53 protein-coding genes and 6 tRNA genes (2 of these 59 cut by a window edge) are annotated in these 55,244 nt (G+C 66.2%); 35 read left to right on the forward strand and 24 right to left on the reverse strand.

Annotated elements, in window-relative coordinates; all coding sequences use genetic code 11:
• The 14 genes from nuoL to AC5P6X_RS08925 form a co-directional block, all read left to right on the forward strand.
• A protein-coding gene (nuoL, locus tag AC5P6X_RS08860) for an NADH-quinone oxidoreductase subunit L (RefSeq protein WP_049451203.1) crosses the window boundary here: on the forward strand, positions 1-2,128 show its 3' portion. 32 nt of this gene lie to the left of the window's left edge; only the last 2,128 of its 2,160 coding nucleotides appear in the window; its start codon lies off the left edge, out of view; its stop codon occupies positions 2,126-2,128.
• Between the two features lie 23 nt (positions 2,129-2,151).
• Entirely contained in the window at positions 2,152-3,660 is a 1,509-nt protein-coding gene (locus AC5P6X_RS08865; RefSeq protein WP_005410452.1) for an NADH-quinone oxidoreductase subunit M, read from the forward strand.
• A 15-nt stretch (positions 3,661-3,675) separates the two neighbouring features.
• Positions 3,676-5,136, forward strand: coding sequence for an NADH-quinone oxidoreductase subunit NuoN (nuoN, locus tag AC5P6X_RS08870; protein ID WP_049451204.1), 1,461 nt, complete (start codon positions 3,676-3,678; stop codon positions 5,134-5,136).
• Between the two features lie 129 nt (positions 5,137-5,265).
• Positions 5,266-5,342: transfer RNA gene (locus AC5P6X_RS08875), tRNA-Met, on the forward strand.
• A gap of 82 nt (positions 5,343-5,424) precedes the next feature.
• A tRNA-Met gene (locus AC5P6X_RS08880) sits at positions 5,425-5,501 on the forward strand.
• A 366-nt stretch (positions 5,502-5,867) separates the two neighbouring features.
• Positions 5,868-6,458 (forward strand): ribosome maturation factor RimP, encoded by a 591-nt coding sequence (gene rimP / locus AC5P6X_RS08885; RefSeq protein ID WP_049451205.1) that lies wholly within the window; start codon positions 5,868-5,870, stop codon positions 6,456-6,458.
• A gap of 4 nt (positions 6,459-6,462) precedes the next feature.
• Positions 6,463-7,974 carry a transcription termination factor NusA gene (gene nusA / locus AC5P6X_RS08890; RefSeq protein WP_005410449.1) on the forward strand — a complete coding sequence of 504 codons (1,512 nt, stop codon included), beginning with the start codon at positions 6,463-6,465 and terminating at the stop codon, positions 7,972-7,974.
• Between the two features lie 92 nt (positions 7,975-8,066).
• Complete coding sequence (infB, locus tag AC5P6X_RS08895; RefSeq protein ID WP_049451206.1) at positions 8,067-10,712, forward strand: translation initiation factor IF-2; 2,646 nt, start codon at positions 8,067-8,069, stop codon at positions 10,710-10,712.
• A gap of 132 nt (positions 10,713-10,844) precedes the next feature.
• Positions 10,845-11,228, forward strand: coding sequence for a 30S ribosome-binding factor RbfA (gene rbfA, locus AC5P6X_RS08900; RefSeq protein ID WP_005410447.1), 384 nt, complete (start codon positions 10,845-10,847; stop codon positions 11,226-11,228).
• 107 nt (positions 11,229-11,335) lie between these two features.
• Entirely contained in the window at positions 11,336-12,244 is a 909-nt protein-coding gene (gene truB, locus AC5P6X_RS08905; RefSeq protein WP_049451207.1) for a tRNA pseudouridine(55) synthase TruB, read from the forward strand.
• A gap of 171 nt (positions 12,245-12,415) precedes the next feature.
• On the forward strand, positions 12,416-12,676 hold the full coding sequence (rpsO, locus tag AC5P6X_RS08910) for a 30S ribosomal protein S15 (protein WP_005410445.1): 261 nt from the start codon (positions 12,416-12,418) through the stop codon (positions 12,674-12,676).
• 151 nt (positions 12,677-12,827) lie between these two features.
• Positions 12,828-14,936 (forward strand): polyribonucleotide nucleotidyltransferase, encoded by a 2,109-nt coding sequence (gene pnp / locus AC5P6X_RS08915; protein ID WP_005410444.1) that lies wholly within the window; start codon positions 12,828-12,830, stop codon positions 14,934-14,936.
• A gap of 287 nt (positions 14,937-15,223) precedes the next feature.
• Complete coding sequence (locus tag AC5P6X_RS08920) at positions 15,224-16,414, forward strand: glycoside hydrolase family 18 protein (protein WP_088437049.1); 1,191 nt, start codon at positions 15,224-15,226, stop codon at positions 16,412-16,414.
• Positions 16,415-16,504: 90 nt separating this feature from the next.
• Positions 16,505-16,897 carry a VOC family protein gene (locus AC5P6X_RS08925; RefSeq protein WP_005410442.1) on the forward strand — a complete coding sequence of 131 codons (393 nt, stop codon included), beginning with the start codon at positions 16,505-16,507 and terminating at the stop codon, positions 16,895-16,897.
• 129 nt (positions 16,898-17,026) lie between these two features.
• Here the strand turns inward: AC5P6X_RS08925 and AC5P6X_RS08930 are convergent, their stop codons facing one another.
• Genes AC5P6X_RS08930 through AC5P6X_RS08940 form a run of 3 tightly spaced genes read right to left on the reverse strand, consistent with a single transcriptional unit; the run spans position 17,027 to position 19,156 of the window.
• Positions 17,027-18,586: a PepSY-associated TM helix domain-containing protein gene (locus AC5P6X_RS08930; protein WP_088437050.1), complete on the reverse strand. Its 1,560-nt coding sequence runs from the start codon at positions 18,584-18,586 to the stop codon at positions 17,027-17,029.
• A 10-nt stretch (positions 18,587-18,596) separates the two neighbouring features.
• On the reverse strand, positions 18,597-18,860 hold the full coding sequence (locus AC5P6X_RS08935) for a hypothetical protein (RefSeq protein WP_005410440.1): 264 nt from the start codon (positions 18,858-18,860) through the stop codon (positions 18,597-18,599).
• Positions 18,860-19,156 carry a hypothetical protein gene (locus tag AC5P6X_RS08940; RefSeq protein WP_005410439.1) on the reverse strand — a complete coding sequence of 99 codons (297 nt, stop codon included), beginning with the start codon at positions 19,154-19,156 and terminating at the stop codon, positions 18,860-18,862. The genes AC5P6X_RS08935 and AC5P6X_RS08940 overlap by 1 nt, the downstream gene beginning before the upstream one ends.
• A gap of 429 nt (positions 19,157-19,585) precedes the next feature.
• Here AC5P6X_RS08940 and thrS point away from each other — a divergent pair, with 429 nt between their 5' ends.
• The 9 genes from thrS to AC5P6X_RS08985 all read left to right on the forward strand — a co-directional run bounded on the left by thrS (position 19,586) and on the right by AC5P6X_RS08985 (position 27,410).
• Complete coding sequence (thrS, locus tag AC5P6X_RS08945) at positions 19,586-21,487, forward strand: threonine--tRNA ligase (protein ID WP_099529809.1); 1,902 nt, start codon at positions 19,586-19,588, stop codon at positions 21,485-21,487.
• A 48-nt stretch (positions 21,488-21,535) separates the two neighbouring features.
• On the forward strand, positions 21,536-22,078 hold the full coding sequence (infC, locus tag AC5P6X_RS08950; protein ID WP_005410437.1) for a translation initiation factor IF-3: 543 nt from the start codon (positions 21,536-21,538) through the stop codon (positions 22,076-22,078).
• Positions 22,079-22,343: 265 nt separating this feature from the next.
• Positions 22,344-22,541, forward strand: coding sequence for a 50S ribosomal protein L35 (rpmI, locus tag AC5P6X_RS08955; protein WP_005410436.1), 198 nt, complete (start codon positions 22,344-22,346; stop codon positions 22,539-22,541).
• 11 nt (positions 22,542-22,552) lie between these two features.
• Positions 22,553-22,912, forward strand: a complete 360-nt coding sequence (rplT, locus tag AC5P6X_RS08960) for a 50S ribosomal protein L20 (RefSeq protein ID WP_005410435.1) — start codon at positions 22,553-22,555, stop codon at positions 22,910-22,912.
• 191 nt (positions 22,913-23,103) lie between these two features.
• Positions 23,104-24,099: a phenylalanine--tRNA ligase subunit alpha gene (locus AC5P6X_RS08965; protein ID WP_005410434.1), complete on the forward strand. Its 996-nt coding sequence runs from the start codon at positions 23,104-23,106 to the stop codon at positions 24,097-24,099.
• Positions 24,100-24,219: 120 nt separating this feature from the next.
• Complete coding sequence (gene pheT / locus AC5P6X_RS08970; protein WP_049451214.1) at positions 24,220-26,601, forward strand: phenylalanine--tRNA ligase subunit beta; 2,382 nt, start codon at positions 24,220-24,222, stop codon at positions 26,599-26,601.
• Between the two features lie 27 nt (positions 26,602-26,628).
• Positions 26,629-26,928, forward strand: coding sequence for an integration host factor subunit alpha (locus AC5P6X_RS08975; protein WP_005410432.1), 300 nt, complete (start codon positions 26,629-26,631; stop codon positions 26,926-26,928).
• On the forward strand, positions 26,909-27,265 hold the full coding sequence (locus AC5P6X_RS08980) for a MerR family transcriptional regulator (protein ID WP_005410431.1): 357 nt from the start codon (positions 26,909-26,911) through the stop codon (positions 27,263-27,265). The genes AC5P6X_RS08975 and AC5P6X_RS08980 overlap by 20 nt, the downstream gene beginning before the upstream one ends.
• A 68-nt stretch (positions 27,266-27,333) precedes the next feature.
• Positions 27,334-27,410 (forward strand) — tRNA-Pro (locus AC5P6X_RS08985).
• Positions 27,411-27,474: 64 nt separating this feature from the next.
• Here AC5P6X_RS08985 and AC5P6X_RS08990 read toward each other — a convergent pair.
• The 3 genes from AC5P6X_RS08990 to AC5P6X_RS09000 form a co-directional block, all read right to left on the reverse strand.
• The gene (locus AC5P6X_RS08990) at positions 27,475-27,915 is read right to left on the reverse strand and encodes a GNAT family N-acetyltransferase (RefSeq protein WP_005414059.1); all 441 of its coding nucleotides are present in this window, start codon (positions 27,913-27,915) and stop codon (positions 27,475-27,477) included.
• Positions 27,912-28,265, reverse strand: coding sequence for a DUF6713 family protein (locus AC5P6X_RS08995; protein WP_329756988.1), 354 nt, complete (start codon positions 28,263-28,265; stop codon positions 27,912-27,914). The genes AC5P6X_RS08990 and AC5P6X_RS08995 overlap by 4 nt, the downstream gene beginning before the upstream one ends.
• An 86-nt stretch (positions 28,266-28,351) precedes the next feature.
• On the reverse strand, positions 28,352-28,861 hold the full coding sequence (locus AC5P6X_RS09000) for a DUF3011 domain-containing protein (protein ID WP_005410428.1): 510 nt from the start codon (positions 28,859-28,861) through the stop codon (positions 28,352-28,354).
• Positions 28,862-29,104: 243 nt separating this feature from the next.
• On the opposite strand from AC5P6X_RS09000, the gene AC5P6X_RS09005 reads away from it, so the two are divergent.
• Positions 29,105-29,500, forward strand: coding sequence for a hypothetical protein (locus tag AC5P6X_RS09005; protein WP_033833235.1), 396 nt, complete (start codon positions 29,105-29,107; stop codon positions 29,498-29,500).
• A gap of 24 nt (positions 29,501-29,524) precedes the next feature.
• Here AC5P6X_RS09005 and AC5P6X_RS09010 read toward each other — a convergent pair whose 3' ends face one another.
• Positions 29,525-30,217, reverse strand: a complete 693-nt coding sequence (locus AC5P6X_RS09010) for an aspartate/glutamate racemase family protein (protein WP_005410426.1) — start codon at positions 30,215-30,217, stop codon at positions 29,525-29,527.
• 156 nt (positions 30,218-30,373) lie between these two features.
• On the opposite strand from AC5P6X_RS09010, the gene AC5P6X_RS09015 reads away from it, so the two are divergent.
• The gene (locus AC5P6X_RS09015; RefSeq protein ID WP_005410425.1) at positions 30,374-31,015 is read left to right on the forward strand and encodes a LysE family translocator; all 642 of its coding nucleotides are present in this window, start codon (positions 30,374-30,376) and stop codon (positions 31,013-31,015) included.
• A 94-nt stretch (positions 31,016-31,109) separates the two neighbouring features.
• Positions 31,110-31,283 (forward strand): DUF1328 domain-containing protein, encoded by a 174-nt coding sequence (locus AC5P6X_RS09020; RefSeq protein ID WP_005410424.1) that lies wholly within the window; start codon positions 31,110-31,112, stop codon positions 31,281-31,283.
• 22 nt (positions 31,284-31,305) lie between these two features.
• Here AC5P6X_RS09020 and AC5P6X_RS09025 read toward each other — a convergent pair whose 3' ends face one another.
• The 4 genes from AC5P6X_RS09025 to AC5P6X_RS09040 form a co-directional block, all read right to left on the reverse strand.
• Entirely contained in the window at positions 31,306-31,638 is a 333-nt protein-coding gene (locus tag AC5P6X_RS09025; RefSeq protein WP_005414055.1) for an SMR family transporter, read from the reverse strand.
• A gap of 13 nt (positions 31,639-31,651) precedes the next feature.
• Positions 31,652-32,224: a TetR/AcrR family transcriptional regulator gene (locus tag AC5P6X_RS09030; RefSeq protein WP_012480869.1), complete on the reverse strand. Its 573-nt coding sequence runs from the start codon at positions 32,222-32,224 to the stop codon at positions 31,652-31,654.
• A gap of 88 nt (positions 32,225-32,312) precedes the next feature.
• Positions 32,313-32,546, reverse strand: coding sequence for a DUF1653 domain-containing protein (locus AC5P6X_RS09035; protein ID WP_005410421.1), 234 nt, complete (start codon positions 32,544-32,546; stop codon positions 32,313-32,315).
• A gap of 12 nt (positions 32,547-32,558) precedes the next feature.
• Entirely contained in the window at positions 32,559-32,843 is a 285-nt protein-coding gene (locus AC5P6X_RS09040; RefSeq protein ID WP_005410420.1) for a hypothetical protein, read from the reverse strand.
• A 404-nt stretch (positions 32,844-33,247) separates the two neighbouring features.
• On the opposite strand from AC5P6X_RS09040, the gene AC5P6X_RS09045 reads away from it, so the two are divergent.
• From AC5P6X_RS09045 to AC5P6X_RS09055, 3 genes are all read left to right on the forward strand, one after another.
• On the forward strand, positions 33,248-33,454 hold the full coding sequence (locus AC5P6X_RS09045; RefSeq protein ID WP_088437052.1) for a hypothetical protein: 207 nt from the start codon (positions 33,248-33,250) through the stop codon (positions 33,452-33,454).
• 130 nt (positions 33,455-33,584) lie between these two features.
• Complete coding sequence (locus tag AC5P6X_RS09050; protein WP_005410417.1) at positions 33,585-34,145, forward strand: DUF3011 domain-containing protein; 561 nt, start codon at positions 33,585-33,587, stop codon at positions 34,143-34,145.
• A 168-nt stretch (positions 34,146-34,313) separates the two neighbouring features.
• On the forward strand, positions 34,314-34,517 hold the full coding sequence (locus AC5P6X_RS09055) for a hypothetical protein (RefSeq protein WP_005410416.1): 204 nt from the start codon (positions 34,314-34,316) through the stop codon (positions 34,515-34,517).
• 79 nt (positions 34,518-34,596) lie between these two features.
• On the opposite strand, the gene dxs is transcribed toward AC5P6X_RS09055, so the two are convergent.
• The 7 genes from dxs to AC5P6X_RS09090 form a co-directional block, all read right to left on the reverse strand.
• Complete coding sequence (gene dxs, locus AC5P6X_RS09060) at positions 34,597-36,504, reverse strand: 1-deoxy-D-xylulose-5-phosphate synthase (RefSeq protein ID WP_049451215.1); 1,908 nt, start codon at positions 36,502-36,504, stop codon at positions 34,597-34,599.
• A gap of 105 nt (positions 36,505-36,609) precedes the next feature.
• Positions 36,610-37,275 carry an HNH endonuclease gene (locus tag AC5P6X_RS09065; protein ID WP_005410414.1) on the reverse strand — a complete coding sequence of 222 codons (666 nt, stop codon included), beginning with the start codon at positions 37,273-37,275 and terminating at the stop codon, positions 36,610-36,612.
• 453 nt (positions 37,276-37,728) lie between these two features.
• The gene (locus AC5P6X_RS09070; protein WP_088437053.1) at positions 37,729-39,519 is read right to left on the reverse strand and encodes an acyl-CoA dehydrogenase C-terminal domain-containing protein; all 1,791 of its coding nucleotides are present in this window, start codon (positions 39,517-39,519) and stop codon (positions 37,729-37,731) included.
• Positions 39,520-39,584: 65 nt separating this feature from the next.
• Positions 39,585-40,061, reverse strand: coding sequence for an LEA/WHy family protein (locus AC5P6X_RS09075; RefSeq protein WP_108270751.1), 477 nt, complete (start codon positions 40,059-40,061; stop codon positions 39,585-39,587).
• A 169-nt stretch (positions 40,062-40,230) separates the two neighbouring features.
• The gene (locus AC5P6X_RS09080) at positions 40,231-40,782 is read right to left on the reverse strand and encodes a lipocalin family protein (RefSeq protein ID WP_108270750.1); all 552 of its coding nucleotides are present in this window, start codon (positions 40,780-40,782) and stop codon (positions 40,231-40,233) included.
• Positions 40,783-40,975: 193 nt separating this feature from the next.
• A tRNA-Phe gene (locus AC5P6X_RS09085) sits at positions 40,976-41,051 on the reverse strand.
• 73 nt (positions 41,052-41,124) lie between these two features.
• Positions 41,125-41,200 (reverse strand) — tRNA-Phe (locus tag AC5P6X_RS09090).
• 336 nt (positions 41,201-41,536) lie between these two features.
• Here AC5P6X_RS09090 and curA point away from each other — a divergent pair.
• Positions 41,537-42,562, forward strand: coding sequence for an NADPH-dependent curcumin/dihydrocurcumin reductase (gene curA, locus AC5P6X_RS09095; protein ID WP_158230929.1), 1,026 nt, complete (start codon positions 41,537-41,539; stop codon positions 42,560-42,562).
• A 73-nt stretch (positions 42,563-42,635) separates the two neighbouring features.
• On the opposite strand, the gene AC5P6X_RS09100 is transcribed toward curA, so the two are convergent.
• The gene (locus AC5P6X_RS09100) at positions 42,636-43,478 is read right to left on the reverse strand and encodes a bifunctional transcriptional activator/DNA repair enzyme AdaA (RefSeq protein WP_088437056.1); all 843 of its coding nucleotides are present in this window, start codon (positions 43,476-43,478) and stop codon (positions 42,636-42,638) included.
• Between the two features lie 132 nt (positions 43,479-43,610).
• Here AC5P6X_RS09100 and AC5P6X_RS09105 point away from each other — a divergent pair, with 132 nt between their 5' ends.
• The gene (locus AC5P6X_RS09105; protein WP_088437057.1) at positions 43,611-44,372 is read left to right on the forward strand and encodes an SDR family oxidoreductase; all 762 of its coding nucleotides are present in this window, start codon (positions 43,611-43,613) and stop codon (positions 44,370-44,372) included.
• Positions 44,373-44,378: 6 nt separating this feature from the next.
• Here the strand turns inward: AC5P6X_RS09105 and AC5P6X_RS09110 are convergent, their stop codons facing one another.
• A complete protein-coding gene (locus AC5P6X_RS09110; protein WP_495215427.1) occupies positions 44,379-44,864 on the reverse strand; it encodes a hypothetical protein in 486 nt (161 codons plus the stop codon).
• Positions 44,865-45,025: 161 nt separating this feature from the next.
• Here AC5P6X_RS09110 and AC5P6X_RS09115 point away from each other — a divergent pair, with 161 nt between their 5' ends.
• Positions 45,026-45,196 (forward strand): hypothetical protein, encoded by a 171-nt coding sequence (locus AC5P6X_RS09115; RefSeq protein ID WP_169448320.1) that lies wholly within the window; start codon positions 45,026-45,028, stop codon positions 45,194-45,196.
• 62 nt (positions 45,197-45,258) lie between these two features.
• Here the strand turns inward: AC5P6X_RS09115 and AC5P6X_RS09120 are convergent.
• A tRNA-Ala gene (locus AC5P6X_RS09120) sits at positions 45,259-45,334 on the reverse strand.
• Positions 45,335-45,571: 237 nt separating this feature from the next.
• Between AC5P6X_RS09120 and AC5P6X_RS09125 the strand changes: the two genes are divergently transcribed.
• Positions 45,572-47,902, forward strand: a complete 2,331-nt coding sequence (locus AC5P6X_RS09125; protein WP_108270748.1) for a TonB-dependent receptor — start codon at positions 45,572-45,574, stop codon at positions 47,900-47,902.
• A gap of 88 nt (positions 47,903-47,990) precedes the next feature.
• Here AC5P6X_RS09125 and AC5P6X_RS09130 read toward each other — a convergent pair whose 3' ends face one another.
• Together AC5P6X_RS09130 and rnd are read right to left on the reverse strand one after the other, a co-directional pair.
• Positions 47,991-50,063 (reverse strand): DUF4034 domain-containing protein, encoded by a 2,073-nt coding sequence (locus AC5P6X_RS09130; RefSeq protein WP_108270747.1) that lies wholly within the window; start codon positions 50,061-50,063, stop codon positions 47,991-47,993.
• 539 nt (positions 50,064-50,602) lie between these two features.
• Positions 50,603-51,682, reverse strand: coding sequence for a ribonuclease D (gene rnd, locus AC5P6X_RS09135; protein WP_049448376.1), 1,080 nt, complete (start codon positions 51,680-51,682; stop codon positions 50,603-50,605).
• Positions 51,683-51,766: 84 nt separating this feature from the next.
• Here rnd and AC5P6X_RS09140 point away from each other — a divergent pair, with 84 nt between their 5' ends.
• Complete coding sequence (locus tag AC5P6X_RS09140) at positions 51,767-53,659, forward strand: formylglycine-generating enzyme family protein (protein ID WP_005414034.1); 1,893 nt, start codon at positions 51,767-51,769, stop codon at positions 53,657-53,659.
• An 88-nt stretch (positions 53,660-53,747) separates the two neighbouring features.
• A complete protein-coding gene (locus tag AC5P6X_RS09145; RefSeq protein ID WP_005414033.1) occupies positions 53,748-54,644 on the forward strand; it encodes a M48 family metallopeptidase in 897 nt (298 codons plus the stop codon).
• A gap of 520 nt (positions 54,645-55,164) precedes the next feature.
• Here the strand turns inward: AC5P6X_RS09145 and xseA are convergent.
• Positions 55,165-55,244, reverse strand: the 3' end of a protein-coding gene (gene xseA / locus AC5P6X_RS09150) for an exodeoxyribonuclease VII large subunit (protein WP_108270392.1). It continues 1,252 nt past the right edge of the window; the window shows 80 of its 1,332 coding nt (coding positions 1,253-1,332); its start codon lies beyond the right edge, outside the window; its stop codon occupies positions 55,165-55,167.

Raw genomic sequence — 55,244 nt, forward strand, 5'->3', positions numbered from 1 at the left:
CGCAGTGGTGCTTGCACCGCTGTTCGGCAGCATCATCGCCGGCCTGTTCGGTCGCCAGGTCAAGCGCTTCGGCGCGCAGACCATCACCATCCTCGGCGTCGCGGTAGCCTGCGGCCTGTCGATGTACACGTTCTACCAGCTGATGTGGGGCGGCGCGCAGCCGTTCAACCAGAACATCTACACGTTCTTCGAAGTCGGCCAGTATTCGGCGCACGTCGGCTTCATGGTCGACAAGCTGACCGCGATGATGATGGTGGTGGTGACCTTCGTGTCGCTGCTGGTCCACATCTACACGATCGGCTACATGCAGGACGACCCGGGCTACCAGCGGTTCTTCAGCTACATCTCGCTGTTCACCTTCTCGATGCTCACCCTGGTGATGAGCAACAACTTCCTGCAGCTGTTCTTCGGCTGGGAAGCGGTGGGCCTGGTGTCGTACCTGCTGATCGGCTTCTGGTTCAAGCGCCCGACCGCGATCTTCGCCAACATGAAGGCGTTCCTGGTCAACCGCGTCGGTGACTTCGGCTTCCTGCTGGGTATCGCCGGCGTGCTGTGGGTGTTCGGCACCCTGGACTACTCGCAGGTGTTCTCGCAGGCCGGCATGCTGGCTGACCCGCGCGCCCAGCTGCAGATCTGGGACGGCACGCTCCTGGGCATGCAGCTGCTGAACGAGCCGGTGATCTGGTCGATCGCCACCGTCATCTGCATCTGCCTGTTCATCGGCGCCATGGGCAAGTCGGCCCAGGTCCCGCTGCACGTGTGGCTGCCGGACTCGATGGAAGGCCCGACCCCGATCTCGGCACTGATCCACGCCGCGACGATGGTGACCGCCGGTATCTTCATGGTCACCCGCATGTCGCCGCTGTTCGAGCTGTCGCAGACGGCGCTGAACTTCGTGCTGTTCATCGGTGCCACCACCGCGTTCTTCACCGGCCTGATCGGCATCGTGCAGAACGACATCAAGCGCGTCGTCGCGTACTCCACGCTGTCGCAGCTGGGCTACATGACCGTCGCCCTGGGCGTGTCGGCCTACTCGGCCGCCGTGTTCCACCTGATGACCCACGCCTTCTTCAAGGCCCTGCTGTTCCTGGGCGCCGGCTCGGTCATCATCGCGATGCACCACGAGCAGGACATGCGCAAGATGGGCGGCCTGCGCAAGTACATGCCGATCACCTTCATCACCATGTGGATCGGTACGCTGGCCCTGGTTGGTACGCCGTTCTTCTCCGGCTTCTACTCGAAGGACACCATCATCGAGGCGGCCGAGATCCACGCCCACATGCAGAACAGCTGGGTGGCCACCTATGGCTACTGGGCGGTGCTGGGTGGCGTGCTGGTGACCAGCTTCTACAGCTTCCGCCTGCTGTTCATGACCTTCCACGGCAAGGAGCGTTTCCGCGACGCACACGACGATCATGGCCACGGCCATGACGATCACCACGCCGCCGATGCCCACCATGGCGATGCCCATGACGACCACGGCCATGGCCACGGTCCGCATGAACCGCATGAAACCCCTTGGGTGGTGACCCTGCCGCTGATCCTGCTGGCCATCCCGTCGATCGCCATCGGTTTCTTCAGCATCGGTCCGATGCTGCACGGCACCGACTGGGCCGGCCACCATGCGCACGAGGCGATCAAGGGCCAGGCACAGACGTTCTTCACCGGCATCGTCGACTTCTACGATCCGGCCAAGAACACCGTCGCGTTCCTGGGTGAAGAGTTCCATGGCCCGGTGGCGTTCGCGCTGCACGGCATGATGCTGCCGCCGTTCTGGCTGACCCTGGCGGGCTTCCTGCTGGCTGCGCTGTTCTACCTGTGGAAGCCGGACCTCTCGGGCAAGGCACGCAAGACCTTCGCCCCGATCGTTTCGGTGCTGGAAAACAAGTACGGCTTCGACAAGCTGTGGATCGATGGCTTTGCCGGTGGCAGCGTCAAGCTGGGCAAGGTCTCGCGCTGGATCGACAGCAACATCGTCGACGGTGTGGTCAATCTCTCGGCACGTGTTGTGGACGTTGCAGCCGGCGTGCTGCGTCGTACCCAATCCGGTTTCCTCTATCACTACGCCTTCGCGATGATCATCGGCCTGATTGCCCTGCTGGGCGTGCTGATGCATTACCTGCGTTGATGACCTGTACGGAATAAGAAGACGTGTCGAACTGGCCTCTACTCAGTGTCCTCATCTGGCTGCCGATCATCGGTGGCGCCCTGATCCTTGCGATCCGTGATGCACAGACTGCCCGCTGGGCGTCGCTGGGCGTCGCGGTGCTCACCTTCGTTGCAAGCCTCTCGCTGCTGAGCGGCTACAACGCGGGCATCGACGGCCTGCAGTTCGTCGAGACCCATGCCTGGATCCCGGCGTACAAGATCGGCTACAACCTGGGCGTGGACGGCATTGCCGTGGCGCTGATCCTGCTGACCACCCTGGTCAGCGTGCTTGCCCTGATCGGCGCCTGGAGCGCCATCGACAAGCGCGTCAACCAGTACGTGGCGGCCTTCCTGATCCTGGAAGGCGTCACCGTCGGCATCTTCGCCGCGACGGACGCGATGCTGTTCTACGTGTTCTTCGAAGCCATGCTGATCCCGATGTTCCTGATCATCGGTGTCTGGGGTGGCCCGCGCCGCATCTACGCAGCACTGAAGTTCTTCCTGTACACCTTCCTCGGCTCGGTGCTGATGCTGGTGGCGCTGATCTACCTGTACATGAAGGGCGGCAGCTTCCAGCTGGCCGACCTGTACGCGCTGCCGCTGTCGGCCAAGGAACAGACCTGGATCTTCTTCGCCTTCCTGATCGCCTTCGCGGTCAAGGTGCCGATGTTCCCGGTCCACACCTGGCTGCCGGACGCCCACGTGGAAGCGCCGACCGCCGGTTCGGTGATCCTGGCCGCCATCGCCCTGAAGATCGGTGGCTACGGCTTCCTGCGCTTCAACCTGCCGATCGTCCCGGACGCGTCGCAGGAATGGGCCTGGCTGGTGATCGCGCTGTCGCTGATCGCGGTGATCTACGTCGGCCTGGTCGCCCTGGTGCAGGACGACATGAAGAAGCTGATCGCCTATTCGTCGATCGCGCACATGGGCTTCGTCACCCTGGGTACCTTCATCGCCCTGTGGCTGGTGCGTGAAGCCGGCAACGCCGATGCTGCCCGCCTGGGCCTGCAGGGCGCCATGGTGCAGATGATCTCGCACGGCTTCGTGTCCGGTGCGATGTTCTCCTGTGTCGGCGTGCTGTACGACCGCATGCACAGCCGCCGCATCGCCGATTACGGCGGTGTGGTCAACGTGATGCCGTGGTTCGCCACCTTCGCCATGCTGTTCTTCATGGCCAATGCGGGCCTGCCGGGCACCAGCGGTTTCGTCGGCGAGTTCATGGTCATCCTGTCGGCCTTCCAGCGTAATCCGTGGATCGCACTGGGCGCGGCCACCACCCTGATCATCGGCGCCGCCTACACCCTGTGGCTGTACAAGCGCATCTTCTTCGGCGAAGTGGCCAACAGCCACGTGGCCGAACTGAAGGACATCAACGGCCGCGAATGGCTGGTGCTGGGCGTGTTCGCCATCGGCGTGCTGGCCCTGGGCATCTACCCCAAGCCGCTGACCGACCTGATGGAGCCCTCGATCGCGAAGCTGGCGATGCAGATCGCATCCAGCAAGCTGCTGTAATTCCAGGATTTGATGATGACCACCTCGCCGCTGCTGCCATTGACCGCCGCTGACCTGCCACCGCTCGCTCCCGAGCTGGTGCTGATCGGCAGCGCCTTCGCCCTGATGATCCTCGACCTGTTCGTCAGCAACCGGAACAAGATCGTCACCCACCTGTTCTCGCTCGCTGCGCTGGCCGTGGTGCTGTTCATGCTGGCCACGGGCGTGGGCGGGCAGGGCGAGGTCTTCCATGGCATGTTCGTGCGCGATACCGCCGCGGACGTGATGAAGACCGGGATCGTGCTGCTCAGCGGCCTGACCCTGGTCTACGGCTGGCGTTACCTGCGTGACCGCAACCTGTTCCAGGGCGAGATCCCGGTGCTTATCCTGTTCGGCACCGCCGGCATGATGATCCTGGTCTCGGCCGGCAGCCTTCTGATGGTCTATCTGGGCCTGGAACTGCTGGCGCTGTGCTCCTACGCACTGGTTGCCAGCAACCGTGAGAACGGTCTGGCCTCGGAAGCGGCGATGAAGTACATCGTGCTGGGTTCGCTGGCCTCGGGCCTGCTGCTGTACGGCATGTCGCTGATCTACGGCGCCACCGGCAGCCTGCACCTGGACGTCATCCGTGACGCCATTCCGCACTCGGAAGAGCGCGTGCTGCTGATCACCGGTGCGGTGTTCATGATCGCCGGCGTCGCCTTCAAGCTGGGTGCCGCACCGTTCCACATGTGGCTGCCGGACGTGTACCAGGGTGCTCCGGCACCGATCGCACTGTTCATCAGCTCGGCGCCGAAGCTGGCCGCCTTCGGCATGGCCTACCGCCTGCTGGAAATGGGCGTGGGTCCGCTGTCGACTGAACTGCAGCTGCTGATCGCCGGCCTGGCCGCGGTCTCGCTGGTCATCGGCAACCTGATGGCCATCGCGCAGAGCAACCTCAAGCGCATGCTGGCGTTCTCCACCGTCTCGCACATCGGCTTCCTGCTGATGGGCATCGCCGGTGGTGGCGCGCAGGGCTATGCCGCCGCGCTGTTCTACGCACTGGCCTACGCCATCATGTCCACCGCCGCCTTCGGCGCGATCATCGCGCTGTCGCGTGCCGGTTTCGAAGCCGAGAACATCGAGGACTTCAAGGGCCTCAATGCCCGCAACCCGTGGATGGCCGTCCTGGTGCTGTGCATCATGGCGTCGCTGGCCGGCATTCCGCCGTTCCTGGGCTTCTGGACCAAGCTGGCGGTGCTGGGCGCGGCCGTCAACGGTGGCCTGCTGTGGCTGGCCATCCTCGGCGTGCTGTGTGCCGTGGTCGGCTGCTTCTACTACCTGCGCGTCATCAAGGTCATGTACTTCGATGAGCCGGTGGGCGAGGCCATGCCGCGCAGCAACGACCGCGTGCTGGGCCTGGTGCTGGGCGTGAACGCGCTGGCGCTGCTCGCGCTGGGCCTGGCCTGGAACCCGATCATGGTCTGGTGCCAGCAGGCATTTGCGCATCTTGCATAAAAGTTGACACAAAGCTGCGCGATTCGTGTAATATGCGCAGCCTGAGTTGTCACTGCAGCGGTTCAGCCAGAACATCGTTGCGGTAGCCCTTCTCAAAAGAGAGCGGGGCAGCAGTTCAAACACTTCCGGTGCGGGGTGGAGCAGTCTGGCAGCTCGTCGGGCTCATAACCCGAAGGTCGCAGGTTCAAATCCTGCCCCCGCTACCAACTTCAGGTCGGCGCCAACCGGTTTGATGAATGAGGGAAAGCTTGCATTTTTTGGAGCCAACGCTCATAATTCCGCTTCTGATGCGGGGTGGAGCAGTCTGGCAGCTCGTCGGGCTCATAACCCGAAGGTCGCAGGTTCAAATCCTGCCCCCGCTACCAAGTAAAGAGATCGCCTTCGAAGTCCTGCTTCGAAGGCGTTTTTCTTTGGGTGGCTGCGTCGTTTCTGCGTGATCGGGGTCAGATCCCTTTTCCGCGGGAAAGGGATCTGACCCCAGGTCCGCACCTTGCACCAGCGCGGTGCAGCCGCTATCATCAGCGGCCTAGCAGTACCCCTGAAGGCGGCCTCCCGGCGGGAGTCCGGACCCGGAAGGAGGGCCGCAACCGGCAGGCACTGCAGGTTGCAACCGGAATCCAGTCACCGGAGTCTTTCCGGAAAAGGGGCCCAGCGGGCCCTTTGTCGTTTCCGGGGCGTCATGTTTTCACGCCGGCCAAGGCCGGCACCCAACCAAGAGATCAAGGCAGGCTGTGAGCGACAAGGCAACCGACATCGCGAATATGCTCGCCCCGACCGTTGTGTCGCTGGGCCTGGAGCTGCTGGGCGTTGAGTATCTGCCGGCCCCCGGCGGTGCGACCCTGCGCCTTTACATCGACGTGCCGCTGGCTGAACAGCCCGAGCGCATCATCAATGTCGACGACTGTGAGCGGGTCAGCCGCGAAGTGTCGGCGCAGCTGGACGTCGAAGACCCCATCAGCGGCAATTACACGCTGGAAGTGTCCTCGCCGGGCGTGGATCGCCCGCTGTTCAACCTGGAGCAGTTCGCTCGCCACCAGGGCGAATCGGCCAAGGTCACGCTGAAGCTGCCGCAGGACAACCGTCGTCGCCTGCAGGGCCGTATCGAGGCAACCGACGAGGCCGCAGGCACCATCACCTTCATCGTCGACAAGACCGAAGTGGTGGTGTCGGCCGACAACATCGACAAGGCACGGATCATGCCCGACTGGGTGGCGCTGGGGCTGGCCCCGAGCAAGCCGACCGGTCCGGCGCCGAAGCGTCCGAAGCCGAACACGAATTCTTCTTCCAACGAGCCGGCGGCAAAGAAGCCGCGCGCGGAGTGAGCCAATGAGCAAGGAACTGTTGCTGGTAGTCGACGCGGTCGCCAACGAGAAGGGCGTGCCGCGTGAAGTGATCTTCGATGCCATCGAGGCCGCCCTGGCCTCGGCAGCGAAGAAGCGCTATCCCGACGAGGAAGTGCTGACCCGCGTGGTCATCGACCACAAGGATGGCAGCTACGAAACCTTCCGCCGCTGGGAAGTGGTGGCCGACGACGTGGTCATGGAATCGCCGGACCGCCAGATCCGCCTGATGGACGCCGTCGACGAAGCCGAAGGCGTGGACGTCGGCGACTACATCGAAGAGCAGATCGAGAACCCGGACTTCGGCCGCATCGCCGCCCAGGCCGCCAAGCAGGTCATCGTCCAGCGCGTGCGCGAAGCCGAGCGCCAGCAGGTCGTGGATGCGTGGAAGGATCGCGTCGGCGAACTGATCACCGGTGTGGTCAAGCGCGCCGAGCGCGGCAACATCTATGTCGACCTCGGTGGCAATGCCGAAGGCTTCATTCCGAAGGACAAGGGCATTCCGCGCGACGTGCTGCGCGCCGGTGACCGCGTGCGCGGCTACCTGGCCGAAGTCCGTTCGGAACCCCGTGGCCCGCAGCTGTTCATCAGCCGCGCCGCCCCGGAATTCATGATCGAGCTGTTCAAGCTGGAAGTGCCGGAAGTCGGCCAGGGCCTGGTGGAAATCAAGGCCTGCGCACGTGATCCGGGCGACCGCGCCAAGATCGCCGTGCTCGCCCACGACCAGCGCACCGATCCGATCGGTGCCTGCATCGGCATGCGCGGTTCGCGCGTGCAGGCCGTGTCCAACGAGCTCAATGGCGAGCGCGTGGACATCGTGCTGTGGAACGACAACCCGGCCAACTTCGTCATCAACGCGATGGCGCCGGCCGAAGTGCAGTCGATCATCGTCGATGAAGACAAGCACTCGATGGACCTGGCCGTCGCCGAAGACCGCCTGGCCCAGGCGATCGGCAAGGGCGGCCAGAACGTGCGCCTGGCCAGCCGCCTGACCGGCTGGCAGCTCAACGTGATGACCCAGGACCAGGTCACCGCCAAGTCGGAGGCCGAGCAGGCTTCGGCCCGCCAGCTGTTCATGGACAAGCTGGAAGTGGACGAGGAAATCGCCGGCATCCTGGTCAGCGAAGGCTTCGGCACCGTCGAGGAAATCGCGTATGTCCCGGTCGGCGAACTGCTGGCCGTGGAAGGTTTCGACGAAGACATCGTCGAAGAGCTGCGCGCTCGTGCCCGCGATGCGCTGCTCAATGAGGCCCTGGCAGTCGAGGAAGGCCTTGAAGACGGCCAGCCGGCGCAGGACCTGCTGTCCCTGAAGGGCATGGACGAAGCCACCGCATATGCGCTGGCCGGCCACGGCGTGCGTACCAGCGAGGACCTGTCCGACCTGGCCGCCGACGAGGTCATGGACTTCGGCATCGAAGGACTGGATCAGGCGCGCGCCGCTGCGCTGATCCTGGCCGCCCGTGCCGAAGAGATCGCCCGACTGGAACGCGGCGAATGAGCCGGCAATGAACAGGGCCCTGAGCCGCTCAGGGCGTAGAATCCGCGCCGCCTCCAGATGCGGGGGGGCGCCCACAAGATCATAGGATCCGAATGTCGCAGCAAACCACCATCCGCAAGCTTGCCGAACTGGTCAACACGCCGGTCGAAAAACTGCTGGAACAGCTGGCCGGTGCCGGCATGAAGTTCAGCGGTCCCGACCAGGTCGTGACCAGCTCCGAGAAGGTGAAGCTCCTGGGCTTCCTTCGTCGTTCGCACGGCAAGCCCGAGCAGGCCCCGGAAGAGAGCGATCAGTCTGCAAAGAAGATCACGCTCAACCGCCGGAAGCAGCAGGAAGTGACGGTCAATTCCGGTCGCAGCAAGACGACCGTGAATGTCGAGGTGCGCCAGAAGCGCACCTACGTCAAGGATGGTGCGCGCGCCATGACGCCGGACGAAGAGCGCGCCGACATCCTGCGCAAGCTGGAAGAGTCGCGCGCCCGCAACCTCGCCGAACAGCAGGCCCTGGCCGAGAAGGATCGTCTGCGCGACGAAGCCATCGTCCGTGCCCGTGAGGAAGAGATTGCGGCCAAGGAACGCGCAGAGGCCGAGAAGAAGGCTGCCGAGGAAGCTGCGGCCGCCGCCAAGGCTGCCGAGGCACTGGCTGCCACCAAGCCCAAGCGCGCTCCGATCGATGAAACCGCGCCGCGTCCGCCGCGCACGCCGGCCGCCGCTCCGGCTGCGCCGCGCAGTGCGCCGCCGCCGCCGCGCAACGACGACCGCAACAACCGCAGCGCGCCGCGCAACGAGCGTGGCCCGGGCGATCGTTTCGCCGGCCAGATGCACCTGTCGGCTGCCGACCGTGCGCGTCGTGGCAACAGCAACAACAGCAACACCCGTGGTCGGCCGGGCGGCCGTAACCAGGCCGGTGGCCGTCGCGACATGTCGCGCGGTGGCAACAATGCCGGCCCGCACGCCTTCGAGCGTCCGACCGCGCCGGTGGTGCGTGAAGTGGCGATCGGCGACACGATCACCGTGGCCGACCTTGCGCAGAAGCTCGCGCTGAAGGGCGGCGAGGTGGTCAAGGCGCTGTTCAAGATGGGCGTGATGGCCACCATCACCCAGTCCATCGACCACGACACCGCCGCGCTGGTGACCGAAGAACTCGGCCACAAGGCGGTCCGTGCCAACGACAACGACGCCGAAGACGCACTGCTGGCCTCGACCGGTGAAAACCAGGGCGAAGCCACCCAGCGTCCGCCGGTGGTCACCATCATGGGCCACGTCGACCACGGCAAGACCTCGCTGCTGGATTACATCCGCCGCACCAAGGTCGCCACCGGCGAAGCCGGCGGCATCACCCAGCACATCGGTGCTTACCACGTGGATACGCCGAAGGGCGTGATCAGCTTCCTGGATACCCCGGGCCATGCTGCCTTCACCTCGATGCGTGCCCGCGGCGCCAAGCTGACCGATATCGTGGTGCTGGTCGTGGCCGCCGATGACGGCGTCATGCCGCAGACCAAGGAAGCGATCCAGCACGCCCGTTCGGCGGGTGTGCCGCTGATCGTGGCGATCAACAAGATCGACAAGTCCGACGCCGACCCGATGCGGGTCAAGAACGAACTGCTGTCCGAGCAGGTCGTGGCCGAAGATTTCGGTGGTGATACCCAGATGGTGGAGATCTCGGCCAAGACCGGCCTGGGCATCGACGATCTGCTGGACGCCATCTCGATCCAGGCCGAACTGCTGGAACTGAAGGCCGTCGACGAAGGCCGCGCCTCGGGCGTGGTGATCGAATCGTCGCTGGACAAGGGCCGCGGCCCGGTCGCTACCGTGCTGGTGCAGCAGGGCCGCCTGAAGAAGGGCGACTACCTGGTGTGCGGCATCCAGTACGGCCGCGTGCGTGCGCTGTTCGACGAAACCGGCAAGCAGCCGGAATTCGCCGGCCCGTCCATCCCGGTGCAGGTCCTGGGCCTGTCCGGCGTGCCAGAAGCCGGTGACGACTTCGTGGTCGTTGAGGACGAGCGTCTGGCCAAGGACGTTGCCCAGCAGCGTGAGACCAAGCGCCGTGAATCGCGCCTGGTCGCCACCGCCGGCAGCCGCATGGAAGACATCATGGCGACTCTGGGCAAGGGCGAGGGCCAGCAGGTCCTCAACCTGGTCATCAAGGCCGACGTGCAGGGTTCGGTGCAGGCCCTCAGCCAGGCGCTTGTGGCGTTGTCCAACGAAGACATCCGCATCAACGTGATCCACTCCGGCGTGGGCGGCATCACCGAATCGGACGCCAACTCGGCGGCCGCTTCGAAGGCCACCGTCATCGGCTTCAACGTGCGTGCGGATGCTTCGGCCCGTCGCATCATCGAATCCAACGGCGTGGACCTGCGCTACTTCTCGATCATCTATGACGTGATCGATCAGGTGAAGCAGGTGGCCTCCGGTCTGCTGGGCGTGGAGATCCGCGAAGAGATCATCGGTATCGCCGAGGTCCGCGACGTGTTCCGCAGCTCCAAGCTGGGCGCCGTTGCCGGCTCGATGGTCATCGAGGGCGTGGTCAGGCGCAACAAGCCGATCCGCGTGCTGCGCGACAGCGTGGTGATCTTCGAGGGCGAGCTGGAATCGCTGCGTCGCTTCAAGGAGAACGTCGAGGAAGTCCGCAACGGTACCGAGTGCGGTATCGCGGTGAAGGCCTACAACGACGTCAAGCCGGGTGACCAGATCGAGTGCTTCGAGCGTATCGAAGTGCCGCGCACCCTGTAATGCTGCAAGGTGGCCCGACCAACGGTCGGGCCCCACCATGGACCTGTAGCGCCCGACCGTTGGTCGGGCGACAATCGAATCAAAGGTAGCGCCCGACCGTTGGTCGGGCGACAACTGAACCAAGAGCTCCTCGTGCCCAAGACTTTCCATCGAACCGACCGTGTCTCCGCCCAGCTGCGCCGTGAACTCGGCACCCTGGTGCACAACGCCGTGCGCGAGCACGGGTTGCCCTCGGTGAGCGTGTCCGACGTGGAAATCACCCGCGACATGGCCCATGCCAAGGTGTTCGTCACCGCGCTGATGCCGGAACGTTCGGCCGAAGCGGTGGCCGGCCTGAAGGAGCTGGGCTACCGCCTGCGCATGGACCTGGCGCGCGCGATGAAGCTGCGCCACGTGCCGGAGCTGCATTTCCACTACGACGACTCGGTCGACCGTGGTGAGCACATCGACAACATCCTGCGCGACCTGCCCGATACGCTGGCCGCGGAGAAGCGTCGCGAGAGCGACGAAGAATAACCGCGTGGCGCCGGGCATGCCCGGCGTTGTTGCATTCCGGCTGCGCGATGTCTGATGCAGACCGCGCTGCGGCAGTCGAGCATGGCTCGACCCTACAAAATTCTGCCATGACCCGAATTCAGTTCCGCCGCCTGGATGGCATCCTGCTGCTCGACAAGTCGACCGGCATGAGTTCCAACGCCGCCCTGCAGGTAGCCCGCCGCCTGTTCCGCGCCGAGAAAGGGGGGCACACCGGCAGCCTTGACCCGCTGGCCACCGGCCTGCTGCCGCTGTGCTTCGGCGAGGCAACCAAGATCGCCGGCCTGCTGCTCGGCTCGGCCAAGGCCTACGACGCCGAGATCGTGCTGGGCCAGACCACCGATACCGACGATGCCGAAGGCCAGGTGCTGCTGCAGCGCCCGGTGCCGGCCATCAGTGCCGAAGCGCTGCAGGGCGCACTGGCGGCGCTGACCGGCAACATCCGCCAGCGTGCCCCGATCTATTCGGCGCTGAAGCAGGGCGGTGAGCCGCTGTATGTGAAGGCCCGCCGCGGCGATGTCATCGAAGCGCCCGAACGCGAGGTGCAGGTACATGCCATCGAGGTGCTGGAGCAGCAGCCGGAACGGTTGCGGCTGCGCGTGACCTGCGGCTCCGGCACCTACATCCGCAGCCTGGCCCGCGACCTGGGCGAGGCGCTGGGCTGTGGTGCCCACATCAGCGCACTGCGTCGGCTCTGGGTCGAGCCGTTCCGTGAGCCGGTGATGGTCACCCTGGACCAGCTGCGGGCGATGGTCGAGGCGGGTGACGAGGCGGGCATGGACGCGCTGCTGCTGCCGCTGGCGGCCGGCCTGGCCGAGTACCCGCGGGTCGACCTAGATGCCGACCAGGCCCACCGCTTCTGCGTCGGCCAGCGCCAGCGCGATCTGTCCTGGCCGCGTGGCGTGGTTGCGGTGTTTGGTCCGGACGACGCTGTCCAGGGCCTGGGCCAGGTCGACGAAAGCGGCCTGCTGGCCCCGCAGCGTCGTTTCAACCTCTGACGGGCCCGGGCGGTTCAGCCCCGGTCCTTGTCCCGGAAGCCCCCGACCGTTACAATTTCGCGGCCGTTTTCCGGCAGCCTGCCTGGCGCAGGTTTCATCCTCGTAGTCCACGGCGAGCCTGGCGGTGCGCGAAGCGCGTTCCTGCCGGCCACGCATCACAGAGAAAAAGAAATGTCGATCGACACCCAGAAGGTCATTGAAGACAACAAGCGCAGCTCGGCTGACACCGGCTCCCCGGAAGTCCAGGTTGCGCTGCTGACCGCCCGCATCGAACTGCTGACCGGCCACTTCAAGACCCACAAGAAGGACCACCACAGCCGCCGCGGCCTGCTGCAGATGGTCAACCGCCGTCGCAGCCTGCTCGACTACCTGAAGAAGAAGGACGTCGAGCGCTACAAGGCCCTGATCGAGAAGCTTGGCCTGCGTCGCTAAGCAACGAATCCCCCGCGGCGCAGCGATGCGCCGCGGTTTTGTTTTGTAGTACCGCAATCCCCGATTCAGGCCGGAACGATCCGGCCACCCGCTGGCGGCAAGGGTCGCCGACGGTCCAAATTCGCAGACAGCATCCCCAAGGACACCCTCCGTGGCAAAAATCACCAAAACCTTCCAGTACGGCAAGCACACCGTCACGCTTGAGACCGGCGAAGTCGCCCGTCAGGCCAGCGGCGCCGTCATCGTCAAGATGGACGACACCGTACTGCTGGTCACCGCCGTCGCCGCCAAGAGCGCGCGCGAAGGCCAGGACTTCTTCCCGCTGACCGTCGATTATCAGGAAAAGTTCTACGCTGGCGGCCGTATCCCGGGTGGTTTCTTCAAGCGTGAAGGCCGTGCGACCGAGAAGGAAACCCTGATCTCGCGTCTGATCGACCGTCCGATCCGTCCGCTGTTCCCGGAAGACTACAAGAACGAAGTGCAGATCATCGCCACGGTCATGTCGTTGAACCCGGACGTGGACGGCGACATCCCGGCCCTGATCGGTGCCTCGGCTGCCCTGGCCCTGGCCGGCACCCCGTTCATGGGTCCGATCGGCGCCGCCAAGGTCGGTTACAAGAACGGCGAGTACATCCTGAACCCGACCGTCAGCGAACTGGCTGACTCGCAGCTGGAACTGGTCGTCGCCGGTACCTCCAACGCCGTGCTGATGGTTGAATCCGAAGCCGCGCTGCTGTCCGAAGAAGTGATGCTGGGCGCCGTGACCTTCGGTCACCGCGAAATGCAGAAGGTCATCAACGCGATCAACGAGCTGACCGTCGAAGCCGGCACCAAGCCGTCGACCTGGGAAGCCCCGGCCAAGAACGACGCGCTGATCTCCGCCCTGAAGGAAGCCATCGGCCCGCGCCTGGGCGAAGCCTTCCAGGTGCGTGACAAGCTGCAGCGCCGCGACGCCATCTCGGCAATCAAGAAGGACGTGTTCGAAACCCTGGCTGGCCGCGTGGCCGCCGAAGGCTGGAACCCGGCCGAGCTGTCGAAGGAATTCGGCGAGCTGGAATACCGCACCATGCGTGACTCGGTGCTGGACACCAAGGTCCGTATCGACGGCCGTGCGCTGGACACCGTCCGCCCGATCGCCGTGAAGACCGGTGTGCTGCCGCGTACCCACGGTTCCTCGCTGTTCACCCGTGGCGAAACCCAGGCCATCGTGACCATCACCCTGGGCACCGCCCGTGACGGCCAGGTCATCGACGCCGTTGCCGGTGAGTACAAGGAAAACTTCCTGTTCCACTACAACTTCCCCCCGTTCTCGGTGGGTGAGTGCGGCCGCATGATGGGCCCGAAGCGCCGCGAAATCGGCCACGGTCGCCTGGCCAAGCGCGGCGTGCTGGCTGTCATGCCGTCGCTGGAAGCCTTCCCGTACACCATCCGTGTCGTCTCGGAAATCACCGAGTCGAACGGTTCCTCGTCGATGGCCTCGGTCTGCGGTTCCTCGCTGGCCCTGATGGACGCCGGCGTGCCGGTGAAGGCGCCGGTTGCCGGTATCGCCATGGGTCTGGTCAAGGAAGGCGAGCGCTTCGTCGTCCTGTCCGACATCCTGGGTGACGAAGATCACCTGGGCGACATGGACTTCAAGGTGGCCGGTACCGCTGAGGGCATTTCCGCCCTGCAGATGGACATCAAGATCGAAGGCATCACCGAAGAGATCATGAAGCAGGCCCTGCAGCAGGCCAAGGCTGGCCGTCTGCACATCCTGGGCGAAATGGCCCACGGCCTGACCGCTCCGCGTGAAGAGCTGTCGGACTACGCGCCGCGCCTGCTGACCATCAAGATCCACCCGGACAAGATCCGCGAAGTGATCGGCAAGGGTGGTTCGACCATCCAGGCCATCACCAAGGAAACCGGCACCCAGATCGACATCCAGGACGACGGCACCATCGTCATCGCTTCGGTCAACGCCATCGCTGCGCAGGCCGCCAAGGCCCGCATCGAGCAGATCACCTCGGACGTCGAACCGGGCCGCATCTATGAAGGCAAGGTCGCCAAGATCATGGACTTCGGTGCGTTCGTCACCATCCTGCCGGGCAAGGACGGTCTGGTCCACGTGTCGCAGATCTCCAGCGATCGCGTCGAGAAGGTCGGCGACGTGCTGAAGGAAGGCGATGTGGTCAAGGTCAAGGTGCTGGAAGTCGACAAGCAGGGCCGTATCCGCCTGTCGATGAAGGCCGTGGAAGAAGGCGACGCCGCCAGCGCCGAGTAATCGGCCTCCGGTCGATTACGGTAGGTGTCAACCTTGGTTGACACGCTTCTGGAATCGCTGAATTGAAAAAGCGGGCTTCGGCCCGCTTTTTCTTTGCCTCGCTGGTATCAAGAACCGCGCACCCAGGTCGTTGCATGTCCTGCCGCAGTGCACGAGAGGCGCTACGCAGCCATCGTTCTGTCGCGGTTGCGCGGATCGCACCTGTCCACTGGACGACATGCCGCGACAACCGTCCCGCAGCCCCATCCGTTTGCTAACGTGGCTGCGCCTTCGAACCGGAAGATCCCATGTTCCGCCAGACCGTGGCCGTCCTTGCCGTGCTGATTGCCGGCGCCCTGCCCATTGCCTTGCATGCCGCGCCCGCACAGCCGCCGATCTTCGGTGCCTACTACCCCGGCGGCTCGGCCGCGCGCTACCCGGTGTCGAGCATTCCGGCCGAGCGCCTCACCCACCTGTTCTACGCGTTCTCCACCATCGAGGACGGCCGCTGCACGGTCGGCGCCGAAGCGCCGAAGAATTTTGCTGCGCTGGCCGAGCTGAAGAAGGCGCACCCGCATCTGCGCACACTGATCTCAATTGGTGGATGGGGCGCAGGTGGATTCTCCGATGCAGCGCTGACCGAGGCCAGCCGCAAGCGCCTGGTCGACTCGTGCATGGCGCTGTTTTTCGACCGCCATGCCGGCAGCTTCGATGGCGTGGACATCGACTGGGAGTTCCCGGTCAGTGGCGGACCGAAGGAGCTGGCGCACCGCCCGCAGGATCGCGCCAATCTGACCCGGCTCGCACAGGCGTTCCGCGTGGCACTCGACGCGCACGGGCGCAAGGAGCGACAACCGATGCTGCTGACCGCCGCGCTGGCCGCCGGTCGCCTGCAGACCGATGGCCCCTACGATCCAGCAGCGAGCTACGACCTGCCGGCGCTGGCCAAGGTGTTCGATTTCATCAACCTGATGAGCTACGACATGGGCACCGGTTTCTCGGCGGTGTCGACCTTCAATGCGCCGCTGCATGAAGTGCCGGCCGATCCGCTGGCGCCGGAGTTACGGCGCTGGAACAACGTGGCCGGCGCGGTGCAGTACTACCGCGAGCACGGTGTGCCGGCCGACAAGCTGGTGTTGGGCGTGCCGTTCTACGGGCGCGGCTTCAAGGTCACCGGCGATGCCCCGGATGGCCTGTACCAGTCCTACAGTGCGCCAGCCGATGCTGGCGACTGGCGGGTAATCAAGGCGCGCTATCTCGACCAGCCGGGTTGGACGAAACACTGGCAGCCGCAGGCGCAGAGCCCGTGGCTGTACAACGCCGGGCAGAAGATCTTCATCAGCTATGAAGACCCGCGCTCGATCGGGCTGCGGGCGCAGTTCGCCCGCGAGCAGGGCCTGGCCGGGGTCTTCATGTGGGAGCTGACCGGCGACGACGAACAGGCCAGCCTGCTCAACGCCATGCTGGGCCCCTGGCAGAAGGAGCGCATCGGCGATTGAGCTGCATCAGGCGATGCCCGGCGCAATGCCGCAACGCCATTGGCCCAACCCTGCACAGCAGGGCCACGCCCGCAGCGTTACGCTGCGGGCATGATCCATCTTGAACGCCTGGACCACCTGGTCCTCACCGTCGCCGACATCGACCGCAGCTGTGACTTCTACCAGCGCGTGCTCGGCATGCAGGTCGTGCGCTTCGGCGCGGGTCGTACCGCGCTGCAGTTCGGCCAGCAGAAGATCAATCTGCATGCGGCCAGTGCTCCGCTGCAGCCGCATGCGCTGCGGCCCACGCCGGGCAGTGCCGACCTGTGCCTGGTCACGCGCATGGCGACAGTCGATGTGCTGTCCCACCTACAGGCGCAGTCCGTTGCAGTGGAAGAGGGGCCGGTTGCACGCACCGGCGCGCTGGGGCCGATCGAATCGGTGTATTTCCGCGACCCGGATGGCAACCTGATCGAAGTGAGTCGTTACCCCGGCGAGGCATGATCCTGCTTGGGTAGCGTCGAGCTTGCTCGACGGTGCTTGGCGCGAAATCAACAGCTGTCGAGCAAGCTCGACGCTACAGGGGGCGTTGCGCGCAACGGTAGGTAGCGCCGGGGCATGCCCGGCGAAGGTTCAGTTGGCCCAGACGCTGTTGGGATCGCCGTTGCGGGCGCGGCGCTGGCTGGCCACTGCCAGGCGGGCAAAGCCGAAGGCCATGGCCAGCGCGATGGCGTCGACCCAGAACAGCGGCCAGTGGCCACGCGCGGCGGCGCGCCACAGCCAGTCACCATTGAGTGCGCCGTGCAGCACCGGTACCAGCGCGGTACTGATCGCCGCCGCCCACAGCAACTCGCGTGCGGCCTGCGCCGGGCGTCGCAGCGCGGCCCACAGCGCACAGGCCGCCCAACTGCCGAAGCAGGCCCAGCGGATGCCGCGATCGACCGCTGTCGGCGCCAGCCGCTCCAGCACCAGCGCGGTGACGAACGCGACCGAGATCGCCACGCACAGGCCGATGCACACGCCGACCGTCGCCCGCGCCATGTTCACCCCGGCGCGCGGCTGCTGCGGCTGGCGACGCTTGCGCCGCGACTCGATCCACAGCAGGTTGCCCGAATAGAACAGGAACGCACCGCCAAGGCCGAGCAGGAAGTACAGCCAGACCACCACGCCGTTGCCGAATTCGCCGAAGTGCAGCGCGTAGGCGGCGCTGAGCGTGGCGTGGTTGGCGTCGCGCTGGCCCGGCAGCTGCGAGGCCAGAACGTCGCCGGTGGCCACGTCCAGCGCCACCGCGCCAAGCGGGCCGAGCGTGCCGGTGGATTCGCCGGTGATCTCGATGGTGGCATTGGCATCGCCGGCATTGGCCAGCTTCAGGTAGGCCGGTTCGAAGTTGGCCACGCCCTGTGCGCGGGCGACTTCAAGCGCGCGCGCATGCAGCACGCGCAGGCTGCCCGGCGGTGCCGGAATGCCACTGGCATCGCGCACGGGCGCGGTGTCCATCGCCGTCGGCACCGCCTGCAGCGCCTTGCCGTCGTAGATCAACGGGTTGAGCAGGGCCATCTGCACGAACACCAGGCAGAGCAGGGCACCGGTCACCGCGAACATCAGGTGGAAAGGCAGGCTGAGCACGCCGATCACGTTGTGCGCGTCCTGCCACAGCTGCTTCAGGTTGCGGCCCGGACGCAGCGCGAACAGGTCGCCGAGCAGCTTCGGCAGATGGATCACCAGGCCGCTGAGCAGTGCCATGCCGTACAGCAGGCTGACAATGCCCATCACGTAGATCCCGGCTACGGGCAGGCCGAGGCTGTAATGGAGCTCGTTGACCAGTTCGGCCAGTCCGGTCTGCGGTGGTGTGGGGCTGCCGGCGATCTGGCCGGGCCAGGCATAGCGCCAGCTGCCGTCATCGGCCTGCCAGTACGCAAGCGGCTGCGGGTGTTCGGCGCCGGGGAAGGTCATGCCGACGTGGCGGCGTGCCTCCGGATGCGCAGCCAGCACGTCTTCCAGCAGGTACTGCGCATCGTCCAGCCCGGCGGGCAGTGCGGTGGCGGCTCCCGGGGTCTGCCACAGTGGCAGGTCGTGATGGAACAGGGTCAGCGCACCTGCGTAGAAGGCCGCGAACAGGCCGAAGCCGGCCACCAGGCCGACCCAGGTATGCAGGGTGGTGAACGTGCGCAGGGTCTGCGAACTGAACTTCATGGGAGAGGTCTCATTGCACTGCGCCGGTCAGGCGCAGCAGCCCGAGCATGGCGAAGCCGGCGGCGGCGCTGCCACCCAGCACCAGCCAGGCGCGCAGCGCGCTGCGGAAACTGAACGCCCACAGGGCGGCCAGCATCCACAGCGGGATGAAAGCGATCAGGGTCGGCACCAGCGCCCGCTGCCAGGGGCCGGGCGGTACCCATGCCAGCAGGCCGGTCGCGGCCGCGGCCAGGAGGAAGCCGGCCACGGTGCCAGCGAAGGCGCGCGGCCACATCAGGGCGACTCCGTGCCGGGACGGTGCCAGGCGGCCAGCGCCGGCAACAGCATCGCGGCCAGCATCCAGGTGCACAACATCGCCACCAGGCCGGCGGCAAAGCCGAGCTCGGCCATCCACAGCCACAGCGCGGCGGCAGCGGCGACCAGGCCGATCTGGCGGCCCAGGCGGCCGGCGCGGCGCAGGCGCGGCCAGCGGCAATGCGGCGAAGCGGCATAGAAGGCCAGCGCCGAGAACATCGCTGCCAGCATGCCCAGGCTGCAGAAGCCGAGCGTGGAAAGGCCGACGGTGATCATTGCGGGCGGCCGGCGCGGCAGCGGGCCGGCGAACGCGGGGCACGGGCGGGGCCGGCGGAAGCCGGTCGGAGCGGGTGGCGCATCACGGGGTCCTGGGGGAAAGCGGGCAGGCTGGCACGGAGCGGCCTGCGCCGACATGGTAATCATTGCGATTTCACGCCGCCAGCGAGGCACATTCAGCCGACCGTACGGTAGCCCTTGGGCTTTCCCGTGCGCTGGTTTAAGATCATCGTAGAACCCTGACTGGAACAAGGTGGCCCGCGCCCAGCGCCGGCCGAGCGTGCGACATGAGCACTACCACCGCCCACTGTTGACCTGCCCCCGAAGGCCCTGTGTTCCAGGCGCCCTCGCGGCGCTTTTTTATTGCCCGGGCGCCGCCCCGGGAACGCTTTCCAGCCCGCCCAGCGGGCCCCGCACGAAGCCACTGCGATGATCAACATTACTCTTCCCGACGGCAGCCGCCGCGAATTTGAAAACCCCGTCAGCGTCATGGAGGTCGCCCAGTCGATCGGCGCCGGCCTGGCCAAGGCCACCATCGCCGGTGCCGTGGATGGCGTGCTGGTCGATGCCAGCGACGTCATCGACCACGATGCCAGCCTGCGCATCATCACCGCCAAGGACGAGGAGGGCGTGGAGATCATCCGCCACTCCTGCGCCCACCTGGTCGGCCACGCCGTCAAGCAGCTCTACCCGGACGTGAAGATGGTGATCGGCCCGGTGATCGCCGAAGGCTTCTATTACGACATCTACTCCGAGCGCCCGTTCACCCCGGACGACATGGCCGCGATCGAGAAGCGCATGGGCGAGCTGATCGCCCAGGACTACGACGTCATCAAGAAGATGACCCCGCGCGCCGAAGTGATCGAGATCTTCAAGGCCCGTGGCGAGGACTACAAGCTGCGCCTGATCGAGGACATGTCCGAGGACATCCAGGCGATGGGCATGTACTACCACCAGGAATACGTGGACATGTGCCGTGGCCCGCACGTGCCGAACACGCGCTTCCTGAAGGCCTTCAAGCTGACCCGCATCTCCGGCGCCTACTGGCGCGGCGACGCGCAGAACGAGCAGCTGCAGCGCATCTACGGCACCGCCTGGGCCGACAAGAAGCAGCTCGAGGCGTACATCAAGCGCATCGAAGAAGCTGAAATGCGCGACCACCGCCGCATCGGCAAGCAGCAGGACCTGTTCCACCTGCAGGAAGAAGCACCGGGCCTGGTGTTCTGGCACCCGAAGGGCTGGGCGCTGTGGCAGGTGGTCGAGCAGTACATGCGCAAGGTCTACCGCAACAGCGGCTACGGCGAAGTGCGCTGCCCGCAGATCCTGGACGTGAGCCTGTGGAAGAAGTCCGGTCACTGGGACAACTACCAGGACAACATGTTCTTCACCGAATCGGAGAAGCGCACGTACGCGGTCAAGCCGATGAACTGCCCGGGCCACATCCAGGTGTTCAACCAGGGCCTGCACAGCTACCGCGACCTGCCGATCCGCTATGGTGAGTTCGGTTCCTGCCATCGCAACGAGCCGTCCGGCGCGCTGCACGGCATCCTGCGCGTGCGTGGCTTCACCCAGGACGACGGCCACGTGTTCTGCACGGAAAACCAGATCGAGTCGGAAGTGACGGCCTTCCACCAGCAGGCGCTGGCGGTCTACCAGCACTTCGGTTTCGACGAGATCCAGATCAAGATCGCGCTGCGCCCGGAATCGCGCCTGGGCGACGACGCCACCTGGGACAAGGCCGAAGGCGCGCTGCGCTCGGCGCTGACCGCCTGTGGCGTGGAATGGCAGGAGCTGCCGGGCGAGGGCGCCTTCTACGGCCCGAAGATCGAGTACCACCTGAAGGACGCCATCGGCCGTACCTGGCAGCTGGGCACCATGCAGGTCGACTTCATGATGCCGGGCCGCCTGGGCGCCGAGTACGTGGACGAGAACAGCCAGAAGAAGCATCCGGTCATGCTGCACCGCGCCATCGTCGGCTCGATGGAGCGCTTCCTGGGCATCCTGATCGAGCACCATGCCGGCCAGTTCCCGGCCTGGCTGGCCCCGACCCAGGTGGTGGTGGCCAACATCACCGACGCCCAGGCCGACTACGTCTCGGGCGTGACCAAAACCCTTGCGGAGCAAGGCTTCCGCGTCAGCTCGGATTTGCGTAACGAGAAGATCGGCTATAAAATCCGCGAGCATACGTTGCAGCGCGTGCCCTACCTGCTGGTCATTGGTGACCGCGAGAAGGAAAATGGGGCTGTGGCGGTGCGTACGCGTTCTGGCGAAGACCTGGGCAGCATGAGCCTACAGGCCTTCATCGAGCGGCTCCAGGCCGAGGGCGCGTAAGCAAAGGTCCGGTCCGGGGGCACAGGCACCCGGGCCGGTTCGATACCCTTGGGAGAACGTAATATCAGCACCCCTGACAACAAACAGAACCGCAAGAATCAGGAAATCCGTGTGCCGCGCGTCCGCGTGATCGGCAGTGACGGAGAAATGATCGGCGTGTTGTCGCGCGACGAAGCGCTGTCCATGGCCGAAGATGAAGGCCTGGACCTGGTCGAGATCCAGCCGCAGGCCGATCCGCCGGTCTGCAAGATCATGGACTTCGGCAAGTTCAAGTTCGAAGCGCAGAAGAAGGCCAGCGAGGCCAAGAAGAAGACCAAGCAGGTCGAGATCAAGGAAGTGAAGTTCCGTCCGGTCACGGACGAGGGCGACTACCAGATCAAGCTGCGCAAGATGCGCGGGTTCCTCGAAGATGGTGACAAGATCAAGGTCAACATCCGTTTCCGTGGCCGTGAAATGAGCCACCAGGAACTGGGCCGCGAAATGGCCAACCGGATCGAGACCGATCTGGGCGAGGACATCGTCATTGAATCCCGTCCGCGCCTGGAAGGGCGTCAGATGGTCATGATGATCGCGCCGAAGAAGAAGACCTGAGGCCTGACGGGCCGCCTTCCGGGGCGCCTGGCTGAAGGGTTCAGGGTAAGGGGACGCCGCTGGCGTCCCTTTGCTTTTGCAGGACGCCGGTGAATCGCCGGTAAAGGGTTGCAGGGGCTGGTGGCAGGGCGGTTTTGCCTGTATCATGCCCGGCTCGACCCACCCAGGACGGGTCGTACGCCGATCATGGCAGGACGGAAAGAGCGGCCCAGGCCGCCGCCAGATCAGTCAGAAACCAGGGTCATATCCCATCAAGGACATTGCAATGCCCAAGATCAAGACCAACCGGGCAGCGGCCAAGCGTTTCCGCAAGACCGCCTCGGGCAAGTACAAGTGCGGCCACGCCAACCGTAGCCACATCCTCACGAAGAAAGCGACCAAGCGTAAGCGTAATCTGCGTCAGACGGGCCATGTCCGTGCAGAAGACGCAGGCCGTCTGGACCGCATGCTCCCTTACCTCTGAGGAACTGAAAAATGGCACGAGTTAAGCGTGGCGTACAGGCGCGTCGCCGCCACAAGAAAATCCTGGATCTCGCCAAGGGCTATTACAACGCCCGCCGCAAGGTCTTCCGCGTCGCCAAGCAGGCGGTCATCAAGGCACAGCAGTACGCCTACATCGGCCGTAAGCAGAAGAAGCGCAACTTCCGTTCGCTGTGGATCACCCGTATCAATGCGGCTGCCCGCATCAATGGCCTGAGCTACAGCCGCTTCATGAACGGTCTGCTGAAGGCCGGCATCACCCTGGATCGCAAGGTCCTGGCTGACATCGCCGTGCACGACGCAGCCGGTTTTGCTGCGCTGGCCGAAAAGGCCAAGGGCGCGCTGGCGGCATAAGTCCTTCCCGATGCCGTAACCGTTCACTCGGACGGTGTCAGGTCAAGGCAATGCATGGGGAAGGGCGCAAGTCCTTCCCCATTCTTTTTTGGTCCCGGCGAGGCCACGACGGCAGCGCGGGGACGGCGGTGGCGACAGGGGTCGGCCCTTCGCGCATCGCGATGGCAGATCGACTGGAGTTCCAGCCCCCCATGAGCGACATCCAATCCCTCACCACCCAGGCGCTGGCCGATGTGGCCGCCGCACAGAGCCCCGACGTTCTGGAGCAGTTGCGCGTGGCCCTGCTTGGCAAGAGCGGCAGCATCACCTCGCAGCTCAAGCAGCTCGGTGCCCTGCCGGCCGACGAGCGCAAGGCCGCCGGTGAAGCGATCAACCAGGCCCGCGACGTGCTGACCCGCGCGCTGGGCGAGCGCAAGGCGCTGCTGGAAGACGCGGCACTGGATGCGCGCCTGGCCGCCGAAGCCATCGACATCACCCTGCCGGGCCGCAATGGCGACCGTGCCGGCCTGCACCCGATCACCCGCACCCTGGAGCGCATCACCGGCATCTTCGGCCGGCTGGGCTACGAGCTGTCGGAAGGGCCGGAGATCGAGGACGACTGGCACAACTTCGAGGCGCTGAACTTCCCGCCGCACCACCCGGCGCGCGCCATGCATGACACCTTCTACTTCGGCGACGGCCGCCTGCTGCGTACGCATACCTCCGGTGTGCAGGTGCGCTACATGGGCGACCACGCGCCGCCGCTGCGCATGATCGCCGCCGGCAAGGTGTACCGCAGCGACAGCGACCAGACCCACTCGCCGATGTTCCACCAGGTGGAAGGCCTGCTGGTCGACGAGCATTCGACCTTCGCCGACCTGAAGGGCACGTTGGCCGAGTTCGTGCGCGCGTTCTTCGAGCGCGATTTCGAGATGCGTTTCCGTCCCAGCTACTTCCCGTTCGTTGAACCGGGCGCGGAAGTGGACATCGCCTGGCAGCAGCCCGATGGCAGCACCCGCTGGCTGGAAGTGCTCGGCTGCGGCATGGTCCATCCGAACGTGCTGCGCAATGTCGGCATCGATCCGGAGCGCTACACCGGCTTCGCCTTCGGCATGGGCGTGGAGCGTTTCGCGATGCTGCGCTACGGCGTCAACGACCTGCGCGCGTTCTTCGAGAACGATGTGCGGTTCCTGAAGCAGTTCGCGTAAGCCGCAACCGTGTAGAGCCGAGCCATGCTCGGCTGCTTTCTGGATGGACGCCTGCTTGCGCATGCGCTGGGCGACCCCAAAAACCGCAACGGGAGGCACGCCTCCCACCAGGGTGACACCATGAAATTCTCCGAAAACTGGCTGCGCAGCCACGTCCCGACCTCCGCCTCGCGCGATGAGCTGAGCGCGGTGCTGACCGCCATCGGCCTGGAAGTGGAAGAAGTAACCGCGCTTGGCGAAGGCCTCGATCACGTGGTCGTGGCACGCATCGTTGAAGCCGTGCGCCATCCGGAAGCCGATCGCCTGCAGGTGTGCAGGGTCGATGCCGGGCAGGGCGAACTGCTGCAGATCGTGTGCGGCGCACCGAACGCACGCCCGGGCCTGGTCGCGCCGCTGGCGATGGTTGGCGCGCAGATCGGCGAGCTGAAGATCAAGCCGGCCAAGCTGCGTGGCGTCGAGTCCAACGGCATGCTGTGCTCGGCCAAGGAGCTGGGCCTGGACAGCGATGCGTCCGGCCTGCTGGAACTGCCGGACGATGCCCCGATCGGCCAGACCCTGGTCGAGTACCTGGGCCTGCCGGACGCCAGCATCGAGATCAAGCTGACCCCGAACCGCGCCGACTGCTTCAGCCTGCGCGGCATCGCCTACGACGTCGCCGCCGCCACCCGCAGTGAAGTGCTGGACTTCGCTGCCGACGCCATTCCGGCAGTCGGCAGCCGTGAGTTGAGCATCCAGCTCGACGCCGGCGCCGAAGCGCCGCGTTACCTGGGCCGTGTCATCGAAGGCGTCAATGCTGCCGCCAGGACCCCGCTGTGGATGGCCGAGCGCCTGCGCCGCAGCGGCGTGCGTCCGGTCTCGCTGCTGGTCGACATCACCCAGTACGTGATGCTGGAGCTGGGCCAGCCGATGCACGCGTACGACCTGGGCACCCTGCAGGGCAGCATCGCCGTGCGCCGTTCGCGCGCGGGCGAGACGCTGAAGCTGCTGGACGGCCGCGATGCTGCGCTGGACGACAGCTTCCTGGTGGTCACCGATGCTGACCGTGCGGTCGGCCTGGCCGGCCTGATGGGCGGCTTCGACACCCGCGTCACCGACGGGACCACCGCCGTGTTCCTGGAAGCCGCGCACTTCGCGCCGGCCGCGATCATGGGCCGTGGCCGCAAGCTGGGCCTGCACACCGATGCCGGCCATCGCTTCGAGCGCGGCGTCGATCCGGCGCTGCCGCGCACCGCGATCGAGTACGCCACCCGCCTGGTGCTGGACCTGGCCGGCGGTACCCCGGCACCGGTCACCGAGGCCGTGCGTGAAGCCGATCTGCCGCAGCCGGCGACCATCGTGCTGCGCCGCGCCCGCATCACCCGCGTGCTCGGCATCAGCATCGACGATGCCGAAGTCGAGCGCATCCTGCGCGCGCTTGGCATGGACGTGGTTGCCACCGCCGAGGGCTGGCAGGTCACGGCGCCGAGCCGCCGCTTCGACATCGCCATCGAAGAAGACCTGATCGAAGAGCTGGCCCGCATCCACGGTTACGAGCAGATCCCGACCACGCTGCCGGGCGGTGCCTCACGCGTGGCGATGCCGAGCGAGACCCAGCTGGACGCGCTGAGCGTGCGCCGCCAGCTGATCGCCCGTGACCAGCAGGAAACCGTCAACTTCGCCTTCGTCGACGACGCGCTGCTGACCCAGTGGCAGCTGCGCGACGGTCTGGTGCCGCTGGCCAACCCGCTGTCGGCGGAACTGGCGGTGATGCGTCCGTCGCTGCTGCCGGGCCTGGTCGCCACGCTTGGCCGCAATGCCGCGCGCCAGCTGGGCCGCGTGCGCCTGTTCGAGATCGGCCGTGTGTTTGCCCAGCAGGGCGGAGACGGCCAACCGGCGCCGCTGGAAACCCCGCGCGTGGCCGCTGCGGTCTGCGGTGAGGCGCAGGCGGTGCAGTGGGGCCTGCCGACCCGCAAGGTCGATTTCCATGACCTGAAGGGCGACCTGGAATCGCTGGCGGCTGCCAGTGGCGCGCAGCTGGAGTTCCGTCCGTCGGCCCGCGCCTACGGCCACCCGGCGCGTTCGGCCGAGGTGTTCCGCGATGGCGTGGCCATCGGCTGGATCGGCCAGATCCATCCGCGCCTGGCGCGGGCGATGGAGATCGAGGCCGACGTGTACGCCTTCGAGCTGGACCTGGAGCCGCTGACCGCCCGTCGCCTGCCGCGTGCCGGCGAGCTGTCGCGCTTCCCGGCGGTGCGCCGCGACCTGGCGTTCCTGGTGCCTGAGCAGGTGGCCTGGGCCGACCTGGCGGCGACCGTCCGCCAGGCCGCCGGCCCGCTGCTGCGCGACCTGAACCTGTTCGACCGCTATGTTGGCCAGGGCGTCGAGCCGGGCTTCAAGAGTCTCGCTATGGGCTTGATTTTGCAGGACAAGTCGCGCACTCTGACGGACCGCGACGTGGATGCGGTGGTGGCCGAGGCGGTCACTGCCATCGAGCGTGAACACCACGCCCGGATCCGCGGCTGAGCGGGCAGCACTCGGGGGTAGCAGGCAATGGCATTGACCAAGGCGGAGATGGCGGAAAAGCTGTTCGACGAAGTCGGTCTGAACAAGCGTGAAGCCAAGGAATTCGTCGACGCGTTTTTCGATGTGCTGCGTGAAGCATTGGAACAGGGACGTCAGGTGAAGCTGTCGGGCTTCGGTAATTTCGATCTGCGGCGCAAGAACCAGCGCCCGGGTCGCAACCCCAAGACCGGCGAGGAAATTCCGATTTCCGCCCGTACGGTGGTCACCTTCCGTCCGGGCCAGAAGCTCAAGGAGAGGGTGGAGGCTTATGCTGGATCCGGGCAGTAACCGCGAACTACCGCCGATCCCGGCCAAGCGCTACTTCACCATTGGTGAGGTCAGCGAGCTGTGCGACGTCAAGCCGCACGTCCTGCGCTACTGGGAAACCGAGTTTCCCAGCCTTGAGCCGGCCAAGCGCCGAGGCAACCGCCGCTACTACCAGCGCCATGACGTGCTGATGGTGCGGCAGATCCGCAGCCTGCTGTACGAACAGGGCTACACCATCGGTGGTGCCCGCCTGCGCCTGGATGGCCCCGATGCCCGCGAGGAATCGGCGCTGAGCAACCAGATCATCAAGCAGGTGCGCATGGAGCTGGAAGAAGTGCTGCAGTTGTTGCGCCGCTGATCCCATTTCCATCGTAATCCGCTATACTTCACGGCCCGCCGCACTGGCGGGCACATCGCAGCATCAGTCGGGGCGTAGCGCAGCCTGGTAGCGCATCTGCCTGGGGGGCAGAGGGTCGTCGGTTCGAATCCGGCCGTCCCGACCACTGTGATGAATCAAGGAGCCTGCGCAGCAATGCGCGGGCTTTTTTGTGCGTTCTGCAGATCTGATCAGTCTTCCGCGAAGCGGTAGATGAGTTCCGGATCGCCTTCATCCAGGCCATGCACGATGCCGCTGCCCACGAAGCCGGCGGCAGCGAGCAGGCGTTGCATGCCCGTGTTGGAGGCATTGGTCGAGGTGAACAGCTTGCCGCCACCGCGCCACGTGATCGCGTGCCGCAGCAGGATGGCGCCGATGCCCTGGCTACGCTGTTCGCGCGCCACCATCAACATTTCAATGAAGGCTTCGCCAAAGAAGTGGTGATGGATGACCAGGTAGCCGACGATCTTGCCGTCCTGCTCGGCGACCTGCACGACGCCGTGCGCCAGCCAGTCGGCAATCTGCATGATCCGCCGTGGATCAGTGGCTGCCACGCTGTCGAGCGCGATCAAGGCATCTGCGTCCTGCGGAATGCCGTCGCGCAGGTGTGGAGAAGAGGACGTCCGGTTCATCGCGGGCGCAGCTTCAGCAACAGGCCGCCACCCGACACAAAGCAGGCGAGCAGGACGGCAATCGACAGCGGCAGGTGGAATTCACTGCGACCGAACAGGGCGAAGGCCAGATGGATCAGTGCCGTGCCAATGCCGAGCCCCCCGCACGCCAGTGCATAGCTGCGCGCCGTGGATGTGCCCAGCACGATCTGGCGATAACCCCAAAGCACGGCGCCGACTGCGAACAGGTTGAACAGCAGGAAGCCCTGGATGCCACCGGGGACATGGAACATGGTCCATTCCTGCCAGAACGCAGCGTCGATCTGATGCAGGATCAACGCCAGCAGCGTCGCCAGATACCATCGTTCCATGTCGTGCTCCCTGCCGTGCAGGCCATAGTCTATCGACTCCGCCTGGCACGCACGCCTGCTCGATGCAGCCAGCGCGCGGCCGGCAGTCAATACACCCGGAACTCGGCACGGCAGCCGTCGCTGACCCACACCCCACGGCGGTCCCAGCCCCAGTTGCGGTCCTCGATGCAGGCTGTCACCGATTTCTGCCTGACCAGCCGTACCTCATGGCGCACGCGAATCCGGCACTCCTTGTCCTTGTTCTCGTAGGACTCGCAGACCAGGCGTTCGCCCTCGTTGTCGCGATCACGGCTGCGGCCACGTCCCGGCCAGCGGCCGTGTTCGTCGGCAACGAACTCGGCGCGGCAGCCGTCGGTCACCCACAGCATGCGCCGGCTCTGGCCCCAGTTCTGGTCTTCCACGCAACGGGTCACCGACAGCTGCCTGGCCAGGCGCATCGGTCCCTCGATGGGGCATTGCTCGGTCTTGTTGAACTGGGATTCGCAGCGCAGCGCTGGAATGTGATCAGTGTCGTAGTCCTGGGCGGCCACGGCGGTGGCGGCCAGCAGCAGGGCAAGGGCGGCGCCGGTGATCGGCAGCAGCGGGCGAAGGGTCATGGGGGAGCCTCGGGCGGGGATTCGGGCGGCAAGAATGACCCAGCACGGGGCCGTCGGAACGCATCGTTCCGGAAGCGGCTCAGGAGGGATTTAGTAGTGCGCACCAGCCCATGCAGAGGCTTACATCCCGTATCATCGCTGCACATCCGATCGCATCGGTTTACACCTTCTTACATGTCTTCCACGCCTGTCGGCGCAGCCTGTGGCTGCCGTCACTGGTGTGCGGGCGGCCTGCGGGGGAGGATGCGCGGACCACGACGACCACAGGGGGTTGCGTTGATCAGCAGTACCGTCATTCATCGCTCGGCCGACGCAGGTGGCGCCGAGGTGCGGGTCCTGGACACTACGTTCAAGGGCAAGCATGTGTTCGTTGCCTGGGGGCTGCGCGGGCCGGAACTGACCCGCAGCGCGGACCCGGCTGCCACTGTGGCTGCGCGCAAGGCATTGCATGCTGTTGCCGGGCATAGTGAAGGGCCGCGCAGCCCGGAAGTGTTCATCGCCAACCAGTCGGCAGTGGCGATCACGATCTATCGGCTGCTTACCGAAGCACGCTCCGGTGACGCCATCTTCTTCCTGTGCGATTCACCGGCGGTGGTCGAGTGGCTGATCACCGCGCTGGAGGTGCAGGGCGCGGACTGATTCCGCGCTCCTGCGCGCATTGATTCAAGCCAGGGCCGTGTCCACGGCGGCCCGCGCATGCAGGGCGGTGGTATCGAACAGCGGCACTGCACTGTCCTCCGGGCGTACCAGCAGCATGATCTCGGTGCAGCCAAGAATGATTGCTTCGGCACCGCGCGCCACCAGTCGCGCGATCACGCCGGCATAGACCTGCCGTGAGTGCTCGCTGACCACACCAGCGATCAATTCCTGGTAGATGATGTCGTGCACGCTGCGACGATCATCGGCTTCGGGTACCAGCACCTCCAGTCCGAAGCGATCCTGCAGCCGGCCGCGGTAGAAGTCCTGTTCCATGGTGAAGGCGGTGCCGAGCAGGCCCACCTTGCGTGCGCCTGCCTGCACGATGGCCTGGGCGGTGGGGTCGGCGATATGCAGCAGCGGCAGCGTGCAGGCCGCCTCGATGCGATCGGTCAGCTTGTGCATGGTATTGGTGCAGATCAGCAGCAGGTCGGCGCCGCCCGCCTGCAGGCGCCGCGCGCCATCGACCATGTGGTCACCCAGGGTGTCCCAGTCGCCTTCGTGCTGCAGCTGCTTGATGCCGGCGAAATCCACCGACCACAGCAGCAGCTGTGCCGAGTGCGCACCGCCGAGCCGCCGCCGTACCTCCTCGTTGATGAGCCGGTAGTACTGGGCCGAGCTTTCCCAGCTCATGCCACCGATCAGGCCAAGGGTCTTCATGCGCCGCTCCGTGCCAGGAGCCCTCATTGCAGCACAGATGGTGCCCGGTTGCCGATGGCGGCGATCTGTAACCACCACATCCATGCTGCGCTGTGTGTGCCGCGGCAGGCCCGGCGCACTCTATGCTGGTTGGATCTTCTGAAGTGGATGTGCGCTATGGCCCTGCATACCTGGTGGTGGTTCCTCGCCACGGTGTTCGTTCTGTGTGGTACGCCGGGGCCGAACATGCTGCATATCCTCGGTCGCAGCGTCGGGCTGGGGTTCCGTGGCAGTGTGCCGGCGATGGCCGGCTGCCTGCTGGCGATGCTGCTGGTGCTGGCGGCCTCCGCAGCAGGCCTGAGTGCGCTGCTGCATTCCTCGCCGATGCTGTTCGAGGTGCTGCGCTATCTGGGCGTGGCCTATCTGGCCTGGCTGGGCCTGAAGGCATGGCGTGACAGTTGCCGGCCGGCACCGCCGGTGACGGTCGATGCTACGCCGCCGGTTGCGGCCTCGCTGGGCGCGTGGAAGGTGTTCCGTGGTGGCCTTCTGGTGGGCCTGAGCAATCCCAAGCTGCTGCTGTTCGCGGCGGCGTTCCTGCCGCAGTTCGTCGACCCATCACGCGGCCAGGCGCTGCAATACAGCGTGCTGGTGGCCACCTTCGCCGCGTGCGAACTGTTCTGGTACGTGATGTATGCGGCCGGTGGCCATGGCCTTCGCCGCTGGTTGGCCAAGCCGTTTGCGCGACGCTGGTTCGAGCGCCTGGTGGGCAGCGTGTTCCTGGCGTTTGCCGTCGCGCTGCTGCGCTTCCGTCCGCGCTGATTCACGCCGCGCACGCGGCCTGTTCACGATTGCCGCATCGGCCACGGCCTAGCCTGATCATCCAGTACGCAGTCCCCGCAGGGAAAGGTTTGACATGATCAAGTGGGCCATCATCTTCGCCGTCATCGGTGTGATCGCAGGCGTGCTCGGCTTCGGTGGCATTGCCGGTGCCGCGGTCGGTATCGCCAAGTTCCTGTTCTGGGCCGGCATCATCATCGCCGTGGTGCTGTTCCTGCTCGGCATGACCGTAGCGAAGAAGGTCAGCTAGCGTTGATCGCGCAGCAGCGTGCTCAGTGCGCGCTGCTGCGCGAGAACAGGTTGATCACCAGTACGCCGGCGCAGATCAGGCCGATGCCGGTCAACGCCGGTGCATCCAGGCGCTGCTTGAACACCACCAGCCCGATCAGTGAGATCAGCACGATGCCGACGCCGGACCAGATTGCGTAGGCGATGCCGGTCGGGATCGACTTCATGGTCATCGACAGCAGGTAGAAGCACAGCCCGTAGCCGACCAGTGCGCCCAGTGTCGGCGCCAGCCGGCTCATGCCGTCGGATGCCTTCAGCAGTGATGTGGCAATCACTTCCAGCACGATGGCAGCGGCAAGGTAGAGGTAGGGATTCATCGAGCGCTCCAGCTCACTGCGGGTCGCACAGTTTCAGGGCCTGCTCGGCCATGGCCAATGCATTGGCACGTTCTTCCTCGTCCAGCGGACGCCCATAGGCCGTGGCCCAGTAGCCATCGGCAGCGCAGCGCGCCGCGTACAGCCGTGGGTCGCCGGCTTCGCCAGGGAACTCGGCCAGCATCGCGCGCTTCCAGTTGCGCCAGTGCGCAAGCAGGCCCGGTTCCATCAGGTTGCCCAAGGTCAGGCCGATGTCGTTGTCCTGCTCCTGCTGCAGCAGATGCTCGAAGTTGGCCTGCACATAGGCGCGGCTGAAACGGCCATGGCCTTCGGGGTTTTCCTGCAGCAGGGCGCGCACGCGCGCTTCGAATTCTCCAATCAGCGCTCCGATGGCTTCATCCACCAGCACCTGCTTGCTGCTGAAATGATGGAACAACGCACCCTTGCTGACACCGGCGGCCTGCGCGACGTCCTGCACGGTCAGCGCGGCCAGGCCGTTACGGCCGATCACTTCAATGGTCGCCTGCAGCAGTGACTGGCGCACGCTGTCGGGCGCCTTGCGGCGCGAACGGGAGGGGGATGCGGACATGGCGGGAAGATACCGACTGGACGGTACGATTGTAACGCAGGCCCGCCGCGTTACCGCGCGCTGCCGGCCATGGCCGGCAGCGGAACCCTCATGCGTCGACGCGGGCGAAACGCGGTTGCGGTCCGTGCTCGCCGGGCACCTGCTCGACGAACATGGCGTACGGGCGTACCCACAGGCCACCTTCGCCATACAGCGCGCGGTACAGCACCATCGGCTGCAGGGTCTCGCTGCTGCGGACGATGTCGAGCACTTCGTACTCGCCGCCCTTGAAGTGGCGGTAGCGGCCTGGGGCCAGGGTGGGGAGCGGACTCAGCTCAGCCATGGGCGGCGCGACTCACTTGCGCGCCGGGCTGGCCGGCTTCGCGCAGTAGGCATCGATGGCTTCGGCGGTGTTGGCCAGGCCCTGTGCCTGCGCCAGTTCCCACGGACGTTCGCAACGCTGGCTGTGCTCGCACCACTGGTAGCCGGCCGAACCGATGCAACCGTGGGCATCGCGGTCGCCACCGACCTTCGGCGTGGCAGGCGAAGTGGCCGCCGTATCGGCACGCGCAGCGGCCTGATGCTGGTTGGCACAGGCGGACAGCACCAGCAGGGCTGGAATCAGAAGAAGCGCTTTCATCGGGCGGGCTCCGTGCCTAAAGCGACAGTGTCTGTCGCAAATAGCCCTGCAGCAAGCGCTCAGTGCATGGCGGCGCGGATCAGTTCCTCGATCAGCACGAGGTAGCTGGCCACGAAATAGAACTTCAGCAGCGTCCAACGCTGCTGCGAGAAGAAGGTGCGCATGTGGAAGGGGCCCCTGTTGATGACGGTAGTGTGAAGCCCGGCAGACTCCGTGACAAGAATCACGGAATGAACAGGCTAAATGGACTCAGGGATGTGAGGGCAGGCAAAGGGCTGACCGGAGGGCGCGGCATTTTCGTACAAATCTGATGGGCCACCCCTGAGGTGATCGCTAGCCTGAAGGTGTACCGGCACGTGGACCGTCCGCCTGCCGTCGCATCCTTCCATCCGCAGGAGCCCCTCATGGTCATTACCGTTCAACGCAACGCCCGGCACTGGTCCGTGCTGGATCCGCAGGTGCATGACGCAACCCGATATGCGCGGGGCGCCGAGGCTTTCGATGCCGCCGCGGCGCGGGCCCTCGAGCACCACCGTCGCACCGGCCAGCGCAGCACGGTGCGGGTCGAGGCGCTCGGCAGCGCGGTGGATGCCCTGCACGTAGGAGACTGACGCCGGTCGTTGCGTGCAGTCAGCTACGGTTGCGTTGTTTGAATGGGGAAAAACCGGCGTCACGCGCCCCCCTGTGCGCCGTGCCGGGAATCCCGGATGCTTGCGCCATCGTATTCATCTGGAGATCTCGATGGGCAAGGCACTCACCTGGCGTACCCTGGCCTGCACCCTGCTGCCGATGCTGGCGGCGGCGGGTGGCGCCCAGGCGCAGAGCTATGGCTACGGCTATGACGATGACCGCTACGGTGGCCGCGAAGGCAGCGGCATCGTGCGCTGCGAGTCGATCAAGAACCGTAGCAACGAGTGCCGTCTGGAGGGCCGCGCGCGGATGATCCGCCAGTTGTCCGGCTCGCCGTGCGTGGAAGGTGAGACCTGGGGCCAGTCGCGCTATGGCGTATGGGTGACCCAGGGCTGCCGCGCCGAGTTCGTCGGCGAGTACCGTCGTGGTGGCGGCTGGGGCAATGGGGGTGGTTGGGGCAACGGCAACGGCAACGGTTGGGGCGGCGGTGAGGTGATCACCTGTCATTCCAATGGGCATCGCCAGGAGTACTGCGACGCCCGCATCCGCCGCGGCGTGCGCCTGGTTCGCCAGGATTCGCGCAGTGCCTGCATCGAGGGCCAGACCTGGGGCTGGGATCGTCGTGGCATCTGGGTCAGCGACGGCTGCCGGGCACAGTTCCAGGTGAACTGAGCGCGCCCCTCTAAAATCAGAAAAATCTGATACAGCTCACATTTTGAACTGTCGTATCTTCTGCGATCAGGGCATCTCTGTGTGTCCCTGATCTGTTGCGACGATGCCTGCCGTGATCGGCAGGAATGTCCCGCTACCGTCGATACGCTGCCTCAAGGAGTGAGCCGCATGTTGATCCGCCTGCAATGCGAACAGCGCCAATGGCGCGTGCTGCATCCGGACCGGCCGGAGCCGATCGATTTCCGCGACGGTGCCCGCGCCTTCGACTTCGCTGAAACCCTGGCGCGCCTGCACTTTGTCGATACCGGGCAGCGCGCTGCCGTGCGCGTGGAAGCCAGCGGTGCCTTCGTGGAAGCGGTCAGCTACGGCTGAGGGCGGGGTTTCCGGCCAGGTCCTGTTTCCGGGCCCCGCTATCCACGCCATGCGCGGATCCACTGGGTGGCAATCGGCCTCAGCCCGCCGCGCTCAGCGGCGGGGTACCTGTGGCCAGCTGCGGCCAACGCTTGAGCACGGCCGTACGGATGCCCGCGGCGTCGATGCCTGCTTCGGCCAGCAGGTCCTCGCGGCTGGCATGGTGCTGGTAGCTGTCGGGCAGGCCCAGGTGCAGGATCGGGCGCAGCACGCCTTCGGCATTGAGCAGCTCGCCGACGCCTGAACCGGCGCCACCGGCCACCACGTTGTCTTCGATCGTCACCAGGCCTTCGTGCTGGGCGGCGACAGCCAGCACCAGCTCGCGGTCCAGCGGCTTGATGAAACGCATGTTGACCACGCTCAGGCCCAGTTCGCGGCCGACCTGCTCGGCGGCGGCCACGGTGCTGCCGAAGGCGAGCAGGGCAATGCGGCTGCCCTGCAGGCGCAGTTCGCCCTTGCCGATCGGCAGGGTGGACAGGTCGGTGCCGGCTGCAACGCCGGTGCCGGTGCCGCGCGGGTAGCGCACGGCGGCCGGGCCCGGGTGCTGCAGGCCGGTGCTGAGCATCTGCCGGCACTCGGCTTCGTTGGACGGTGCCATCACCACCAGGTTGGGCACGCAGCGCAGGAAGCTCAGGTCGAGGTTGCCGGCATGGGTCGCACCGTCCGGGCCGACCACGCCGGCGCGGTCGATCGCGAACAGCACGTCCAGGTCCTGGATCGCCACGTCATGTACCAGCTGGTCGTACGCGCGCTGCAGGAAGGTCGAGTAGATCGCCACCACCGGCTTGCCACCCTGGGTGGCCATGCCGGCGGCGAGGGTGACCGCATGCTGTTCGGCAATCGCCACGTCGAAATAGCGCTGCGGGTATTCCTTGCTGAAACGCACCAGGCCGGAGCCTTCGCGCATCGCCGGGGTGATGCCGTACAGGCGGGGTTCGGCGGCGGCGGCATCGCACAGCCAGTCGCTGAACACATCGGTATAGGTCGGCTTCTTGGCACCGGCCTTGGCCACCAAGCCCTTGTCCGGATCGAACGGGCCCACGGCGTGGTAACCGATCTGGTCGCCTTCGGCCGGCTCGTAGCCCTTGCCCTTGGTGGTCATCACGTGCAGCAGCTTCGGGCCCTTGGAGGCGCGCAGCGTCTTCAGCGTGGACAGCAGGGCGGGCATGTCGTGGCCGTCGATCGGGCCGGTGTAGTGGAAGCCCATCTCCTCGAACATCGTGGACGGCACGAACATGCCCTTCCAGTGTTCTTCCCAGCGCTTCACGAAACGCGCCGGGTTGTTCTTCTTGTCACCGAGGATCTTCTTGCCGCCTTCGCGCAGCGCATTGAGCGTGCGGCTGCCGGTGGCACGGCCGAGCATCTTGGTCAGGCCGCCGACCGCCTCGGAGATCGACATGTTGTTGTCGTTGAGGATCACCAGCAGGTTCGGTTCCGGGTCCATGCCGCCGGCGTGCATCAGCGCTTCGAAGGCCATGCCGGCGGTCATCGCACCGTCACCGATCACCGCCACGATCTTGCGGTCGTCGCCTTCGGACTGGCGGGCAATGGCCATGCCGAGTGCCGCCGAGATCGAGGTGGAGGAGTGGCCGACGCCAAAGGTGTCGTATTCGCTCTCCTCGCGCTTCGGGAATGGCGCGACGCCGTCCTTCTGCTTGACGGTGTGGATCTGGTCGCGGCGCCCGGTCAGGATCTTGTGCGGGTAGGTCTGGTGACCGACGTCCCAGACCAGCTGGTCGACCGGAGTCTGGTACAGGTAGTGCAGGGCCACGGTGAGTTCGATCACGCCCAGGCCGGCGGCGAAGTGGCCACCGCTCTTGCCCACCGATTCGATGAGGTAGGCGCGCAGTTCGTCGGCAACCGCCCTCAGTTCGGATTCGTCGAACGTGCGCAGGTCATCCGGCGTCTGGATGCGCGCGAGGCGGGGATAGCGGGCAGAGTCGATCATCATGTTCGCACTTTTTCTGAATGCCCATTTTCGCCCTCAAACGGGGGTGGGGCAAGCAAACGCCGCCGTCCGTGACAGGACGGTGAGGGTTGCATTTTCAGGCGTTCAGGTGCTCAGTTTCGACCGCTTGGGCAATTGCGCCTTCAGGAAGGCCATCTGGTCGGCCAGGATGTTGCGGTTGGACAGGATCAGGTGCTCGATCCAGCTGGGCCGGTAGGGCACGGCCAGCAGCGGCATTCCGGCCTGCTGCGGGGTGCGGTCGCTCTTGCGCGAGTTGCAGTGGAAACAGGCGGTGACCACGTTTTCCCAGCAGTCCAGGCCGCCCTTGGACAGTGGCACGACGTGGTCGCGGGTGAGCGTGGGGCGGTTGAACTGCTGGCCGCAGTACATGCACAGGTGGGCGTCGCGGGCGAACAGGGCCGGGTTGGTCAGGTTCGGCGTGGGGTCGATCGCGCGGGAGCGGGCATGGCCGCGCGCGGCGATGATCGGGTGCAGGTCCATGCCGCTCTGCAGGCCGCTGAAGCGGTTGGTGCCGCCGTGGATGTGCAGGCAGGGATCGCCCAGCGTCCAGGCCACCGCTTCGCGGGCGTAGAGGCACGCCGCATCCTGCCAGGTGATCCAGTCCAGTACGCGTCCGTGGGCATCAAGCGAGAGCAGCCGGACCGAACCGGGGCGATGCAGCGTCGTGGCGTTGGGCGATGCTTCGGCGCCCGGAGCAGAAAACGGAGCTCCGGCTTCGATCAGACCCAAGCGTGTAGTGTCTGTCTCCATCGGGAGAACAGCTTATACCTGAATGTTGACGATTTGTGTATCGCCTGTCGGCGATACGCAAATCGTCAACATTCAGGTCCGCGCATTCCGCATCCCAGCCCGCCGATGGCGGGTTGGGATGCCCACGCATTCCTCCTATCCCCTGCGCCGTCGGCGCGCCCCCCTTAACAAAGGGGGGCTTTTCTCCAGAGGGATTTCGGTGGTTTCCGCCCACGCATGGCGTGGATCTACGGTGTCGACCAAGGTCGACACCTACCAGCAGCAGAAATCTGTCGAGGGCGGGGTGGGGCCGGTTGCGGGGGCGTGAGCGCCATGGATGGCGCGACCGAGGCTACAGGGACGTACTTGCGCCGTCCCCCGCAATTGGATCCGCCTCGCCATCCCGCAGGAAGCCGGCTGTTGCGGTTGCCGGCCAGCGGCCGGCACTACCGCGGGTGCCGGGCGGCAGCCGGATCAGGCGCCGAAGCGCTCGTCGTCCATCGTCATCAGCGGGGCGGCGCCGGACTGGATCGCGGCAGCGTGGCTGAGCGTGCGCGGCAGCACGCGGGCGAAGTAGAAGCGAGCGGTTTCGCGCTTGCCCTGGGCGAAGGCGGCGCCGTGCGCGCTGGCATCGGCGGCGGCCACGCTGCGGGCCCACCAGTAGGCCAGCACCACGTAACCCGAATAGAACAGGTAGTCGTAGCTGGCGGCGCCCAGTTCGTCCGGATTGCCGGCCGCGCGCTGCAGCACGTCCAGGGTCAGCTTGCCCCATTCGGCGGCCTTGGCGCGCAGCGGGCCGATGAACTCGGCCAGCGCTTCGTCGCCTTCATGCTCCTTGGCGAAGGCTTCGATCTCGGCCAGCATCAGCTTCAGGCCGGCGCCCTGGCTGGAGGCGGTCTTGCGGCCGATCAGGTCCAGCGCCTGGATGCCGGTGGTGCCTTCATACAGCGTGGTGATGCGCGCATCGCGGGCCAGTTGCTCCATGCCGTGTTCGCGGATATAGCCGTGGCCACCAAAGCACTGCAGGGCGTTGTAGGTGTTCTCGATGCCCCATTCGGTCTGGCAGGCCTTGGAGATCGGGGTCAGGAAGCTCACCAGGGTGTCGGCGCGCTCGCGCTCGGCGGCGTCCTCGGCGTGATGGGCAACGTCGATCAGGGTGGCGGCGTGCAGGGCCAGCAGGCGGCTGCCCTCGACCAGCGACTTCACCGTCAGCAGCATGCGGCGCACATCCGGGTGCACCAGGATCGGGTCGGCCTGCTTGTCCGGGAACTTGGCGCCGCTCAGGGCGCGCGACTGCAGGCGTTCACGGCTGTACTTCAGTGCGTTCTGGTAAGCGCGCTCGGACAGGCCGATGCCCTGCAGGCCGACGCCCAGGCGCGCGGTGTTCATCATGGTGAACATGGCCTGCAGGCCCTTGTGCGGCTGGCCGACCAGGTACCCCTGCGCACCGTCGAAGTTCATCACGCAGGTGACCGAACCCTTGATACCCATCTTGTGCTCGATCGAGCCGCAGCGCAGTGCGTTGCGCTCGCCGACATTGCCATCGCGGTCGACCTTGAACTTGGGCGTGACGAACAGCGAGATGCCCTTGGCGCCCGGAGGGGCGTCGGGCAGCTTGGCCAGCACCAGGTGCACGATGTTTTCGGTCAGGTCGTGCTCGCCGGCGGTGATGAAGATCTTGGTGCCGGTGATCGAGTAGCTGCCATCGGCGTTGGGCTCGGCCTTGGTCTTCAGCAGGCCCAGGTCGGTACCGCAGTGCGGCTCGGTCAGGCACATGGTGCCGGTCCAGCGGCCCTCGATCAGCGGCTTGAGGAAGGCCTCGTGCTGCCAGGCCTCGCCGTGCTGCTTCAGCGCTTCGATGGCGCCGTGCGAGAGCAGCGGGAAGTTGCCCCACGCCAGGTTGGCGGCGTTGATCATTTCGTTGAGCGGCACGCCGAGGGTGTGCGGCAGGCCCTGGCCACCCAGTTCCGGCGAGGCGGTCAGGCCGGTCCAGCCGCCATCGACGAACTGGTCGTAGGCCTGCTTGAAGCCGGGCGGGGTGGTCACTTCACCGGTGGCCTGGTCGAGCACGCAGCCGATCTCATCGCCAACGCTGTTGAGCGGGGCCAGCACGGTGGCGCTGAAACGGCCAGCTTCTTCCAGCACGGCATCGACCACGTCGGCGGTGGCGTCGGTGAAGCCCAGGCGGGCGAACAGGGGTTCGACCTTGAGCACGTCGTGCAGGGCGAAACGGAGGTCGGAAAGCGGGGCGGTGTAGCTGCTCATCGGTACGTCTCGATTTGATCAGGGCAGGGGAGGGCGGCGCCAGGCGCCGCGACGGAAGGTGGAAATCAGCGCAGCACGCCCGGCAGGCCCGGGGCCTGGTTGAGGGTGCTGCGGCTGCTGATGTCGAAGCTGCGCTGCTTCTTTTCCTGCGGCGTGGCCGCGACCGTTCCCTTCAGGCCATAGGCCAGGGTGCGGTTGCCGGCCAGTGCATCGGCCACCACCAGGCGTGCGGCCGAACTGGGCGCCAGGTCGACATTGATGACATCCGCGGAGGTGCCGCCGATGGAGATACCGGGCTTGGCCTGCAGGGTGCCGGCCTCGGCATCGCCCACGGTCAGCGCCAGCGACACATCATCGAAAGTCATCGGCATCGAGCTGAAGTTCTGCAGGCGCAGCGCCACGGTCCAGTTGCCGTCGGCGCGCACGGTCAGCTGCTGCAGGCTGGCCGCCGGTTCCGAAACACGCTTGACGATGCCGTTGCCACAGGCGGCAAGGGCGAGGGTGCTCAGGACGATCAAGGCGATACGGAAACGGTGGAGCATGGGCGCAGGTCCTCTGGAGGCGGTGCGTTGGAATAAGCATACTACGGCGTATGGTCGTTTGGATCGCCTGTGGCGAGCCGTCGCAGAGGGTAGCGCGTGAAGATGGCGGCGGGGCGTGCGCAGCGCTGGATCTTCGGGCGCACGGTGCGCGTACGGATTGAACTGCGGCTCAATCGGCGGGCGTATCGCGAAGCGGGGCCATCAGGCGCAGCGGGCGCAGGTCGTAGCCCATGGCTTCGGCTTTTTCCTTCAACTGCTCGAACCGGGCGCGGTCCATTTCCGGCAGGCGCGAGAGGATCCACAGGTATTTCCGGTCCGGTTCACCGACCAGGGCCCACTGGTAGTCCGGGTCCAGCGCCAGCACCCAGTAGTCGGCCCAGACCAGTGGCACCCAGCTCAGCCAGTCCGGAACGAAGCGCACCTGCAGTTGGCCGGGATGGCCAGCCACCGGGCGTGCAATGCCTTCGGCGATTACGCGTTCTCCGTCGGCGTTGCGGCAGGCATTGGTGACACTGATGCGGCCATCGTGGCGCAGCCCGTAGTTGGCGGTGATCTCGCCGACGCACTGCTTCTGGAATGACACCGGCAGGTGAGCGATCTCGTGCCATTGGCCTGCATAGCGGTCGATGTCCAGCGTGTCGACTGCACGCACCGGTTCGGCGGCGATCACCGGAGCGGCGGCCAGCAGCAGGCAGGCGAGCAGGGTGGGGCGCAATTGCATCGGCAGGCTCCGGCAGGAATCTGCAGCGTAGGTGCCGCGGCGGGTACCGGTGTAAATGTTTCGTCAACCAGACGGCGGTGGCCCGGCATGGATCGAGGCAATGGAAGGGGCCAGCGCCAGGTAGACCCACGCCATGCGTGGATGGCAGGCCGCACGCAAAAAAAAGACCTGCATTTCTGCAGGTCTCTGAAGATGGTGGCCGAAGACGGAATCGAACCGCCGACACGGGGATTTTCAATCCCCTGCTCTACCAACTGAGCTACTCGGCCAAATTGTGTGGCAACCGTGATCAAACCCGGTTTCCGGAAAAAAAAGACCCGCATTTTTGCAGGCCTTCGAAAGTGGTGGCCGAAGACGGAATCGAACCGCCGACACGGGGATTTTCAATCCCCTGCTCTACCAACTGAGCTACTCGGCCACATGTTTCGTTGCAGCGAGGTCGCTGCCAAGGACGCGTATATTACGGAGGTCGGCTGCCTTCGGCAAGCGTTTTGCCAAGATTTCTTCACATTGCCGTCTGCGGGCTCGCAAGTGCTTGATCCTCCGTTGTGGGGCGGGGGCGTGGTCAGTCGATCATCGTCTGCGGTGGAAATCAGCAGATCGCCGCGATCGCCAAAGCTGCAAGGGCAAGGGCTGCGCCGGACCCGCGCCGCGCCGGTCCATGGAACGCTGTTTTCATGGCCGTTGCCGGCGATCGTTGCGGCGTAGTGTCGGCATTCCTTTCCTGATGCTGGCAACAGCAGAGCCGGTCACCATGTCCGATTCCCTCGCTACCTCCCGTATCGTGCTGGCCTCGCGTCCGCAGGGCGCACCAAGCGCGGCCAACTTCCGCCTGGAACAGGCTGCGCTGCCGGCATTGGGGGATGGCGAAGTGCTGCTGCGCAACCGCTACCTGTCGCTGGACCCGTACATGCGTGGACGCATGGACGAGGGCCCGTCGTACGCCGCGCCGGTGGCGGTGGGCGCGGTGATGGAAGGGCAGACCGTGGCCGAAGTGCTGCGATCCAACGCCGAAGGTGTGGCGGTCGGAGATCTGCTGCTGGCGCCGGGTGGCTGGCAGACCCACGCAGTGCTGCAGGCCAAGGCGCTGGGGCGTCGGCTGGATCCGGCCGGACTGCCGCTGAGTACCGCGCTGGGGGTATATGGCATGCCCGGCTTCACCGCCTATTCCAGCCTGCACGAAATCGCCCGTTTGAAGCCGGGTGAGACGCTGGTGGTGGCTGCCGCGACCGGGCCGGTGGGCGCGACCGTCGCCCAGCTGGCCAAGCTGCAGGGCGCGCGCGTGGTCGCCATCGCCGGTGGCGAAGCCAAGCGTGCCTACCTGCAGACGCTGGGCGTGGACGTGGCGCTGGATCATCGCGCGGCTGATTTTGCCGATCAACTGCGCGCGGCAGTGCCTGCCGGCATCGACGTGTACTTCGAGAATGTCGGTGGCCATGTGCTGGATGCAGTGCTGCCGCTGCTCAGCGACTTCGCCCGCATTCCGGTGTGCGGCACCATCGCCACCTACAACGAGCGGGGCATCGAGCAGCCCGGCCCGGACCGGTTGCCCGCACTGTTCAGCCAGATCCTGCGCCAGCGCCTGACCGTGCGTGGTTTCATCGTGCACGACTTCAACCACCTGTGGCCGGACTTCGAACGCGAGATGCGGCAGTGGCTGCGCGAAGGTCGCATCCAGTACCGCGAGGATGTGGTGGAAGGGCTGGAGAACGCGCCGGAGGCGTTCTTCGGGCTGCTGCAGGGGCGCAACTTCGGCAAGTTGGTGGTGAAGCTGGATTGAGGGCTTGGCGGCGTGCCGACCAAGGTCGGCAGCTACCGGAAGCTGAGCGTGCCGACCAAGGTGGGCACCGATTTCAGGCAGTCGAGGCCTTTTCCCGGCGCAGCAGTTCGCGCTTGCGCGCTACGCCCCACGCATATCCGGACAGGTCCCCATCGCGGCGCACCACGCGGTGGCAGGGGACTGCCACCGCCAGCGGGTTGCTCGCGCATGCGCGGGCAACCGCACGGCTCGAGCGCGGGGCGCCGATGCGCGCGGCGACATCCGCATACGACGCGGTCTGCCCGCGCGGAATCTGCTGCAGTGCCTGCCACACCCGTTGCTGGAACGCGGTGCCGCGGATATCCAGCGGCAGCGTGGCGCCTCGCGAAGGATCCTCGACCAGGCCTACCACCTGTGCCACCAGTTGCTCATAGCCCTGGTCGGCACCGACCAGTTCGGCTTGGCGGAAGCGTTGCTGCAATGACTGCAGCAGCGTCTCCGGATCGTCGCCGAGCAGGATCGCAACCACGCCGGTGGCACTGCTGGCCACCAGCACGCTGCCCAGTGAGCTTTCGGCAAGCGCGAAGTGGATGACTTCGCCGCGACCACCTGCGCGCCATTGCTTGGGCGTCATGCCCAGCAACTTCGGTGCGTTCTCGTAGAAGCGCCCACTGGAACCGAAGCCGGCATCGTGGAAGGCATCGGTGATGCGCTCCTGTTGTTCCAGTCCGGTGCGCAGGCGGTCGGCGCGCAGCGCGGCGGCGTACTGCTTCGGGGTCAGCCCGGTGGCCTGCTTGAACAGGCGGTGCAGCCGGGTCGGGCTGCAGCCGGCGATGTCGGCCAGTTCCTGCAGCGAGGGTTCGTCGAGGCTGGTCTGCAGGTGGCGGCAGACCCGTTCGACGCGGGCATCGAGGGCGGTGGTGGCGGTACTGTCCATGGCCGGATTCTGGCACGCGCCGGTTCTGCGGAAACTCCGTTTCCTGCACCGACGGGCCAGGCCCGGAAACGGAGTGTCGGCAGGGGAGATGCCCGGCATCGTGGCGGCCACTTCACAACCGGTACTGCCACCATGCGCCTGAACAACAAGATCGCCCTCATCACCGGAGCCAGCGCCGGCATCGGCCGTGCCAGCGCGCTGCGCTTCGCCGCCGAAGGGGCGAAGCTGGTGCTCAACGCACGGCGGCCGGAGCCGCTGCAGGCGCTGGCCGAGCAGATCCGTGCCGCTGGCGGCGAGGTGGTGGTGCATGCCGCCGACGTGGCGGATCCGGCCACGGCCCCGGCCCTGGTCGATCTGGCCCGGCAGTCATTTGGTGGCCTGGACATCGCGCTCAACAATGCCGGCATGCTCGGCCCGGGCGTGCCGGTAGCGGAGTTCCCGGTGGACGCCTGGCGCGAGGTGATGGCCACCAATCTGGATGCCGCGTTCCATGCCGCACGTGTGCAGTTGCCGGCACTGCTGGCGCGCGGCGGCGGCTCGCTGGTGTTCGTTGGCACTTTTGTCGGCCACACCGTGGGCTTCCCCGGCATGGCGGCCTATGCGTCGAGCAAGGCCGGGTTGATCGGCCTGAGCCAGGTGATCGCCGCCGAATACGGTGCGCGCGGCGTGCGCAGCAACGTGCTGCTGCCCGGTGGCACCGATACCGAGATGGGCCGGCAGGCGGCACCGACCGGCGATGCGCGCGACTTCGTGCGCTCGCTGCACGCACTCAAGCGCTTGGCCGAGCCGGAGGAGATTGCCAATGCGGCGCTGTTCCTGGCCAGCGATGAAAGCAGTTTCGTTACCGGTACCGCGATGCGTGTGGAGGGCGGGGTATCGATCACCCGCACCTGAGCACGGTCACCGACGTGGCCGGTAGCGGATACCGCTGCTGGCCATGAAGCCCTTCGGATCGAAACGGGCCCAGGCTTCGCCCCAGTCGAAGCGGGCGTGCCCGCCGGCCAGTTTGCGCCCCAGCGCCGCACCCAGCGTGCGGCGCATGAAGGTGACTTCGGCATCGATCGCGGCCTGGGTCGGCCAGCCGTCTTCCAACGTTGCACCGGGTAGATCGACGCCCATCGTCACCATGTCGAGCTGTTGCCCGTGGAAGCACAGGCTGATGCCAGCGGGCGCGCCGCCCAGGCTGAGCCGGTGCAGTCTGAGCCAGACGTAGCCGGTGCCGACGTCGCGCTCTCCTCGCATCCGCATGGCAAAGGCGACACGTGCCTCATCCCGTGACAGGGTGGGGCCGATCAGAGTCGGCAGATTGCCGAGCTGGATGCTGCCGTCGGTCGCATCAATGATCATCGGCACGGCGTGTGCTGCGCGCTGGGCAGAAGAGGGCATGGCGTACCGGTGGGCGTTGGCCCTCGGATTCTGGCTGCGCGGGGACTGCGGCGGCAAGCCAGTGCCTGCACATGGCGTTGGCGCAGGCCTGACCTGTGGATTACCCGCCAGCCTCTAGCGTGGTGCACAGCGTTGGCCTGCCGCCGACGAGGGAGTTTTCGATGAACGAGCGAGACAAGGATCAGGACCCGAAGCAGGGCGTCCAGGAAAGCCGCCAGGACAGGAAGCAGGACGATGTGGCCAAGCAGCGGCCGGGGCAGCGCGATCAACAGGTGCGCGATGCGCACTCACGCGGCCCGCGGCGCAAGGACGGCGACCAGGAGCCGGCCTGAGTTGCCGGCGCTGAAAAGAAAAAACCCGCAGATCACGGAGATCTACGGGTTCTTCTGAATAGTGGTGGAGCCAAGGAGGATCGAACTCCTGACCTCGTCATTGCGAACGACGCGCTCTCCCAGCTGAGCTATGGCCCCACGGCAGGGCTTCAGTCTAGCCAAGCGCCTGCCGCTTGCCAAGCCGATCAAAGGAATTTCATGTCGAGACGCGAGGCACATCAGCGGGTGACTGTGCCGAAACCGCTTGTTTCGCCGGGTTTGGGCGCCGCGCAACGAAATCGTAACAATTTGGGGGATAATGGCCGCTTGCGCAGTTTCCCCCCTTTTTGCCGCCCGGCCCGCGCAGGCCGCACGGACGCCTCCTCAGAGCATTGCATGCCCTCCCATACCGATTCCCGCCGCCTGTCGGGTCTGTCGTCTTCCCTTGTTTCCTTCCGCCGCCACCCGCTGGCCTTGGCCTGTGCCGGCCTGGCCCTGGTCGGCAGCTTCGGTGCCGCCGCGCAGGACAGCGCGCCGACCCCCACCGGGCTGGACACGATCACCGTGACCGCCGAACACCGCGAGCAGAACCTGCAGGAAGTGCCGGTCTCGGTCGGTGTGGTGCAGGGCGAGCGCATGCGCGACTTCACCGCCGGCGGCGACGACACCCTGCTGGCGCTGTCCGGCCGCGTGCCGAGCCTGTATGCGGAAACCACCACCGGCCGCATCTTCCCGCGCTTCTACATCCGTGGCCTGGGCAACATCGACTTCTACCTGGGTGCCTCGCAGCCGGTGTCGATCATCCAGGACGACGTGGTGCTGGAGCACGTGGTGCTGAAGTCCAACCCGGTCTATGACGTCGACCAGGTGGAAGTGCTGCGCGGCCCGCAGGGTTCGCTGTTCGGCCGCAACACCACCGCCGGCATCGTCAAGTTCGACACCCTGAAGCCGACCCAGGATTACACCGGCCGCGTCAGTGCCAGCTATGCGACCTATAACAGCGTGTCGATCGACGGCGGCTTCGGCGGCCCGATCAACGACATCGCCTCGTTCCGCGTGTCGGCCCTGTACCAGCACCGCGACGACTACGTCGACAACACCTACAAGGGCCCGAGCGCCGACGGCACGGTCAGCCCGAAGAAGAACGCCATGGGCGGCTTCGATGACCGCAACGTACGCGCGCAGCTGCTGCTGACCCCGAGCGACCAGTTCTCGATCCTGGCCTCGGCCCACGCCCGTGATTACGAGGGCACCTCGACCCTGTTCCTGCGCGGTGCGCTGACCAAGGGCTCGAACAAGACCGACGTGCCGCGCGACAAGGTCGCCTACGACGAAGCCGACAACAACCCGCAGGCCTACAAGACCTACGGCGGTTCGGTGAAGGCGCGTTATGACTTCGGCGCGATCGACTTCACCTCGATCACCGCCTACGAAACCACCTCCGGCTACAGCCGCGGCGACACCGACGGCGGCGCCGCGGTGAACTTCCCGATCAACGGCGTGCCGAACGGCTACGGCCAGTCGATGGGCCGCATCCGTGACCTGGACCAGTGGACCCAGGAATTCCGCCTGGCCAGCCATGATGACAGCGCCCTGCAGTGGCAGGCCGGTGCGTTCTACTTCAACGGCAGCGACACCACCGACTTCTACCAGCGCGCGTGGTTCCTGCAGGGCGCGGCCCGCAACCCGAACAACTGGGTGCGCCTGCGCAACAAGAACACCTCGTGGGCCGGTTTCGGCCAGATCAGCTACGCCTTCACCGACAAGTTCACCGTTACCGCCGGCCTGCGCCAGACCAAGGACGAGAAGCACACCCGCCTGCTGAAGACCGCTGACACTGCCGCCGGCGTGGTCACCTACAAGGGCCGCACCGACGTCAGGATGTCCGACACCACCCCGAGCTGGGATCTGAGCGCGATGTATCAGATCACGCCGGACGTGAGCGTCTACGCCAAGGTCGCGCGTGGCTTCCGCGGCCCGACCATCCAGGGGCGTTCGGCGGTGTTCAACGCCGATTTCACCACCGCCGATTCCGAGACCATCCTGTCCTGGGAAGCGGGCGTGAAGAGCAGCCTGTGGGACAACCGCCTGCGCCTGAACGCCACCGCGTTCACCTACACCGTCAACGACATCCAGCTCAACGGCAACGATTCGGACGGCAATGGCGTGCTGTTCAATGCCGACAAGGCCAAGGCCTACGGTTTCGAAGCCGATATGGAGCTGCGCCCGATCCCGAACCTGACCCTGAGCGCCGGCCTGAGCCTGCTGCACAGCGAGATCAAGGACAAGCGCGTGTACGCGCAGGTCTGCGGCCTCAACGGCCAGGTGGTGTGCACGGTGAATGACCCGACCATCAAGGTCGGTGCCAACACCTTCGCCCAGATCGACGGCAACCCGCTGCCGAACGCGCCGAAGTACAACGTCAACCTGGCCGCCCGCTACGACTTCCCGGTCAGCGACGCGGGCACCATGTTCGTGTCCACCGACTGGAACAAGCAGGGTTACACCAGCTTCGTGCTGTACGACAGCAAGGAGTTCAACTCCAAGGGCGACTTCGAGGGTGGCCTGAAGATCGGCTACTCGGGCAACTACGGTGCCTACGAAGTGGCGCTGTTCGCGCGCAACATCACCAACGAGAAGAACCTCAAGGGTGTGATCGAGAACTACATGGCCGCGGTCTACAACGAACCACGTACCGTCGGTGTCTCGCTGAACATGAACTGGTAATGCGCTGTCGCGATGGCGGGGCATCCCGCCATCGCACTGTTGGAATGCAAAGGGCGGCCCGGTGATCCGGGCCGCCCTTTTCGTTGCTTCAGACTGCAGTGAGGTTGCTGTCCTGGCTGCGCTGGCCGAAGGTCAGGGCCCAGGTGGCGCTGTCCACCTGCTGCCGGTCCTGTTCCTGCTGCTTACGTGCGCGGCTGGCACCGAACCAGCGGCCTTCGCCGTTGATCAGCGGTGCCATGCGTACCACGTCCACATACTCCGGATCGATCTCGCTGGCACGCTGCAGCCAGGTCAGGGCGAGGAATGCATTGGCCGGGACGCCGTTACCGAAGTGGTAGATGTCGGCCAGATAGCCGGCAGCCCACAGCTTGTCGTCGTCGTCGCCGCGCCACCACAGCGGAATCAAGGCGCGTTCGACCGCTTCGCGCTTGTGCGCGTCGTTCCGGCCATCGAATGCCAGGCAGGCCAGGTTGCGGCAGGTTGGGCCCCACACGCGCTCGCCGGCCTCGGCCTCATCCAGGCAGCGCAGGTACAGCTCGCGCGCACGCGCTTCATTCTCCGCGCCGCCTGCGGCGACGAGGCGTACGGCCAGGTTGTAGGTGGCGATCAGGTCGCCGCCTTCCACCGCACGCTCCTGCCAGTAGGCGGCCTTTTCCGCATCGGCGAACTGCGGTTGGTCGCGGCCACCGAGGCGGCCCTTGTACAGGTCGCACAGCGCCGACATCGCGCCGGCGTCGCCATCGTCCGCCATGCGCTGCAGCAGCGACAGGCCTGCGGCTTGCGAAACATCACAGAACAGATTGGCGGCGAACGTCACTGCCGAGGTGTCGTCCTGCTGCGCAAGCTTCAACGCGCGCTGCAGCAGGACACTGGCGCGTGTCGGGTCGCTGGCCTGGCCGAGCAGGCCATGCTCGATGGCGGTGGTGGCCCAGAGCAGGCCGATCGCCGAATCGCCTTCGCGCGCGGCATAGTCCACCACCTGTGCGAACAGTGCTTCGGCACCGTCGACATGGGCGAACCAGGTGCAGGCCTCGAGGTTGCTGAGCCCCTCATGCAGGACCACATCGCGGTCCAATGTCCATGCCTGCTGCAGATCTTCAAGCACCGCCTGCATGTGGTCCGGATCCCACTGCACGACGCCTTCGCTGTCTTCAACGCGGCCAAGACGGTAGCGCAGCCCGGCGCGCTGGGCCAGCACCTGCGCGCGCAGGTGGCGGTCCAGGTGCCAGTCGAGGATCTGCGTGTAGGCGCGCTCGTGCGCGGCCACGGCCTCGGCATCCTCACGGTGGGGCAGATCGCCCATCCAGTCCTGCGCCTTGTGCCACCGCAGCGCGTTGCTCTGCGCCAGTTCCAGGCCACGGCACCAGCTACCCTCGATGAAGTTCTCCATCGCCTCACGGCTGCCGCCCCAGCGCGGGTACAGGAAGTACAGGGTGTCTTCCAGCGTGGCCAGATCGTCCGGGCGCTGCTCCAGTACCAGGCGCATCCAGTACGCCAGTGGTGCGTCGAAATCGTCCTGGCTGCGCTCGCGCAGCAACGGGGGCAGCGTATCCGGCAGCGTCTGCAACGGCGTGCCGAAGCGCGACAGCAGCTGCAATGCCTTTGGCCAGGCTTGAGGGTAGTGCTCGGCCAGCGTGGCGTCATCGGATGCGGCGGGTTCCCCGGCCTGCAGCGCACGCAGCCAGTTCGGTTCGCGCAGGTAGCTGGTGATGCGCTTGATGCCATCCAGCGCCAACGCAGGTCGTGGCGACAGCGGCATCGCCTGCAGGTAGGCGTGCACGGCATGGTCGCGGGCCAGCTGCGCCGCCAGCCACTGGCTGTCTTCGACCAGTGCTGCAACATCGGCGCTGCGCAGTTCGCCGGCAGCGTCCTGCCAGCAGACGCCCAGGCAAAGCCAGGCGTAGTAGCTGCCGGGGGCGGCCGAGGCCCACTGCTGGGCCTGTTGCAGGCGGGCTTCCAGCGTCAGCGTGGCGTCGTGCAGGTTGCGCAGCCGCCAGCGGATGCCGGGCAGCGCATTCTCTCCCTGCAGCCAGGCCAGCTCATGTGGAGCAAGCAACGCATCCAGTTCGGCATAGCGCCGTTCCTGCAGCGCAGTGCGCGCCTGCACGCGCCAGGCAAGGTCTTCGGGGGAAAGCCCGTCTTTTGCAAATCCGTTTGTCATTGCTGCAATCCAGCGAGTGCGAGGCTGGACATTAGAAGCGCGGTCGTTAGCGGCGGCAAGCAGGACGTGCGGCTGCCGTGTCGGTGGCATTCAGCAGGAGGCTTGAAGGTGAATCCCGTCACCCGGAACAGGCGTTCGCGTTGGGATCGTCCCTGTGCAGCGGAAAGGCAAGCAGCAGCTCGGGCCGGTAGGCGAGTGTGCCCTGGCCCTGTCTCTACGCCTCGATTCCGGGAAATAGCCGTGCATCAGGGCGTGCGGATGCAGCCAGGGTTCGAGCTTGTCCTGCTCGCTGGCAGCGGGGGCCTGTTCGATCAGGCGTGCCGAAAGCGCGAGGTAGTGAACCGAACGGGCCAGGTCCAGCCTCCCCGTCAGCGCCGCGTAGGCGTTGAGCTGGCCGCTGCGATCCATGCAGGAGTGTCGCCGGCCAGCAGCGTGACGATCGTCCATCGCAATATGCCGGAAGAGGGCCATGCAGGCATGCAGCAATGTCCTTGTCGAGCATTGGCAGGGCCGCCCCGTGAGGCGGTCGATGCGGGTTGCTAGTTCGCCGGCAGCAGCGCCTGCAGGCGCGACTCCAGTTCCTGCTGGCGCCAGCCGGCCAGTGCGGCGGGCCATTGGCGACGTTCCAGATAGCTTTCCAGGTGCTTGCGCGAGGCAAGGATGCCATCTGGCAGTCCCAGTTCGCGGCTGCGCTCGGCCACGGCATCCTGCAGCTTCTTCAGCGCCTGCTTGTTGCTGTCGTTGGCCGGCAGCGCCAGCGGCGCGTCGGCTTCGTCGGCCAGCGGCGTGGACAGCGCCTGCCACACGGCGCTGGCCAGCTTGCGCGGTGCCTTTGGGAACTGCTCGAACAGCTTGCCCAGCGCTGCCTCGTCGGCCGGAGGCGTGCGCGCCAGAGTGGCGGCCAGTTCGTTGTCCAGGATCCAGCTTCGCGGGCGGTCGCTGCTGCGTGCCTGCACATCACGCCAGCGCAGCAGGCGCAACAGGCGGTGCTGCGCGGCGGCATCAAGGAACTGTGCCGAGCGCATCGCCAGGTGCGGCCAGCGGTCTTCATCGTTGGCGACGCTGGCCAGCAGGCGCTCGCCATCGTCGTGCAACCACTGCTGGCGGCCCAGCGCCTGCAGCCTGGCATCAATGGCGTCGTGCAGTGCGAACAGGTGCTCGACATCGTCGGCGGCGTACTGCAGCTGCGACTCGGACAGCGGGCGGCGCATCCAGTCCGAGCGGGTCTCGCCCTTGGCCAGCGCCACGCCGGTGATCTCCGCCACCAGCTTCTGGTAGCCCATGCCGCCGCCGATGCCGGCCAGCGACGCCCCGATCTGGGTGTCGAACAGCGGTCGCGGCAGCACGCCGCAGGCCCACTTGAAGGCAACCAGGTCTTCGCTGGCGCTGTGCATTACCTTGGTGATGGATTCATCGGCCAGCCAATGCGCGAGCGCCTCGGTCATGCCGGGAATCAGCGGGTCGATGAGCAGGATGTCCTGCCCGACCGCCATCTGCACCAGGGCCAGCTGCGGCCAGAAGGTGCGTTCACGGATGAATTCGGTGTCCAGGCCGATGCGGGTCGGGCGCTGCTGGAAGTACGCATCCAGCTCGGCGGGGGTGGTGATCCAGGTTGCCACGGGTCAGGGCCTACTACTCGGGTTTGCTCAGGCAGGGGAGAATAGCCTAACGTCGGTCCGCGTCTGTGCCGAAGGAGGCTCTGCTTGCGTTTTCCGTTGTCGCCCGTGCTGTGCACCGCCCTGGCCGTGGCCCTGGCCGGCTGCACGCCGTCGCCGTCCGCGCCGGCGGAACGGGCCGCCAGCGAAGAGGCGCGCGCGGCCGAGGGCGCCGACACCGGCGCCAATGCCAGTTCGCAGGCCGGGCAGGGCAGCGTGACCATCGCCGGTGAAGATGCCGCCGAGGACGTACAGCAGTGGACGCCGCCACGGGTGGACCGCCAGGGCCGCAGCCTGGCCCAGTTGCGGCGCGCCGCCGAGCAGGCGTTCGCTGAAGGCCGGCTCTATGAAGATGCGGATGCCGCCATTCCGCTGTGGCTGGCGGTGCAGGAAGAAGACCCGGATGACCGCCAGGCCCGGCTGGGCCTGCAGCGTGCCCGCCAGCGACTGCAGCAGCTGGCCGATGCCCTGCTGGTGCGGCCGCTGAAGCAGCGCGAGGCGCTGGCCGAGGCCAGCCGCCAGGCACTGGTGTTGCTGACCCTGTCGCCGAAGGACGAGCAGGTGCGTGCGCTGCAGGCGCGGGTGGAGCTGGCGCAACGGGTGGTGGCCTACAACCGTGCTGGCGAGGAGGACCTGCGCTCGGACCGTATCGGTGAGGATGGCGACGGTGCCATCGGCAACTTCCGTGAAGCGCTGGCGCTGGATGAAGACAACAGCCGCGCACGGCAGGGCCTGGCCGCAGCCGAGAGCGGGTTGATCCGCCGTGCCGAACAGGCTGCTCGGGCGCGCGATTTTGCCAGTGCGGGTACCTGGCTGGCCGAAGCCAGCAAAGTGCGCGATTCGTCACCGACGATCGCCGATGCCTTCGAACGCATCGAGCAGATCCGCGCCGCTACGCTGCTGCAGCTGCGTGATGACGGACTGCGTGACCTTGCCACGCCACAAGGCCTGAAGCCGGCGCGCGAGAAGCTGGCCGAGGCGCTTCGCATCGCTCTGCCGGGTGATGCAGTGGTGGGACAGCTTCGCGAGCGCATCGACCTGGCCACCCATTACGGGAGCTTCCGGCCGGGACAGGTGTTCAGTGATGCGATGCGCGATGGGGGGCGCGGACCGCAGATGGTGGTGGTGCCCCACGGTGGCTTCCAGATGGGTGCAGGCGATGCCGAGCCGGGCTCGAGTGATGCCGAGCGTCCGTCGCACTACGTGCGCTTCGATCGCGGCTTTGCCATGGCGATTACCGAGATCACCGTCAGCGATTTCGAGCGCTACGTGAAGGCCTCCAATGCGCGTCCACGCGCGACCCGGCGTGGCCATTCGGTGGTCTACGACGAACGCAGCGGCAATTTCATCCGCCGCAGCGGCGTGGACTGGCGTTCCGACTACGACGGCGGTCGCGCGCTGGGCAACTCGCCGGTGATGCACGTCAGTGTGCGTGATGCCGAGAATTATGCGGCGTGGCTGTCCGAGCAGACTGGCCGCAGCTACCGGCTGCCCAGCGAAGCCGAGTTCGAGTACGCGCTGCGCGCTGGCAGCAGTGGCCGCTATCCGTGGGGCGATGCCGGCGTGCCGCCGCCAGGCAGCGGCAACTTCACCGGCAGCAAGGACGTTTCGCCTTCGGGACGGCACTGGCACAACGCGTTTATCGGGTACGGCGATGGCTGGTGGGGGCCGGCGCCGGTGGCCAGCTTCCAGGCCAATGCCTTTGGTCTGCACGATATGGGCGGCAACCTCAGCGAATGGGTGGCCGACTGCTGGCATGCCAGCTACCGCCGCGCACCGTCCGATGGCGTCGCCTGGTTCAACCCGGGCTGCCGGTCGCGGGTGATCCGCGGTGGCAACTGGGCCAATGCCCCCGAGCAGACCCGCGCGGCCTGGCGGCAGTCCCAGGATTCGGATACCACCAATGCCCGCATCGGCTTCCGCCTGGTGCGCGGCATCTGAGCGGCACCCGGCTTCACCCGCTGCGGGCAGCGGCGCACTAAGATTGCGCCGTGCCCGCCAGCCGGCGGGGCCAGCAGGAAGTCCCCCGATGCGCAACGATCCCTTCTCCCGCTCGTCGCAAGGCCCGCAGCGGCGTGGCCTGTTCGGCAACATCCGCTGGTGGGTGCTGCTGCTGGCCGCCGGCTATGCGCTGTTTTACTGGTTCTCCAACCGCACGGTCGATCCGTACACCGGCGAGAAGGTGATGATCGACAGCAGCCTGGACGCGCGCCAGGAAACCGCGCTGGGGCTGCAGGCCTACCAGCAGATCCTGTCGCAGGAACGGCCGATGGACCCCAATGCACCGATCGCGCGCGATGTGCGTGACATCGCCCAGCGCCTGATTGCCAAGGTCGATGTGGTGGAGACCGCGCTGGCCCAGGAGCACGGCGTGCAGCCGGCGCATTTCGCGCGGGATTTCCAGTGGGAAGTGAATGTGATCCCGTCCGACCAGGCCAATGCGTTCTGCCTGCCGGGCGGCAAGATGGCGGTCTATACCGGGCTGGTGCCGGTAGCACGCACCCGCGATGCGATGGCGGTGGTGATGGGGCATGAGATCGCCCATGCGCTGCTGCGCCATGGTGCACAGCGCATGGCCCAGCAGAAGCTGACCCAGATCGGCCAGGTGGCCGGCGCCGCCAGCGGCATGGATGCGCAGCAGCAACAGATGATGATGTCGGCGATGGGCTATGGCTACCTGCTGCCGTATGCGCGCAGCCACGAGACACAGGCGGATGAAGTGGGGCTGATGCTGGCCGCAGCGGCGTGCTTCGATCCCCGCGAGGCGGTGCCGCTGTGGCAGCGCATGGGCCAGGCGAGTGGCGGCCAGGCACCGCCGGAGTTTGCCTCCACCCACCCGAACCCGGGCACCCGCATCCAGAACCTGCAGGCGCTGATGCCGAAGGCGCTCGAGTACCGGCAGAAGTTCTGCGAGCAGGCAAAGTAGGGGGTTGGTCGGCAGGGCTTGCAGCCCTGCACCTGCCGAAGCAACAGCAACAGCGTGCATTCCGTGGGATGGCGGGGTGGGTCCGGTTGCGGGGGCCGCTGCAAGTACGTCCATGTAAGCTCGGTCGCCGCATCCATGCGGCTCACGCCCCCGCAACCGGACCCACCCCGCCTTCGACAGATTCTCGCGATCTGTCGGAATGGCGTGGGGTCAGATCCGTTTTCCTACGGAAAACGGATCTGACCCCGAATTGATTCGATATCTGACAGAGATTCATCCACGCATGGCGTGGATCTACCGACCGTCATCGGGAAACTGTCGAGGGTGGGGCGATGTGGCTGTGCAGGACCGTTGGCGCCATGGATGGCGCCATCGAGCCCCCAGGGATGGGTTTACGGCGTGTCCTGCACAGCCACACCGCCCCGCCAAACCATCAGCAATCCAGAGCCGCTTTGGCTGTTGCTTCGGCCGTTGCTTGAAGCCTCTGCAGGTGCAGGGCGCAGCCCTGCCGAACACCCCTCTACTTGACCTGCACGTCGATCACGCCGTCGCCAACGCGGGCCTGCAGCGCGTCACCGGGCTGCACCTGGTTGACCTTCC

The organism is Stenotrophomonas sp. YJH_SMC_40, from assembly GCF_059368615.1.

Bases quoted from the DNA above. Each gene is read 5' to 3' on its own strand.
- nuoN (WP_049451204.1), top strand. From the start codon at position 3,676: ATGACCACCTCGCCGCTGCTGCCATTGACCGCCGCTGACCTGCCACCG.
- nusA (WP_005410449.1), top strand. From the start codon at position 6,463: ATGAGCAAGGAACTGTTGCTGGTAGTCGACGCGGTCGCCAACGAGAAG.
- infB (WP_049451206.1), top strand. From the start codon at position 8,067: ATGTCGCAGCAAACCACCATCCGCAAGCTTGCCGAACTGGTCAACACG.
- truB (WP_049451207.1), top strand. From the start codon at position 11,336: ATGACCCGAATTCAGTTCCGCCGCCTGGATGGCATCCTGCTGCTCGAC.
- rpsO (WP_005410445.1), top strand. From the start codon at position 12,416: ATGTCGATCGACACCCAGAAGGTCATTGAAGACAACAAGCGCAGCTCG.
- AC5P6X_RS08920 (WP_088437049.1), top strand. From the start codon at position 15,224: ATGTTCCGCCAGACCGTGGCCGTCCTTGCCGTGCTGATTGCCGGCGCC.
- AC5P6X_RS08925 (WP_005410442.1), top strand. From the start codon at position 16,505: ATGATCCATCTTGAACGCCTGGACCACCTGGTCCTCACCGTCGCCGAC.
- AC5P6X_RS08930 (WP_088437050.1), bottom strand. From the start codon at position 18,586: ATGAAGTTCAGTTCGCAGACCCTGCGCACGTTCACCACCCTGCATACC.
- AC5P6X_RS08935 (WP_005410440.1), bottom strand. From the start codon at position 18,860: ATGTGGCCGCGCGCCTTCGCTGGCACCGTGGCCGGCTTCCTCCTGGCC.
- AC5P6X_RS08940 (WP_005410439.1), bottom strand. From the start codon at position 19,156: ATGATCACCGTCGGCCTTTCCACGCTCGGCTTCTGCAGCCTGGGCATG.
- thrS (WP_099529809.1), top strand. From the start codon at position 19,586: ATGATCAACATTACTCTTCCCGACGGCAGCCGCCGCGAATTTGAAAAC.
- rpmI (WP_005410436.1), top strand. From the start codon at position 22,344: ATGCCCAAGATCAAGACCAACCGGGCAGCGGCCAAGCGTTTCCGCAAG.
- rplT (WP_005410435.1), top strand. From the start codon at position 22,553: ATGGCACGAGTTAAGCGTGGCGTACAGGCGCGTCGCCGCCACAAGAAA.
- AC5P6X_RS08965 (WP_005410434.1), top strand. From the start codon at position 23,104: ATGAGCGACATCCAATCCCTCACCACCCAGGCGCTGGCCGATGTGGCC.
- pheT (WP_049451214.1), top strand. From the start codon at position 24,220: ATGAAATTCTCCGAAAACTGGCTGCGCAGCCACGTCCCGACCTCCGCC.
- AC5P6X_RS08975 (WP_005410432.1), top strand. From the start codon at position 26,629: ATGGCATTGACCAAGGCGGAGATGGCGGAAAAGCTGTTCGACGAAGTC.
- AC5P6X_RS08980 (WP_005410431.1), top strand. From the start codon at position 26,909: ATGCTGGATCCGGGCAGTAACCGCGAACTACCGCCGATCCCGGCCAAG.
- AC5P6X_RS08990 (WP_005414059.1), bottom strand. From the start codon at position 27,915: ATGAACCGGACGTCCTCTTCTCCACACCTGCGCGACGGCATTCCGCAG.
- AC5P6X_RS08995 (WP_329756988.1), bottom strand. From the start codon at position 28,265: ATGGAACGATGGTATCTGGCGACGCTGCTGGCGTTGATCCTGCATCAG.
- AC5P6X_RS09000 (WP_005410428.1), bottom strand. From the start codon at position 28,861: ATGACCCTTCGCCCGCTGCTGCCGATCACCGGCGCCGCCCTTGCCCTG.
- AC5P6X_RS09005 (WP_033833235.1), top strand. From the start codon at position 29,105: ATGCGCGGACCACGACGACCACAGGGGGTTGCGTTGATCAGCAGTACC.
- AC5P6X_RS09010 (WP_005410426.1), bottom strand. From the start codon at position 30,217: ATGAAGACCCTTGGCCTGATCGGTGGCATGAGCTGGGAAAGCTCGGCC.
- AC5P6X_RS09015 (WP_005410425.1), top strand. From the start codon at position 30,374: ATGGCCCTGCATACCTGGTGGTGGTTCCTCGCCACGGTGTTCGTTCTG.
- AC5P6X_RS09020 (WP_005410424.1), top strand. From the start codon at position 31,110: ATGATCAAGTGGGCCATCATCTTCGCCGTCATCGGTGTGATCGCAGGC.
- AC5P6X_RS09025 (WP_005414055.1), bottom strand. From the start codon at position 31,638: ATGAATCCCTACCTCTACCTTGCCGCTGCCATCGTGCTGGAAGTGATT.
- AC5P6X_RS09030 (WP_012480869.1), bottom strand. From the start codon at position 32,224: ATGTCCGCATCCCCCTCCCGTTCGCGCCGCAAGGCGCCCGACAGCGTG.
- AC5P6X_RS09035 (WP_005410421.1), bottom strand. From the start codon at position 32,546: ATGGCTGAGCTGAGTCCGCTCCCCACCCTGGCCCCAGGCCGCTACCGC.
- AC5P6X_RS09040 (WP_005410420.1), bottom strand. From the start codon at position 32,843: ATGAAAGCGCTTCTTCTGATTCCAGCCCTGCTGGTGCTGTCCGCCTGT.
- AC5P6X_RS09045 (WP_088437052.1), top strand. From the start codon at position 33,248: ATGGTCATTACCGTTCAACGCAACGCCCGGCACTGGTCCGTGCTGGAT.
- AC5P6X_RS09050 (WP_005410417.1), top strand. From the start codon at position 33,585: ATGGGCAAGGCACTCACCTGGCGTACCCTGGCCTGCACCCTGCTGCCG.
- AC5P6X_RS09055 (WP_005410416.1), top strand. From the start codon at position 34,314: ATGTTGATCCGCCTGCAATGCGAACAGCGCCAATGGCGCGTGCTGCAT.
- dxs (WP_049451215.1), bottom strand. From the start codon at position 36,504: ATGATCGACTCTGCCCGCTATCCCCGCCTCGCGCGCATCCAGACGCCG.
- AC5P6X_RS09065 (WP_005410414.1), bottom strand. From the start codon at position 37,275: ATGGAGACAGACACTACACGCTTGGGTCTGATCGAAGCCGGAGCTCCG.
- AC5P6X_RS09070 (WP_088437053.1), bottom strand. From the start codon at position 39,519: ATGAGCAGCTACACCGCCCCGCTTTCCGACCTCCGTTTCGCCCTGCAC.
- AC5P6X_RS09075 (WP_108270751.1), bottom strand. From the start codon at position 40,061: ATGCTCCACCGTTTCCGTATCGCCTTGATCGTCCTGAGCACCCTCGCC.
- AC5P6X_RS09080 (WP_108270750.1), bottom strand. From the start codon at position 40,782: ATGCAATTGCGCCCCACCCTGCTCGCCTGCCTGCTGCTGGCCGCCGCT.
- curA (WP_158230929.1), top strand. From the start codon at position 41,537: ATGTCCGATTCCCTCGCTACCTCCCGTATCGTGCTGGCCTCGCGTCCG.
- AC5P6X_RS09100 (WP_088437056.1), bottom strand. From the start codon at position 43,478: ATGGACAGTACCGCCACCACCGCCCTCGATGCCCGCGTCGAACGGGTC.
- AC5P6X_RS09105 (WP_088437057.1), top strand. From the start codon at position 43,611: ATGCGCCTGAACAACAAGATCGCCCTCATCACCGGAGCCAGCGCCGGC.
- AC5P6X_RS09110 (WP_495215427.1), bottom strand. From the start codon at position 44,864: ATGCCCTCTTCTGCCCAGCGCGCAGCACACGCCGTGCCGATGATCATT.
- AC5P6X_RS09115 (WP_169448320.1), top strand. From the start codon at position 45,026: ATGAACGAGCGAGACAAGGATCAGGACCCGAAGCAGGGCGTCCAGGAA.
- AC5P6X_RS09125 (WP_108270748.1), top strand. From the start codon at position 45,572: ATGCCCTCCCATACCGATTCCCGCCGCCTGTCGGGTCTGTCGTCTTCC.
- AC5P6X_RS09130 (WP_108270747.1), bottom strand. From the start codon at position 50,063: ATGACAAACGGATTTGCAAAAGACGGGCTTTCCCCCGAAGACCTTGCC.
- AC5P6X_RS09145 (WP_005414033.1), top strand. From the start codon at position 53,748: ATGCGCAACGATCCCTTCTCCCGCTCGTCGCAAGGCCCGCAGCGGCGT.